The following is a 57,671-nucleotide window of genomic DNA, read 5'->3' as shown; positions in this document are numbered from 1 at the left end:
CCATCCCCACCCTGCGCGTCGGCATCACCTATATGCCGATCCCGATTGGCGGCTTGCTGACCCTGATCTTCGTGATGGAGAAACTGCTGCTGGGCGACCAGAGCAAGCGGCGCGTGGTGCGCTTGGACCTGGTAGAAGAAAGCGAAGGGGCCGCCTGATATGGACGCATTGATTCTGTTGGGCAGTTTTATCGCCTTGATCCTGATCGGCATGCCGGTGGCCTACGCCCTGGGCTTGTCGGCGTTGATCGGCGCCTGGTGGATCGACATCCCGTTCCAGGCCCTGATGATCCAGGTGGCGGGCGGCGTGAACAAGTTTTCGCTGATGGCGATCCCGTTCTTCGTGCTGGCCGGCGCGATCATGGCCGAGGGCGGCATGTCGCGGCGGCTGGTGGCGTTTGCCGGGGTGCTGGTGGGTTTTGTGCGCGGCGGTCTGTCCCTGGTCAACATCATGGCCTCGACCTTTTTCGGCGCGATCTCCGGCTCGTCGGTGGCCGATACCGCGTCGGTGGGTTCGGTGCTGATTCCGGAGATGGAACGCCGCGGCTACCCCAGGGAGTTTGCAACAGCCGTGACGGTCAGCGGTTCGGTGCAGGCGCTGTTGACGCCGCCCAGCCATAACTCGGTGCTCTACTCCCTGGCGGCGGGCGGCACGGTGTCCATCGCTTCGCTGTTCATGGCCGGCGTGGTGCCGGGCTTGTTGATGAGCGCGTGCCTGATGGTGCTGTGCCTGATCTTCGCGAAAAAGCGCGACTATCCCAAAGGCGAAGTCATCCCCTTGAGGCAGGCGCTGAAGATCGCCGCCGACGCGCTCTGGGGCCTGATGGCCATGGTGATCATCCTCGGCGGCATCCTGTCGGGTATCTTCACCGCCACCGAGTCGGCCGCGATTGCGGTGCTGTGGGCGTTCTTCGTGACCATGTTCATCTACCGCGACTACAAATGGCGCGAGCTGCCCAAGCTGATGCACCGCACGGTGCGCACCATTTCCATCGTGATGATCCTGATCGCCTTCGCCGCCAGCTTCGGCTACATCATGACCCTGATGCAGATACCGGCGAAGATCACCACGCTGTTTTTGACCCTGTCGGACAACCGCTACGTGATCCTGATGTGCATCAACGCCATGCTGCTGTTGCTTGGCACCGTGATGGACATGGCGCCGCTGATCCTGATTCTCACGCCGATCCTGCTGCCGGTGGTGCTCGGCATCGGCGTCGACCCGGTGCACTTCGGCATGATCATGCTGGTCAACCTCGGGATTGGCCTGATCACCCCGCCGGTGGGCGCGGTGCTGTTCGTGGGCGCGGCGGTGGGCAAGGTCAGCATCGAGAAGACCGTGAAGGCGCTGCTGCCGTTTTATGCGGTGCTGTTCCTGGTGCTGATGGCGGTGACTTACATTCCGGCACTGTCGCTGTGGTTGCCCAGCGTGGTGCTGTAACACCAATCTCAAGAACACAGGTGCTTGAATGTGGGAGGGGGCTTGCCCCCGATAGCAGTGGGTCAGTCTGAGCATCTTTGACTGAAACACCGCAATCGGGGGCAAGCCCCCTCCCACCTGTCGAGCAGCGCTGTTTTTACTATTTCCATGCGGCAGGTCGATCGTGTCTTTGAACTTCGTTGAGCTTAGGGATCCACTCACCCATCTGGTACTCGCGCCCGCCATCGGCGGCAGTCTCGTGAACTGGACGGTACGCGCCACCGGCCAACCGCTGTTGCGCCACAGCGATGAGCAGGCGATCAATACCGGGCTGCCGGGCAAGCTGGGCTGCTACCCGTTGGCACCCTGGTCCAACCGAATCGCCCACGGCGGCTTCGATAACCCCGACGGCTGGCTGGCCCTCAAGCCCAACAGCCACACTGACCCGCTGCCGATTCACGGCTCGGCCTGGCAACAGGCGTGGCAGGTGAGCCGCCAGACCGCAGATGAAGTGGTGTTGCAGGTACTCTGCGATGCACCGTTCGCGTACCGCGCCGAGCAACGGTTTCGGTTGCGCGACGGTGTGCTGACGATTGAATTACGCGTGACTCATCTGGGCAAAAACGCAGCATGGCATGGGCTGGGATTGCACCCGTATTTTCCACGACGTCAGGGTACGCGGTTGCAGGCCAAGGCATCGCAGGTGTGGTTGAGCGATGCGGCCAAACTGCCGACGCAACTGGCGGCGGTACCGGAGGATTGGGATTTCAGGCAAACCGGAACGCTGCCGCAAAGCCTGGTGGACAATGGCTTTTGTGGCTGGGATGGGCACTGCCTGATCGAGCAACCAGAGCTTGGTCATACCCTTGAATGCCAGGCTACCGGCGCCGATTACTTCCTGCTGTACTGCCCGCCGGGGTTGGGTTTTTTCTGCATCGAGCCGGTAAGTCATCCGGTAAATGCCCATCACCTGCCGGGCAGGCCTGGCCTGAAACTGCTGGAGCAAGGCCAGTCAACCCAACTCAGTTTCAACCTGAAATACACTCCACATGTGGGAGGGGGCTTGCCCCCGATAGCGGTGTGACAGTCACTGCAAATATGACTGATCCATTGCCATCGGGGGCAAGCCCCCTCCCACATTTTGCTCCCTGTTGTGTCAGGGTCAGGGGGGTGAATTTTTAAGGCGCCCTGCCGTGTCAATACTCACCACCACCGACAACCCCGGCCGCAACCGTTCACTCTCGGCCTGGTCAGGGTCCACGGTGATTCGCACCGGCACGCGCTGGGCGATCTTGACGAAGTTGCCGGTGGCGTTGTCCGCCTGCAACAGGCTGAACTCCGAGCCGGTCGCCGGGGAAATATGCTGCACCGTGCCGTGAAACCTGCGGTGGTTCAGCGCATCCACGGTGAAGGTCACCGGCTGGCCGACCTGCACATTGTCCATCTGGGTTTCTTTCATATTGGCAATCACCCACAACTGCTTGGGCACCAGCGCCATCAACTGCGCGCCGGAGTTGACGTAGGCCCCCAGGCGCACGCCAATCTGCCCCAACTGGCCATCCCGGGGTGCGGTAATGCGGGTGTTGGACAGGTCGATCCGCGCCAATTCCACCGCCGCCTCCGCACTGGCCACCGCCGCCTCCAGGGAGCCGCGATTGACGATCACCGTTTGCAGGTCCTGCCGCGCGATTTCCAGGCTGGCCTGGGCCTGGGCCACGGCTGCCACCGTCTGGGCATTGGCGGCGCGGGTCACGTCCAGCTCCCGCTTGGACACCGAGCCGTCGCTGATCAATTCTTCATTGCGGCGCAGGTCGGCGGTGCTTTTGCGCACCTGCGCCTGGCTGTCGACCAAGGCGGCCTGGCGCAGCTTGATGGTCGCTTCGGCGCTGTTGCGTTGCTGCACCACATTGGCCAGCGAAGCCTTCTGCACCGCCAGTTGCGCCAGGGCCTGGTCCAGGCGCTGCTTGTAGATGCGATCATCGAGGCGCACCAGCAGGTCACCGGCTTTCACATACTGGAAATCCTGCACCGGCACTTCGAATACGTAGCCGCTGAGCTGCGGGCCGATGATCGTCACCTGCCCACGCACCAAGGCGTTTTCGGTGGTTTCCACGGCGCTGCTGAACGGCGGCAGTTGCCACGCATACAGCACGATCAGCACGCCGACGATGGCAACGGCGGCAAAGCCCAGGGACGAAAGGATGCGTACCCGCAATGAACGCGGTTCGGTCACGGCGGCGCCCGGTGGCGTGGCGCCCTCGGGCGTGGAAGCGATGGCGTTGGTGGTCGTAGTCGTGGGTTCGGTCATGAAGAGGCGCCGACAGGTTGAACGGGAGGGGTTGCTGCTTTGGTGGTGCTCATCAGCCACAGGCTACGGATAAAGATCCAGATCATGGTCAGGATCGCGATAATCGCAATCAGCATGAAGACATCGTTGTACGCCATGACGTTCGCCTCACGGGTGGCCGCCGTGGCCAGGCTGCGAATGCCCATGAGGTTGCGCAGTTCCGGGTCGGCGACGATACCGCCATAGGCCGAACCGCCACTCTGTACCCGCGCCGCCACACGCGGGTCGAGCAAGGTCAGGTGCTCGACGATCATGCTTGAGTGGTACTTCTCGCGCACGATCTGGAAAGTGCCGAGCAATGCCGCCCCGATCAGGCCGCCGAGGTTCTGGCAAATCCCGAACATCACCGAAAAACTCACCAGGTTGCGCGGGTTGGTCAATACGTTCTTGGTGCCCAGCACCATGGTCGGCCCGAGAAAGAAGGTCCCGCCGAAGCCTAGCAGGAACTGGCTGATATACAGGTTCTGCGGCCGCGTCAGGTTGCTGGAAAAACTGTCCATCACCGACCCGGTCGCCATCAGCGCCAGGGAAATGATCAGCGGCATCAACAGATGCGCCGGGTTGATCGTCAAGGCGCTGACCACCAGCCCGGCAATCGCTCCGGCCAGCATCACCACGTACAAGGTGTGCATCTGCTGGTAACTCATGTTCAGCATCTGCATGAAACCCACTGCGCCCGTGGATTGTTCAGACAGCACCATCCGAATCAGGATCACCGCCAATGCCAGGCGAATCATGGTGCCGCTGCCCAGCCAGCGCGTCATCAGCAGCGGGTTGGCGCGGTTATGCTCGATGGCCAACCCGGCCATGATCAGCACCAGCGAACAGGCCGAGGCGATGCCGATCCAGGGCGCTTCCAGCCACCAGTCGATGCGCCCCAGGGACAACACCGCGCAGAGAAGGGCGACGCCGGTGGCCAGGATCGCGAAGGTGAGGAAGTCGAGTTTTTCGAAGGTCTTGAACCGGTCGCCGGGCGGCAATTTCAGCAGAAACACACAGCCCAGGCAGATCAGCGCCAGGCCCAGCTCGAACAGGTACAAGCCACGCCACTCGGCGATTTGCAGCAAATCCTCGGAGAACAGCCGCGCCAGCGGCAAGGCCAGCTGCGCAGTGCCCAGCCCCAGCACCAGGGCTTTGAGACGCCACTTGGCCGGGAACGCCTGGATCATGTAGTACAAGCCCAACGAACTCAGCGCCGCCCCCACCATGCCGTGGGCCGCCCGCACGGCGATGGCCGAGTTGAGGTCGTTGACGAACAAGTGGCCGAAGGTCACCAGCGCATACAGCACCAGGAACACTTCGGTAAACGCCCGCAGGCCGAACTGCTGACGGAATTTCACCAGCAGCAGGTTCATGCACACGTTGGTCATCACATAGGCGGCGGGCAGCCAGGCCATTTCCGCCGTGGTCGCGCCCAGGGCGCCTTGCAGGTATTGCAGGTTGGCGATGACCAGGGCGTTGCCCAAGCCACCGGTGATTGCCACCAGCACACCCACCAGCGCAAACAGCCAGCGTTTGTGGGTGGGGTGCAACGGCGTCGACGGTGAACCGGGCAGGCTCGGCCGCTCGTGGGGTTGCCAGGTGTGGGGGGTGTATTTATCCATTCGGTGACCTTGATGAACCGACGTGCAAGGCCGGTGAAGCCGCTACTCAGGGCGCAGTGAACCTGAGCAGCGTTTATCTTGCCATGCCAAGGGCGCAATTGCTCCTCAGACGGGCACCGAGCACTTGAACTCAGCTATCAGGATCCGGCTTGATCGCGATATCAGGCACCGGTTCATAGAACGGGCCATAGTCCAGCAGCAATTCATCACCTTTCTTGATGTCTTTGAGCGCCACATAGAACGTCAGGTTTTTCCCGACTGCGATGGACACCACATTGTTGGACTGCCACACCGGCCCGTTACGCAGTTGCGAGGTATTGATCAGGCTCAGGGTGTTACCCGTGTGCAGCCCACTGACCGTGCGCGTGCCCGAACGTGTACCGAACAGGTAGGTCAGCACAGCTCGCGAGCCTTGCTTGCGTTGCTCCTGGAACAGCGACGCCTCGTCCGCATGGTATTTGCCCGCATACGGGCCAAGCACTTCGAACTGGGGAATGTCACGCCGCGCCCACACCGAAGCGCCGCGAGCCGGCCCGCCATCGTCGAGCACTGTGACCACCTCCATAGCCTCCTCAAACCGAGACTGGTGTTGACCTTCGGTGCTCAGCCAGTTCTTGATCGACGCCTTGATTTGCGCTGAAACGCGTGCCTTTGTCGGGCTATCAAGCCCGTCCAGCACGCCATTCCAATGGGCAATACGGATGTCATCGACAGGGCCCTCAAGTGTTTGGGTCAAGCTGAGCCTGGGGTTCACCGGGTCCTGCAGAATCGGCAGCGTATTGTCGATCTGATGACGAGGCAGTGGGGCAGTAACATTGGGTTCAACTTTTATAACGACGACGTCCGACGATGAGCCAGAGGTGTGTTCGCTCTGTGGCGTGTCGGTGGGCTTGTCCAGGTCCGAAGATTTCGGCGGCGGCGGATCCAGAGGGTCTTGCGCAGGCCGTTTGCGTGTCGTACCCGCAGCAGGTTGCTCGGACGCGGGGGGGTGCTCGGTGGTTTGCCCTGCCCGATTGAGGCGTTGCACGGTCGCCTCCTTTAACGAACCGTCGACTTTAACGTGCTGGCTCCAAGTGTTTGGGTTGAGCCCATGTTGGCTCAAGAACTGCGACTGTGTGACTGAATTGTTCGGTTGAGCCAACAGCTCGCGCCACTGGCGTAGATAGTCATCGGTCAGCGCGGTATAGGTGCGACCAGCTGCCCTGTTCAACAACGCTTCACCGGGCGGCCCCAGGCCGCCATCCTGCCGTGCACAATTTTTGAAGGTACTCGGATTGAGGTGATAATGACCGGCAAACCCGTTCATGGTCATGGCGTCACGCGCCTGCTGTGTCTTGCTTTGCCAATCACGAATATGTGTTTCAGTCAGCGTCTTGAAAGGTGTGTTGACCGCGCGGTCGCGCACGATCTTGCCGGTATCGCTCAACTGGCCGTCGGCTTGCACGTAGTAGGCAAAGGTTTTCGGCGGCAGGTTCCTCTGTTGGGCAAAGTGCTCACGGGTAATGCTTTGCTGTTGGGCGGGCGACAACGCTTCCCACTCGCGTAGATGTTCGGCAGTGATTAGCTGCTTGCGTGGCTGCGTCTGGAACGTGGGGGCAAGCGCAGCGTTTTGCTCCACTGGATTGAGACGTTCCACGGCCGCGCCTTTCAAGGAACCATCCTTTTTAACGAAGCGACTCCAACTGGCTGGACTGAGCCTGTGTTGGCTGATGAACTGCTCTTGTGTCACTGAGTTGTTCGGTTGCGCGAAGAGCGTGCGCCACTGCTGTAAATGCTCATCGGTAATCACCTCGTAGGCCGTACCTGCAGCAACCCTACCCAACAGTTCCCTGCCCTGTGGCCCCAGGCCGCCATCGGCCCGCACGTAATTTTTCAGCGTATGGCTATTAAGGTGATGATCACCGGCAAACCCCTCCAAGGTCATCGCGCTACGCTCCTGCTGTGTCATGCCTCGCCAGCTATGCAGATGCACTTGGGTCACCTTATTGAAGGGTGTGTCAGCGGGCCGGTTACGTATGATCAAGCCGGTTTCGCTGAGTCGACCGTCAACATCTTTCACGCAGTACTCAAACGCCCTCCAGGGCAGTTGATGCTGTCGGGCAAAGCCCCTGGGGGTAAGTCTTATTTGTTCCTGGCGGGACAATGCTTCCCACGCCCGCAAATGTTCAGCGCTAATCTGCCTCCCTCCACCGGCTGCCCCCAGGCGTTGCCATTGATCCCCCTGTATGTGCTGGACCACCAACTCGGTTTGCCGGTTGTTGTGATAAACCCGCGCCTGCACAACGCCCTCTTCCGTGCGAGTGACCTGCCGGACCTCGTACACCGCTGTTTCACCGTTGCTGTCGGTGTGGCGTATATGCGAAAGATGCCCATCGGTTGCCACATACACGCCCTGATTGTTGCGTGAGAGCCCGGCGATGGTGGAGGCTGGCATCTTGTAGTGACCGAACAGCTCATGGCTCAGCGCGTCCGCTTCATCGACGTGCGCAACGCCCACCTTGCCGGCGACCGCCTGCGTCGTGGGCGCAAAACCATCGAGCGGGCTGCCATAAGGCCGCATCGTGTCGCCATCAAAAGCATACCAATGGCCGCTCTTGAGCACTGCAGCCCCTTCCACTGTCTGGTCGACCCCCTTCACGATGCCCGTTGCTGCGGCGTCGTACTGTTTACTCACTGCCTTCAACACATCGTAACTGGCACTGGCGCCCCTGAACCGGTTGACAGCTTTGGCGCCTTTGGACAGCAGATAAAGACCGCCATTGCCCACAAGCTTGGGCAGATCACTCAAGCCCCCCAGGGGGTTGAGCACGTCAATGGTTGCCACGCCGATGACCTTGGCCGCCCGCAACGCCTTGACGCCGGTGGACAGCGCAGTCCGGCCGATCTTGAGTAGTTTTCCTGCGGTGGCAGTGCCAGCGGTAAGAAACCCGAATACATCCAGCAAGAGATCGAATGTGCCCGCGCCGGACTGGCCGTTCTGAAAATTGACAATGGCGGACCTGAAGGGGATCAGGTTCAGCAAAAACTCGCTCAACTGTGCGTTCGCCTTGTCCAAGCTTGTCTGTCCGCGGGCTTGTTCTTTGATAGCCGGATCGTCGAGTGCCAAGTGCTGGACAAACGCCCTGGCAATCGCTTCGGACCGATGGCTGGTGAAACTATTCAATAGTGAATTATTCGAAGGGCGCTCACGACCCAGATCATCTGCTGAATAACGGGGCGTGAGCGCTTTGGTTGTAGAAACGTTTTTGCCGTCCCTGACCTCCTTGACCACCGCTTTGGACAGGGACGCCTTTTCAATCGTGCCTTTATTGAAATCGATTACATAGGCTTGGGACGTGCCCTGCAGCTCGGTTTTGACCAGCAGCCCCGGTTTATTTTGAGCGTATGTATTATTGAAATGACCATCCATGACATACGAGCCTTCCTGGAAAAAGCTGATTGTCCCCGATTCGAAGTTCTTTCGATCCGCCAATGGCAGTTGCGAAATCATGTGCCTGACCGTTGTATTGACGGCGGCCTTTTTTTCCTCGATTGCGCGGTTGAACTGCCTGTCGAATTCAGCCGGCACGCCAAACTGCGGGTTGGCGTTCAACATCGTCAGCACCCTGCGCAGGTCACCCGACTCAAGCGAGCTGCTGGGCTCATGCGCCTTGAAGGGTCTGGGTTCGAGCCAGTCGTTCATGGCGACATCCAGTAGCGAAATCCCTCCCCCTTCAATCACCACGTAACGCTGATCAACAGCGAATACTTTTTCTTCGAAAAACGCGCCCAGGTCGCCAAACCGTTCCTTGAGTTTGGTCAGTGCGATCTCTTTTCGTGTGGGTAATGCTTTGTCCAGTGCCCGGGAGGCAGATAGCCGGGTGTCAAGTTGCGCGTTGAAGGCGGTTCTTGCCGATTCGAGGTGTGCGGGGAGGTAGTTGTCATTGCTTCTTTTGGTGAGCACTCCATTGGCGATTGCCCAGTCCAGCAAAGCAGCCATTTGTGCTGTGTGGGTGATCGCAGGGTCAACCAGCCACGCCTTTTCGGCCTCGCGCATGACCTGGGCAAACGTCATGCCGAGGACTTTGCCCGGTGTCTGCGCCTCGATCGTCATGGCTGCAATCGTCAGGCTGGCCCATGCCTGGCTACCGATCTTCACACTCGGGGGAATGTCTTTAATCAGAAACTGCGGGGCCGAGCGGGCCAGCAACAGGTATGCCCCCACCTTTGCAAGCGCAGCGCTGGTTCTGCCTGAGCTGCTCAAGTGTTCGGCCAGGGCATCCCCAACTGCAGAGGGGTGGCGGCCCCAATGTTTGTCACTGGCCAGATCGAAGCCGGCTATTTTGTTGCGATCAGGGGCGGTAATCGACTCAGGATCCATCTGCAGTGCGATCCCCGCCAACAGGTAGTCCGTTGCGCTACTCTCGTTGTCGATGCCTTGCATTCTTTGCTGCAGCGCCTTGCCCATCCGTTGCCCCTGGGGGGAGCGCACTAGCGCCTCGATTATTTTGGCAGGGTCGTTCTGCGCGGACGCTGGCAATGGCTGACGATACCGCAAGAACTCCAGCACACCGCCCTTGGTTTGCATCACCAAAGGCTGGTCGCCCAGAGGGTGTTCGTGATTCATCGTGATAAGACGCAAGCGCCGTTGTTCGTCTGCGCTCAAGGGTATCGGCCAGGACAGCGCCCCGCCCAGACTACCCAGCGCAGAGCCTGGGCTAACGGGGGTGGCCAACCTATCGGGTTCTTCGTTGACCGGCGCTGACTGATTGCCGGGCGCCAGTACCGGCGGTGAGGAAAAGCGCTGTGCAGGGGGAATGGAGGTCATGAGCGATGTCTATCCGTAGTCAAAAAATCATCCTGGCGTTTGCCGTGCTCACTGGGTGTTAAAACCCAATCAGCAGGTTCCTGCCCACCTACCAGATTTTGTGACTGCCGCAATGCACGGCGACCTTACGAGTCGCCGGCACAGAGTCAGATCAACGCGTTGAACAACATTCCAATCGCCACTACTACACACAGGCTGGCAAACCCCACCTGCAAGCTGCGGGCGGGAATCACCGAACACAGACGCCGTCCCGCTAGCATTCCGACGATACTCGCGCCAATGAACGCCCAGCCCACCGGCTCGATGCTCACGCCGGCGTGAAAGGCCCCCGCCACGCCGATCAGCGACAGCAGGCTGACCACCATCAACGAGGTCGCGACGATCCCGCGCATCTGCACATCGGTGAGTTGCTTGAACGCCGGCACAATCAGAAAACCGCCGCCCACGCCGAGCAACCCGGAGACCGCGCCCGTCACCGCGCCCAATGCAGCCAGGGTCACAGTGCATTTGGCGGTCCAGGCCAGGCGCCCGGTCTGCTGGTTGAGCATGCAGTTTTTCTGGCCCCAGGAGGCGGCGCCATGGTCACTCGGCCCAGCCTGGACCTTTTCGCGCTGCAACATGCGCCAGGCCACCAGCACCATCAATGCACTGAACAGGCCCATCAGCACCGGCTCCGACAGTTGATGGGCGACGAACACCCCCAACGGCGAAAACAGCGCGCCCAGCAACGCGATCAATAACGCTGCGCGGTAACGCACCAAACCATGGCGCAGGCCGTCGATCGCGCCCACCGCCGCGGCTGCGCCCACCGCGAGCAATGACACCGGCGCGGCCTGAGTCATCGTCAACCCCAGGCCCAACACCAGCGCCGGCACTCCGAGAATGCCGCCGCCCGCGCCGGTCAGGCCCATGACCAGGCCCATCAATACACCCAACACACTGGCCAGCAGCATTCAGTCCACCTTGCTCAGGCGGGTCAGCCACTCGCGGCCCTTGAGCATGCCGTTCCAGTAGAACCACGGCAGCAACGTGGCCTTGAGGAACCACATCGAACGGCGCGCCTGGGTGGGGTCCAGGGGAAAGGTCGGCAGCAGCTTGCCGCCGTAACCGAACTCCGCCAGCACTACCTTGCCCTTCTCCACCGTCAGCGGGCAGGAGCCGTAGCCGTCGTACTTGAGCGGCAGCGGTGCCTGTTTGCGCAGGGCCAGCAGGTTTTCAGCGACCACCACGATCTGCTTGCGCACCGCCGCCGCGGTCTTGGCGTTGGCGGTGCCGCACACGTCGCCCAGGCCGAAGATGTTCGGATAGCGCAGGTGCTGCAGGCTGTGGGGGTTCACTTCGCACCAGCCGGCGGTGTCGGCCAACGGGCTATGCCGGATAAAATCCGGGGCGACTTGCGGCGGGACCACATGCAGCAGGTCAAACACTTTTTCGACGACGCTGACGTTGCCTTCGGCGTCCTTGACTTCAAACCAGGCCTTGCCTGCCGGGCCATCGACCTTGATCAGGTTGGCATTGAACGCCAGGCGCGCGTTGTATTTCTCGACGTACTTCATCAACGGCGGCACAAACGTTGGCACACCAAACAGCGCGGCACCGGCCAGGTTGAATTCAACCTCGATGTTTTTCAGGCTGCCCTGCTTGAGCCAGTGATCGCAGGACAGGTACATGGCCTTCTGCGGCGCGCCGGCGCATTTGATCGGCATGGCCGGCTGGGTGAAGAGCGCCTTGCCACCCTTGAGCTGCTGCACCAGTTGCCAGGTATAGGCCGCGTGTTCGTAGCTATAGTTGGAGGTGACGCCGTGGCGACCGAGGGTCTCCTGCAGGCCCTCGATCTTTTCCCACGCCAGGCGCAGGCCGGGGCACACAATCAGGTTCTTCCAGGTGACGCGTTGGCCGCTGTCGAGCACAAGGGTTTGCTCGTCAGGCAATAACTCGCTGACGGCGGCCTGGACCCAGGTGACACCATTGGGCAGTACGTCGGCCAGCGGGCGCCGGGTTTTTTGCAGGTCGTAGGCGCCGCCGCCCACCAGGGTCCAGGCGGGTTGATAGCAATGGAAGTCGTTGGGTTCGATCAGGATGAGGTTCAGTTGCGGGTCGCGCTTGAGCAGGCTGGCCAGCAGGCCGATGCCTGCCGAGCCGCCGCCGATGACGACGATATCGCCACTGATGGTGGGTCCCCAGTGTTGTTCGGTCATTGTCTACTGCCTTTTTGGAGTCAATGCACACAAGGGTCGCTGCCGGATGGCGTCACGCCCAGCTTTTTATGACCGCGCCGCAGTACAGGCCGGACAGGGTCTTCATCACTTGAATCACTTCATGGCTGGCCAGCCCGTAGAAGATGTATTTACCTTCCCGACGGGTGGCGACCAACCCTTCGTCCCGCAGGATGCCCAACTGTTGTGACAACGTGGGCTGGCGCACGCCAGTCTGGGCTTCCAGCTCGCCGACGTTGCGCTCGCCCAGGGTCAACTGGCAAAGGATCAACAAGCGATCTTCATTGGCCAGGGCCTTGAGCAAGGAACAGGCCTTGGACGCCGATGCACGCAACTGGGCGACCTCGCCCTCACTCAACGTAGATTCCATTTGCCTCGGCTCCTTTAACTCACTTAAGCTCAAAACATTATGTTTAAACGTAAACTGATTGTAACCACTTTTTTCTTCATCGGGGATAGCCGCCATGCCAGCGTTGATTCAAGCCTTTCTGGACGAGGCATCGTCGACCTACACCTATGTGGTCTATGAAGCCGACGGCGGCCCGTGCGCCATCGTCGATTCGGTGCTCAACTACGACCCGGCCTCCGGGCGCACCGATACCGCGCAGGCCGACAAGGTGATTGCCTTTGTGCGCGAGCATGGCCTGCACGTGCAGTGGCTGCTGGAAACCCACGCCCACGCCGATCACCTGTCCGCCGCGCCGTACCTGCGCCGCACCCTGGGCGGCAAGATTGCGATTGGCCAGTCCATCAGCAAAGTGCAGGGCGTATTCAAGCAGCTGTTCAATCTGGAGCCGGCGTTTCGGGTGGATGGCTCACAGTTCGATCACCTGTTTGCGCCGGATGAAATCTTTCATATCGGTGGCTTGCAGGCCCAGGCGCTGCATGTGCCCGGGCACACCCCGGCGGACATGGCCTACCTGATCGATGGCCGCCTGATCCTGGTGGGCGATACCCTGTTCATGCCCGACGTCGGCACCGCCCGCTGCGACTTCCCCGGCGGCGATGCGCGGCAGTTGTACGCGTCGATGCGCAAGCTGCTGGCGTTCCCGCCCGAGACCCAGCTGTACGTGTGTCATGACTATCCACCCGAGGGCCGCGAGGCGAAATGCCAGACCACGGTGGCTGAACAGCGCGCGCAGAATATCCATGTGCATGACGGGGTGGATGAGGCGGCGTTTGTCGCGATGCGCACCACCCGCGATGCCGGGCTGGGCATGCCGACGTTGTTGCTGCCGGCGATCCAGGTGAATGTGCGGGCGGGGCATATGCCGCCAGCGGAAGACAATGGCGTCACCTACCTCAAGATCCCGCTCAACCAACTTTGAAATGCATTTAAACAGGTGGGAGGGGGCAAGCCCCCTCCCACATTTTGTCCACCGTTGAATCAGGAACCGAGGCTGATGCCGTTGGCCGGCAATGGCAGCGCGGTTTTATAGCGAACTTGCTTCAAGGCAAAACTGGAGCGAATATTCGCCACCCCCGGCACCTTGGTCAAAAAATCCATCATGAAACGCTCCAGCGACTGGATCGTCGGCACCAGCACCCGGATCAGGTAATCCGGGTCGCCAGCCATCAGGTAACACTCCATCACTTCCGGCCGGTCCGAGATCGCACCTTCAAATTGCTGCAACGCCAGTTCATTCTGCTTTTCCAGGCTCACATGGATGAACACGTTGACATGCAGCCCCAGCAGATCGGCGTCCAGCAGCGTGACCTGCTCGCGAATCAGGCCGTGTTCTTCCATCGCCTTGACCCGGTTGAAGCACGGCGTGGGCGACAGGTTGACCGAGCGGGCCAGGTCGGCGTTGGTGATGCGGGCATTCTCCTGCAGGGCATTGAGAATGCCGATATCGGTACGGTCCAGTTTGCGCATGAGACAAAGTCACCTGTTTATTATGTTTATGCAGATTTTTTATCCGCAAATGATCCTGAGCGCAACGAAACACAGATAAATATTCTTCTACGCCACGCCTATGATTGTTGTAGGACAAGATTTCTTCTACCCGAAGACTGACTGTCAGCTAGCGCGCCCACTACAAGAAATTCACAAGATCGAGCGTAGAAAGCCATGAACCAGCCGTATGCACCGCTGCGCCTGCACGTTCCCGAACCCTCGGGCCGTCCAGGCTGCAAGACCGACTTCACCTACCTGCGCCTGACCGACGCCGGCCTGGTACGCAAACCCGCCATCGACGTGGAACCCGCCGACACCGCCGACCTGGCCAAAGGTCTGATCCGCGTGCTCGACGACCAGGGCCAGGCGCTCGGGCCGTGGGCCGAGGGTGTCTCGGCAGACATCATGCGCAAAGGCATGCGCGCGATGCTCAAGACGCGCATCTTCGACAACCGCATGGTGGTCGCCCAGCGCCAGAAAAAAATGTCGTTCTACATGCAAAGCCTTGGCGAAGAAGCCATCGGCAGCGCCCAGGCCCTGGCCTTGAACATCGACGACATGTGCTTCCCCACCTACCGCCAGCAAAGCATCCTGATGGCCCGCGACGTGCCGCTGGTGGACCTGATCTGCCAACTGCTGTCCAACGAGCGCGACCCGCTCAAGGGCCGCCAGTTGCCCATCATGTACTCGGTCAAGGACGCGGGTTTCTTCACGATTTCCGGCAACCTTGCCACCCAGTTCGTACAGGGCGTGGGCTGGGGCATGGCCTCGGCGATCAAGGGCGATACCAAGATCGCCTCGGCCTGGATCGGCGACGGCGCCACCGCAGAATCGGACTTCCACACTGCCCTCACCTTTGCTCACGTGTACCGTGCGCCGGTGATCCTCAACGTGGTCAACAACCAGTGGGCCATTTCCACCTTCCAGGCCATTGCCGGCGGTGAAGCCACGACTTTCGCCGGACGCGGCGTCGGTTGCGGTATCGCCTCCCTGCGCGTGGACGGCAACGACTTTATCGCCGTGTACGCCGCCTCCGCCTGGGCCGCCGAGCGTGCCCGCCGCAACCTGGGGCCGACGCTGATCGAGTGGGTCACCTACCGCGCCGGTCCGCACTCCACCTCCGATGATCCGTCCAAATACCGCCCCGCCGACGACTGGAGCCATTTCCCATTGGGCGACCCGATTGCCCGTCTCAAGCAGCACCTGATCAGGATCGGCCAGTGGTCCGAAGAGGAACACGCGGCGGTCAGCGCCGAACTGGAAGCCGAAGTGGTCAAGGCGCAGAAAGAAGCCGAACAGTACGGCACCCTCGCCGGCGGCCAGATTCCAAGCGCCGCGACCATGTTCGAAGACGTCTATAAAGAGATGCCGGAGCACTTGAAGCGCCAGCGTCAAGCGTTGGGGGTGTGACATGAACGATCACAACAACAGCATCGAACTGGAAACCGCCATGACCACCACCACCATGACCATGATCCAGGCCCTGCGCTCGGCCATGGATGTTATGCTTGAACGGGACGACAACGTGGTGGTGTTCGGCCAGGACGTCGGTTACTTCGGCGGCGTGTTCCGTTGCACCGAAGGCTTGCAGACCAAATACGGCAGCTCGCGGGTATTCGACGCACCGATTTCCGAAAGCGGCATCATCGGCGTGGCGGTGGGCATGGGCGCCTACGGCCTGCGTCCGGTCGCGGAAATCCAGTTTGCCGACTACGTCTACCCCGCCACCGACCAGATTATTTCCGAGGCCGCGCGCCTGCGTTATCGCTCAGCCGGCCAGTTCACCGCGCCCTTGACCATGCGCATGCCGTGCGGCGGCGGCATCTATGGCGGCCAGACCCACAGCCAGAGTATCGAAGCGGTGTTCACCCAGGTCTGCGGCCTGCGCACGGTGATGCCGTCCAACCCCTATGACGCCAAGGGCCTGCTGATCGCCTCCATCGAAAACGATGACCCGGTGATCTTCCTTGAGCCCAAGCGCCTGTATAACGGCCCGTTCGATGGCCATCACGACCGCCCGGTAACCCCGTGGTCGAAACACCCGCAGGCGCAGGTGCCGGACGGTTACTACACCGTACCGCTGGACGTGGCCGCCATCGTGCGTCCGGGGTCTGCGGTGACTGTGCTGACCTACGGCACCACGGTGTATGTGTCGCAAGTCGCCGCCGAAGAAACCGGCATCGACGCCGAAGTCATCGACCTGCGCAGCCTGTGGCCGCTGGACCTGGACACCATCGTCAACTCGGTGAAAAAGACCGGCCGTTGCGTGGTGGTGCACGAAGCCACGCGCACCTGCGGTTTTGGTGCCGAGCTGGTGTCGCTGGTGCAGGAGCACTGCTTCCACCACCTGGAAGCGCCGATCGAGCGCGTCACCGGCTGGGACACGCCCTACCCGCATGCGCAGGAGTGGGCGTATTTCCCAGGCCCGTCCCGAGTGGGCGCGGCGTTGAAACGGGTCATGGAGGTCTGAATGGGCACGCACGTTATCAAGATGCCGGACATTGGCGAAGGCATCGCGGAAGTTGAACTGTCGCAGTGGCATGTGAAGGTCGGCGACCTGGTCGTCGAAGACCAGGTGCTGGCGGATGTGATGACCGACAAGGCGATGGTGGACATTCCCTCGCCGGTCCACGGCAAGGTGATTTCCCTGGGCGGCGAGCCGGGTGAAGTCATGGCGGTCGGCAGTATTTTGATCAGCATTGAAGTGGAAGGCGCCGGTAACGCCAGGGAAGCGCCGGCCGTGGCCGCACCGCTGGAAAAAGCCGCGCCGGTGGTGGAGAGCCAGCCGCAACCGGCTCCAGGCAAGCCCGCGCCTGTCGCGGCCAACGTCCAGGCGCCCGTGGCGCGGGAGGCCAATGAGCGCCCGCTGGCCTCCCCCGCCGTTCGCAAGCATGCCCTGGATGCGGGTATCCAGTTGCGCCTGGTACAGGGCTCCGGCCCGGCCGGGCGGATCCTGCATGAAGACCTCGAAGCTTACCTTCAGCAAGGCGCCAGCCCAGCCTCGGCCGCCGCCAACCCTTATGCCGAACGCAACGACGAGCACCAGATCCCGGTGATCGGCATGCGCCGCAAGATCGCCCAGCGCATGCAGGATGCCACCCGCCGCGCCGCGCATTTCAGCTACGTGGAAGAAATCGACGTCACGGCGCTGGACGAACTGCGCGTGCACCTCAATGAAAAACACGGCGCCACACGCGGCAAGCTGACCCTGCTGCCCTTCATCGTGCGCGCCATGGTGGTGGCACTGCGCGATTTTCCGCAGATCAACGCACGCTATGACGACGAAGCCCAGGTCATCACTCGTCTCGGTGCGGTGCATGTGGGCGTCGCCACCCAGAGCGATGTCGGCCTGATGGTGCCAGTGGTGCGCCACGCCGAAGCCCGCAGCCTGTGGGGCACTGCCGAAGAAATCGCGCGTTTGGCCACAGCAGCCCGAAACGGCAAGGCCAGCCGCGAAGAGCTGTCGGGCTCGACCATCACCCTGACCAGCCTCGGCGCGCTGGGTGGCATCGTCAGCACGCCGGTGCTGAACCTGCCGGAAGTGGCGATTGTCGGCGTCAACCGCATCGTCGAGCGGCCGATGGTGATAAAGGGCCAGATCGTGGTGCGCAAGATGATGAACCTCTCCAGCTCGTTCGATCACCGTGTGGTCGATGGCATGGACGCGGCGCAATTCATCCAGGCCGTGCGCGGCCTGCTCGAACAACCCGCCAGCCTGTTCCTGGAGTAAGGGCATGACTCAGACACTACACACCACGCTGCTGATTATCGGCGGCGGCCCGGGCGGTTATGTGGCCGCAATTCGCGCCGGCCAACTGGGCATCCCGACCCTCCTGGTGGAAGGCCAGGCGTTGGGCGGCACCTGCCTGAACATCGGTTGCATTCCGTCCAAGGCCTTGATCCATGTGGCCGAGCAATTCCAGCAGACGGTACACCACAGCCAGGGCTCGCAGTTGGGCATCGAGGTGGACGTGCCCACCCTGGACATCCGCAAAAGTGTGGAATGGAAAGACGGCATCGTCGACCGCCTGACCACCGGCGTCGCCGCGCTGTTGAAGAAGCACAAGGTGCAGGTGATCCACGGCTGGGCCAAGGTGGTGGACGGCAAGACCGTCGACGTGGGCGAGCAGCGCATCCAGTGCGAACACCTGCTGCTGGCCACCGGTTCGAAGAGTGTCGAGCTGCCGATGCTGCCGCTTGGCGGGCCGATCATTTCATCCACCGAAGCCCTGGCCCCGAGCCGCGTACCGAAGCGGCTGATCGTGGTGGGTGGCGGTTATATCGGCCTGGAACTGGGCATCGCCTATCGCAAGTTGGGGGCCGACGTCAGTGTGGTCGAAGCCCAGGATCGCATCCTGCCGGCCTATGACGCCGAACTGACTCAACCGGTGAGCGAATCCCTCAAGCAACTGGGGGTGAAGCTGTACCTCAGACACAGCGTCACCGGGTTTGCCGACCATTGCCTGCAAGTGCGCGACCCGAATGGCGACACCCTGTCGCTGGAAACCGATCAGGTGCTGGTGGCTGTTGGTCGCAAACCCAACACCCAGGGCTGGAACCTCGAAGCGCTGAACCTGGACATGAACGGCGCCGCGATCAAGATCGACAGCCGTTGCCAGACCAGCATGCGCAATGTGTATGCCATTGGCGACCTGAGCGGCGAGCCCATGCTGGCGCACCGGGCCATGGCCCAGGGCGAGATGGTCGCCGAACTGATCAGCGGTAAACCTCGCGAATTCAACCCGGCGGCGATTCCGGCGGTGTGCTTTACCGACCCGGAACTGGTGGTGGTGGGCAAGACTCCGGACGAGGCCAAGGCAGCCGGCCTGGACTGCATCGTGTCGAGCTTCCCGTTCGCCGCCAACGGACGGGCCATGACCCTGGAGTCGAAAACCGGCTTCGTGCGGGTGGTGGCGCGGCGTGACAATCACCTGATTGTCGGTTGGCAAGCCGTGGGCGTGGGTGTGTCGGAACTGTCTACTGCGTTTGGCCTGAGCCTGGAAATGGGTGCACGCCTGGAGGATGTGGCGGGAACGATCCACGCCCATCCGACCTTGGGTGAAGCCGTGCAGGAAGCGGCGTTGCGGGCTTTGGGGCATGCGTTGCACCTGTAGAACCGTGGCGAGGCCATCGGCGGCAAGCCCCCTCCTACAGGGGAATGCATTCTAAATGTGGGAGGGGGCTTGCCCCCCGATAGCAGTGGATCATCCAATAGAGAGGTTGAATGGTCCAACCGCCCGCTCCCACACCGGCCAAGAATGCAGTATTGTTGAGCCCATCCAGAAAAAAATCCGACTTGACCAGAGATTAGAGGGTGTCATGGGTAACGAAAGCATCAATTGGGACAAGCTGGGTTTTGACTACATCAAGACCGACAAGCGGTTTCTCCAGGTCTGGAAAAACGGCGAATGGCAAGCAGGCACCCTGACCGACGACAACGTGCTGCACATCAGCGAGGGCTCTACCGCCCTGCACTACGGCCAACAGTGCTTTGAAGGCCTCAAGGCCTACCGCTGCAAGGACGGCTCGATCAACCTGTTCCGTCCGGACCAGAACGCCGCGCGCATGCAGCGTAGCTGCGCCCGCCTGCTGATGCCGCATGTGTCGACCGAAGACTTCATCGAAGCCTGCAAACAAGTGGTCAAGGCCAACGAGCGCTTCATCCCGCCTTACGGCAGCGGCGGCGCGCTGTACCTGCGCCCGTTCGTGATCGGCACCGGTGACAACATCGGCGTGCGCACCGCGCCGGAGTTCATCTTCTCGGTGTTCTGCATCCCGGTCGGCGCCTATTTCAAAGGCGGCCTGGTGCCCCACAACTTCCAGATTTCCACCTTCGACCGCGCCGCGCCACAAGGCACCGGTGCCGCCAAAGTGGGCGGTAACTATGCCGCCAGCCTGATGCCGGGCTCGGAAGCGAAAAAATCCGGCTTCGCCGACGCGATCTACCTGGACCCGATGACCCATTCGAAAATCGAAGAAGTCGGCTCGGCCAACTTCTTCGGCATCACCCATGACAACCAGTTCATCACGCCGAAGTCGCCTTCGGTGCTGCCGGGCATTACCCGCCTGTCGCTGATCGAACTGGCCCAGAGCCGCCTGGGCCTTGCCGTGGTCGAGGGCGAAGTGTTCATCGACAAGCTGGATCAATTCAAGGAAGCCGGTGCCTGTGGTACCGCTGCGGTAATCTCGCCGATCGGTGGCATCCAGTACAACGGCAAGCTGCACGTGTTCCACAGCGAAACCGAAGTGGGCCCGATTACCCAGAAGCTCTACAAAGAGCTGACGGGCGTGCAGACCGGTGACGTTGAAGCGCCAGCGGGTTGGATCGTCAAAGTCTAAGCCACTGCCTCAGCAACACTGCAAAACCTGTGGGAGGGGCTTGCCCCCGATGGCGGTGAATCAGTCAACATCATCGGTGACTGACACCCTGCCATCGGGGGCAAGCCCCCTCCCACATTTGCCTCCTGTGTTCTTAAGATTGGGGAGGAATATTCCCGGCAATCTTCTTGCCCATGCTGATCCTCGGCTCCACTCCATAGCCCAACGCCTCGTAGAACCCCACCACCGCGTCATTGCCGCCGGTGATCTGCAGGTTGATCTTCATGCAACCCAACGCCGTCAAGACCTGTTCGGCGTGACGCACCAACGATGATCCCAGGCCGTGGCGACGATAGTCGGCATGCACCGCCACCGAGTACAGCCAACCGCGATGGCCGTCATAGCCGGCGAGAATCGTACCGATCACGGTTTTTTTATCGGTCGCGACAAAGAATAGCCCGTCATTGACCACCAGCTTCTTATCGATCGCCAGGCTCGGCAGGTTATGCGCGGTGTCATAGCCGAACGCCTCCTGCCACAACTCAACCACTTGCGCACGGTGCTGACGGTCGCGATACGGGCCGATGGGATGCCGGGACAGCAGGGCCTTTTCCATGACCAGCGTGCGCTCATTGCCATGATAGACATCACGCACGGTGTGAAACCCCAGCTTGCTGTAGAACGCCTCGGCGGTCAGCGAGGATGGCACGCTCAACACCGTCACCCCGGCTTCGCGGGCGCGCAGTTCGATCTCGATCATCAACAGGCGACCAATGCCCTGCCCTTGCAGCGCCGGGTTGACGAACACCGAGCGCACCACGTTGGCGTCAAGGGCGGCGGTGGCAACGATCACCTGCTCCTGGGTGGCCACCAGCACGACACGGCGCTTGAGCAGCGCCAGCACGGCATCGGGGGTGAAATGACATGCCACTCGGGCAATCACATCCGCCGGGTAATCCTGTGCGTTACTGCTGTGCAAGGCCGCCAGGATGACCTGGCTGATCCCTTCGGCATCGGCGGTTTGGGCAAGACGAACAGCGGTAGACATGATTGCTCCTGGCTGAGGACGCTCTGACAAACACCACAATACCAAGCCCCCTCCCACATTTTCTAATTATGCCCGCTTGAAATGCGTTTGCCGGGTTTGGTGCCCACCAGCCTGGCCTGCCCATCCTTCTGTTTGCCCGTGCGCGCCTCACTGATCAGCCCCGGAATCAACTTGCCCTCCGGCAGGTTCTTCCAGAACCGGCTCGGCAGATGCCCTTCCATCACCTTGGGGTTCAAGCGCGCCGGGTTGAAGATGTGGCTGTAATAGGTCAACCACATGGCGCTGTGCGGGTCTTCGACATTTTGCGCCAGCTGCTGCCACGCCTCGGGGCACTGGCGTTGGTGAATCAATTGCTCACCGTCGTAATACACCCCATCCAGGGGCGTCGCGATCATCCAGCGATGGCGGCCCATGCGCCCGACGAAATGCTGGCTGGCACTGTGCAAAATATCGTGGGCCGGCTCGTGCCAGGCCACGTACTCCGGCAGCTCGGGCCCGGCTTCGGCCGGCAATGCAATAAACCGCACAAACGCATGCAAGTGGTGGGCTTCACGGCTGACCTGCTTGATGCGGCGCTGCAACTCGCTGCCCAACTTGTCACCTGCCAGCATTGCCGTGCGATCGCCATGGCTGACCCGCCACAACACTTCGTACAGCAAACTCCAACGCTGATCGCCCTGGTAGCAGGCGGCCGACTCCAGCAGTTGCAACAAGGCCTTGGGAATGCGCGCCTGGAAAGGCCCCGGCCCGGACGGAATGGGTTCGTCGGTGGCAAACAAATCCGCCACCTCGGCTTCGCCCCAGCTCACCTGGCTGGGGTCGACCTGGTGGCTGAGCAGCCAGCGCGCCTGTTCGCGCCAGGTGCTGAACAGGTTGTCGCATTCCAGGCTGATCATCCCCACAACCCCATCTGTTGCGGTTGCGGGCGATCACGCAGCTGTTCGCGCAGCAACACACTGGTGCTATCGGCCTGCTGTGGGTGGTAATCGCTGGTGATGAAAAACGGCTTGGCCTTGGCCAGCACGCAGCGCATGCGGGCCAGGTCTTCAAAGCGGATCTTGCGTTCGCGGCGCAGATCTACCAGGCGCTGGGTGGTGCGCAGGCCAATGCCGGGGATGCGCGCGATCAAGGTCGGTTCGGCGCGGTTCAGGTCCAGGGGGAACACCTCGCGATGCTCCAGGGCCCACGCCAGCTTGGGGTCGATATCCAGGGCCAGGTGGCCGGGGCCTTCGAACAGTTCATTGGCGCTGAAGCCGTAGCTGCGCAACAGAAAGTCGGCCTGGTACAGACGATGCTCGCGCATCAGCGGTGGTGCGGCCAGGGGCACGCTCTTCGGACTGTTGGGAATCGGGCTGAACGCGGAATAATACACGCGGCGCAGCTTGTAATTGCCATACAAGGCTTCGGCACCGTGCAGGATGGTGCTGTCGTCGGTGTCATCGGCGCCGACGATCATCTGGGTACTCTGCCCGGCCGGGGCGAAGCGCGGTGCACGGGGTTCGTTGAGCACCGTCTGTTCACCGGTGTAGATGGTCTGCATGGCCTGTTTGATCGAGACGATCTGCTTTTCGGGCGCCAGGGTTTGCAGGCTGGTATCGGTGGGCAGTTCGATATTCACGCTCAGGCGGTCGGCATAGCGCCCGGCCTCGGCGATCAACGCAGGGTCAGCTTCAGGGATGGTCTTGAGGTGTATATAGCCGCGAAAATCGTGCTCTTCACGCAGCAATTTGGCGACCCGCACCAACTGCTCCATAGTGTAGTCGGCTGAACGGATGATGCCGGAACTGAGAAACAAACCGCTGACGCAATTGCGCTTGTAGAAGTCCAGGGTCAGGGTGACCACTTCTTCCGGGCTGAATCGCGCACGCGGCACATCGCTGGAACGGCGGTTGACACAATACTGGCAGTCGTAGAGACAGAAGTTGGTGAGCAAAACCTTGAGCAGCGACACGCAACGGCCGTCGGGCGTATAGCTGTGGCAAATGCCCATGCCATCGGTGGAACCCAGCCCGGCCTTGCCTTCGGAGCTGCGCTTGGGTGCGCCACTGCTGGCGCACGAAGCGTCGTACTTGGCGGCGTCGGCGAGGATGCTGAGCTTTTCGATCAACTGCATGGAGAGCTACCGATACTGGTTTTTTGTACAGTATCAGCAGCAACCCCATGTCACAAGTACCGCCTGTAGGAGCAAGGGCTAGCCGCCCGCCTCGCTCCTACACAATCCGATCAGCTTGCAGTGGCGAGCAGCAGGTCCTGCACCGAGCGCGCGCTGCCACGGCTACGGTCATTGGCATACAACGACGCGGCAATTTCATCGGCACGAATCGGCAGCACCGACAGTAACGTATCGCTCAAACCATGGCTGGCCTGGCTGAACCCCTGGATGTAAATGCCGGCCTTGCAGCGCTCGTCGGTGACGATGCGGTAGTCGCGGGCCACTTCGAAATCGCCCATGTATGCTTCGAGCGGCGCGAGCAGTTCGCGGTGCATCTGGCGTTCGTAACCGGTGGCGAGGATCACCGCGTCGTAGTGATTCACGCTGGTTTCGCCGGTGGCGTTGTTGCGCAGCGTCAGTTCAATGCCCAGCGGGCCGGGGGCGGCCTTTTCGACCACTGTCATGGTGCGGAAGGCCTGACGCGCGATGCCGGAGACTTTCTGCCGATAGAAGATGCCGTAGATGCGCTCGATCAGGTCCAGGTCCACCACCGAGTAGTTGGTGTTCTGGTACTCGGCGACCAGGCGCTCACGTTCGGCGCCGACTTGCTGGAACACCAGGTCGGTAAAGGCCGGCGAGAACACTTCATTGACGAACGGGCTGTCATCCGCCGGTTTGAGCGCCGAACCGCGCAGAATCAGGTCGACCTGCACCGACGCAAAGCTGTCGTTGAGGTCGATAAAGGCTTCGGCGGCGCTTTGACCACCGCCGATCACCGCAATGCGCATGGGCTTGCCGTCCACACACGGCTGGCTGGCCATGCGGTCCAGGTACTGGGAATGGTGAAACACCCGGCTGTCGCCCTTGAGCGCCTTGAAGGCTTCGGGAATACGCGGCGTGCCGCCAGCGCTGACCACCACCGAGCGTGTAGTGCGCACATGCTGCTCGCCCAGCGCATCGCGGGAAATCACGCGCAGCGCTTCAACCTGTTGCTGGTGCAGGATCGGCTCGATGGCCAGCACTTCCTCGCCGTAGCGGGCCTGGGCCTGGAATTGCCCGGCAACCCAGCGCAGGTAGTCGTTGTACTCCATGCGGCACGGGTAGAAGGTGCCCAGGTTGATGAAGTCCACCAGGCGGTCGTGGGCCTTGAGGTAATTGACGAAGGAATACGGGCTGGTGGGGTTGCGCAAGGTCACCAGGTCCTTGAGGAACGAAATCTGCAATTCGCTCTGGGTCACCAGGGTATTGCCGTGCCAGCGGTAGTCGGCTTGTTTGTCGAGGAACAGCACGTCCAGTTTGCCCTGCGCCTTCTCACGCTCCTGCAGGGCGATGGCCAGCGCCAGGTTCGAAGGGCCGAAGCCAATGCCGATCAGGTCGTGAACCGCGGGCGAAGCAATTGCCTGTGTCATTCCAGTGTCCTCTGGATAAGCCCCTTGGCGGTTGGGGCGGGAATACCTTCATGGCCTGAACAACAGGCCGTGTGTTGATAGGAAACGAGGACAGTGAAATAAAATTTAACTAACAGCGCTTCAGTGCACTTCCCACTCACGCATGCGCAACCGGCAGTGCTTCATGGCATTGACGATGTGCTTTTCCACCAGCGCGCGGGAAATGCACAGGCGCTCGGCGATTTGCAGGTGGGACAGGCCGTCGAGCTTGCGCAACAGGAAACTGTCGCGGCAGGCCGCCGGCAGCTCGGCCAGGGCGCGCTCGAGCATCTCCAGACGCTGGCCCTGGTCGTGACTGGTGTGCGGTGAACAGGGGGCGAAGCGTTCTTCGGCGTCCAGCACCTCCAGCGGTTCCAACTGGCGCAGGGCGTTGCGCCGATGGCCGTCGATCACCAGGTTCAACGCGGTGCGGTACAGGAACGCGCGCGGCTGTTCGATCGGCGTGTCACTGGAGCGCTCCAGCACCCGCACATACGCGTCATGCACCACATCCTCGGCCACCTGACGGTTGCCCAGCTTGGCGTTGAGGAAACACACCAGCTCGCGATAGTAGTTTTCCAACATGACTCCTGGCCCCATGGCCGTGGTGCTGACGATGCCAACCTTTTTAGGAACACGTCCATCGATGATGGCAGTTTGAGTGTGTGCAATTTATAGTAATTCTCATCTACTTTTAAAGAAGTCTTGCATCACCGGTGCGTTTTTTTTCGTCGGGCGAGCTGTTACCACGTGTGTAAGGGCCTAAATCTCCGGGCAATTTTCTCGTATAACTGTCAACTCCCCGCTCCTGCGGTCAATACCTCCCGGCTGGAACCAAGACATGAAACGCCCTCGACCTGCCCGACGCGCCCTGCTGGTGATGGCGTGCCTGCTCTGCATCCTCGCGGTGGTTGCCTGGCAAGTGCTGCCGTCGGGCCGCGACAGCCTGCCCACGGTCGCCGTAACCCGCGGCAACATTGAAAACAGCGTCACCTCACTTGGCACCCTGCAGCCGCGCCGGTATGTCGACGTGGGTGCCCAGGCATCCGGACAGATTCGCAAGATCCATGTGGAGGCCGGTGATCAAGTCAAGGAAGGCGAGCTGCTGGTGGAAATCGACCCTGCCACGCAACAGGCCAAGCTCGACGCCAGTCGCTACTCCATTGAAAACCTCAAGGCGCAGTTGCAGGAACAGAAAGCCCAGCACGAACTCGCACGCCAGAAATACCAGCGCCAGCAACGCTTGGTTGCAGGCAACGCCACCCGTGAAGAAGATGTGCAAACCGCCAAAGCCGAACTGAGCGCCACCCAAGCCCGTGTCGATATGTTCCAGGCGCAGATCCGCCAGGCCCAGGCCAGCCTGCGCAGTGACGAGGCCGAACTGGGCTATACGCGGATTTACGCGCCCATGAGCGGCACCGTAGTGGCGGTAGATGCACGGGTCGGCCAGACCCTCAACGCCCAGCAACAAACGCCGTTGATCCTGCGCATCGCCAAATTGTCGCCGATGACCGTATGGGCCGAAGTGTCCGAAGCCGATATCAGCCACGTCAAACCGGGCATGAGCGCCTATTTCACTACCCTCGCCGGCGGCAACCGGCGCTGGACCAGCACCGTACGCCAGATCCTGCCGATCCCGCCCAAGCCGCTGAATGAAACCAGCCAGGGCAGTGGCAGCCCCACCAGCACGAGCAAAACCGGCAGTGGCCGCGTAGTGCTGTACACCGTACTGCTGGATGTGGACAACACTGACAATGCGCTGATGGCCGAAATGACCACCCAGGTGTTTTTCGTCGCCAGCCAGGTCAAGGACGCTCTCACCGTCCCGGTCGCGGCGCTGCTCGGTGGCCAAGGCACCGACAAGCAGATCGCCCGGGTCGTCACCGAAAATGGCGCCATCGAGGAGCGCGAAGTACACCTGGGTATCAGTGACCGCCTGCGCGTTGAAGTGTTGGATGGCCTCAACGAAGGCGATCACCTGTTGATCGGCCCAGCCAGCGGCGGCGGGGGTTGATGTGACCACGCCATTGATCGAACTCAAGAACATCCGCAAGTCCTACGGCGGCGGCGACAGCCCGCAGGTCGACGTATTGCGCGGGATCGACCTGTCTATCCATGCGGGAGAGTTCGTTGCCATCGTCGGCGCCTCGGGCTCCGGAAAATCCACACTGATGAACATCCTCGGCTGCCTCGACCGCCCCACCGTGGGCGACTACCTGTTCGCCGGGGAAAACGTCGCGCACCTGGACAGCGATGCACTGGCCTGGCTGCGCCGCGAAGCCTTTGGTTTCGTGTTCCAGGGCTACCACCTGATCCCGTCCGGCTCGGCCCAGGAAAACGTCGAGATGCCGGCGATCTATGCCGGCATCAGCGCTGCCGAACGCCATGCCCGCGCCAAGGCTCTGCTGACCCGCCTGGGCCTGGCCGACCGCACCAACAACCGCCCGCACCAGCTCTCCGGTGGCCAGCAACAACGCGTCTCGATTGCCCGTGCGTTGATGAACGGCGGGCATATCATCCTTGCGGACGAACCCACCGGAGCCCTCGACAGCCACAGCGGCGCCGAGGTGATGCTGCTGCTGGATGAGTTGGCGAGCCAGGGCCACGTGGTGATCCTGATCACCCACGACCGCGAAGTCGCGGCGCACGCCAACCGCATCATCGAGATCAGCGACGGCCTGATCATCAGCGATTCGGCGTTGAGTAACATCCACGTGCCCATCACGGCCGGCAGCAACGCATTGCAAGCCGTGGACCTGCGCCAGCGCCTGGCCGACGGCGCCGAACACATTGGTGCCTGGAAAGCCGAGCTGCTGGACGCGGTACAGGCGGCCTGGCGGGTGATGTGGATCAACCGCTTCCGCACCGCGCTGACGCTGCTGGGGATCATCATCGGCGTGGCGTCGGTGGTGGTGATGCTGGCAGTGGGCGAAGGCAGCAAGCGCCAGGTCATGGCGCAGATGGCGGCCTTCGGCTCCAACATCATCTACCTGAGTGGCTTTTCGCCTAACCCGCGCACGCCGCCAGGTATCGTGACCCTCAATGATGTGGCGGCATTGGCTACATTGCCCCAGGTCAAGCGCATCATGCCGGTGAACGGCACCTACGCCGGCGTGCGCTTCGGCAACGTCGACTACACGGCCTATGTGGGCGGTAACGACACCAACTTCCCGGACATCTTCAACTGGCCGGTGGCCGAAGGTAGCTACTTTACCGAAGCCGACGAGCGCGCCGGGGCCACGGTGGCGGTGATCGGTCATCGCGTGCGCGAAAAACTGTTCAAAGGCCAGCTAGACCCCATCGGCCAATACATCCTGATCGAAAACGTGCCCTTCCAGGTGATTGGCGTGTTGGCGGAAAAAGGCTCCAGCTCCGGCATGCAAGACAGCGACGACCGTGTCGCCATTCCCTACACCGCCGCCAGCGTGCGCCTGTTCGGCACCTATAACCCCGAATACGTGGTCATCGCCGCCGCCGATGCGCGCAAGGTGCAAGAGGCCGAGCAAGCCATCGGTCAGCTTATGCAAAAGTTGCACGGCGGCAAGCGCGACTTCCACCTGACCAACGACGCAGCGATGATTCAGGCTGAAGCGCGCACGCAAAACACCCTGTCGCTGATGCTCGGCTCGATTGCCGCGATTTCCCTGCTGGTGGGCGGTATCGGCGTGATGAACATCATGTTGATGACCGTGCGCGAACGCACCCGTGAAATCGGCATCCGCATGGCCACCGGCGCACGCCAGCGCGACATCCTGCGCCAATTCCTGACTGAGGCGGTGATGCTCTCGGTGGTCGGCGGGCTGTTCGGTATCGCCCTGGCGCTGCTGGTGGGCGGCGTGCTGGTGCTGGCCGACGTGGCGGTGCAGTTTTCCCTGGTGGCGATGCTCGGCGCCTTTGGCTGCGCGCTGGTCACCGGCGTCGTATTCGGCTTTATGCCGGCCCGTAAAGCTGCCCGGCTCGATCCGGTTAAGGCGTTGACCAGTGAATAAACGATCCATCGCACCACAACTGTCAGTGCTAAGCCTGTGCCTGCTGCTCAGCGCCTGCGCCGGCAACCCCGCCGCCGTCGACAGCGGCATCGCGCCACCCGCCGCCTGGCATTATGGCGAACGCGCGGCCAGCCAAGCCACCGACCAGCGCTGGTGGACGCACTTTGGCAGCCCATCGCTCAACCGCCTGATCGACCAGGCCCGGCGTGACAGTTTCGACGTGGCCGCCGCCATGGCTCGGGTGCGCCAGGCGCAGGCAACGGCGGTGATTGCCGGGGCGCCGCTGCTGCCCGAGATCAACTTCAACCTCACCACCACCCGCGAAAAGCTGTTGCGCGGCAGCGGCAACTCGGACCTGGACGCCACCGAGAGCAATAAAACCGTCACCCGCTATGACGCCAACCTCACGGCCAGCTACGAACTCGACTTCTGGGGCGGTCGCGCCGCTGCGCGGGACAGCGCGCTGCATAGCCTGCAGGCCAGCCAGTTCGACCAGGCCAACGTGGAACTGACCCTGCTCAGTAACGTCGCCGATCGTTACGCGCAAACCCTGGCGGCGCGCCAACGCGTGCAGATCGCCGAGCTGAACCTGGCGAATGCGCGCGCGGTGCTGAACCTGGTGCAAACCCGCTACGACGCCGGTTCCGCCACGGCTCTGGAACTGGCGCAACAGAAAAGCCTGGTGGCCAGCCAGCAGCGGCAACTGCCGCTGGTCGAGCAACTGGCCGAAGAGGCGCGCATCACCCTGGCCGCGTTGCTCGGCCAGCCCGTGCAGGCGCTGCAACTGGGCACCGAGGCGTTCCCGGCACTGACCTGGCCAACCATCGGGCCCGGCGTGCCAAGCCAGTTATTGAGCCGGCGCCCCGACCTCGCCCAGGCCGAGGCACAGCTGGCGGCGGCAAGTGCCGACGTCACCGTAGCCCGTGCAGCGATGCTGCCTGCAGTGACCCTGGGCGCGACCCTGGGCTCGGGCGCATACAAGGCCGACGATATCCTGCGCAGCCCGTTCTACACCCTGACCTCGGGCCTGGTGGCGCCGATCTTCAACAACGGTCGTTTAAGCGCCGAACGCGACAAGGCCCGCGCGCGCCAGGATGAGCTTCTGCAAATCTACCGTGGGGCGATCATCAACGGCTTTGCCGATGTGGAAAAAGCCCTCAGCAGCATCAGCCGCCTCGACCAGCAACGCCAATGGCAAGTTGAAGAACTGCAACAGGCCCAAACCGCGTTCCGGATCGCCGAAAGCCGCTACCAGGCCGGTGCCGAAGATCTGCTCACGGTGCTGGAGACCCAACGCACCCTGTACGCGGCCCAGGACTTGGACGTGCAGCTGCGGCTGTCGCGCCTGCAAGCCAGCATCGCGTTGTACAAAGCATTGGGCGGTGGCTGGAATAGCGACACCTGATAAACGAAACTCCAGTTTCGTACACGATCCGTTTAATCGCCTTACATTATTAGACCCAAGGTCCTTGGTAAAAAAGCCGACTTCATACGGCTTCCCGGGACCTTTTAATGAAACCCAGCGTTGTTGGAAAATGCCTGGTCTGCCTCGGCGGCTGGTTGATCGCACACCTGGCCCTGGCCGACCCCCTGATCGCGCCCACCGCCATTGATTGGTTACTCGATTGCCCTTTCCCGGTGCTTGAGCGGCTCGCCCCCGACGTACTCGACCGTACCCAATGTGGCCTGGTGACGGTGCCCCGCGACCATGCCGCTCCTGGACGCGGCCGCATACGCCTGAGCGTGACACGCGTCGGCGCGCGCGACCCGCTCAACCGCGAGGGCGTGGTGTTTATCCAGTCCGGCGAGCCGCATACAGCTAAAAACGCCACCTTTGCCCTGCATCTGGCCAGCCTTTGGGAGTCTTACGCCAACCCGGCTTACCGTAAGCTGGTCGACCGCTACGACATGATCGAACTGAGCAGCCGCGACCTCACAGGGGGTGACGCCCTCGAACAGGCGGCACAGGATATGGAGTATGTGCGCGGGCAACTGGGCGAGTCCCGGCTCAACTACGTCGGCAATGCCGACGCGGCGCGCCTGGGCAACCGCTACGCGACGCGGTTTCCCGAACGCGTCGCACGCATGGTGCTGGTCAACGCAGGGCACAGCGAACCGGGCGCATCCGGCGTCGAGTCGCTTCTGCTCAAGGAACCCGCCCAGACAACTGCCGACGGCTGTGTCAGCCGCTGGCTCGGGGAGTTTCTGGCCTACGGCAAACAGCCACCGACGAGCACCCGGTGTCTCGACCGTGGCGGCTGGGAGTGAGCCGCAGGTCTACGACCCTTTGAAACTGGATCCACTGGCGTTCGATCACTCTTGATTCACCGCACAACCCGATTACTGAGTGTCAGTCACTGCATCTGTGACTGATCTACCGCTATCGGGGGCAAGCCCCCTCCCACATTTGCATTGCATTCCAATCACTGAAAAATGGCTGCCCCTCGAAGCGGGTCACAACGTACCGCAGGGTTCGGGCATGGACGAAGGTGCGCAAGTCACGCTTATGCAAAGGCATCCCCTACCAAGCACTTACAAGCACCACACAACCCGAGCTGAAATTCAATTGAAATGTGGGAGGGGGCTTGCCCCCGATTACTGAGTGTCAGTGAATGCCTCTGTGCCTGACACACCGCTATCGGGGCAAGCCTCCTCCCACAGTGCTCACCGCGTTCCACTACAATGCCCTCCACTCATCTCCCGGGGGCTTCATGGACATCGAACTGGCACGCACCTTTCTGGAAATCACCCGCTGCGGCAGCCTCGCCGCAGCGGCGGAGAAACTGCACGTCACCCAGACCGCCATCACCGCACGGGTGAAGAACCTGGAAAACCAGTTGGGCAGTACGCTGTTCGTGCGCAATCGCGCTGGTGCACGCCTGACCGCCGACGGCGAGGCCTTTGTGGTGTACGCCAACCAGTTGCTGCAAACCTGGGAAGCGGCGCGCCGCGACCTGCCCTTGCCGGATGGCTATCGCAATGTGCTGCATATCGGCGCAGAGGTCAGCCTGTGCAATCCGCTGATGCTCGGCTGGGCCAAGGCGCTGCGCGAGCATATCCCCGGGCATGCCCTGCGCACCGAAATTCGCGAGGGCGAGTACCTGTTGCGTCAGTTGGAGTTGGGCGTGCTTGACGCCGCGCTGGTGTTCCAGCCGCAGTACTGGCCGGGCTTGCAGGTCGAGCAAGTCCTGGAAGAAAAACTGATCCTGGTGCAACTGGCGAGCAAACCCGAGCCCTATGTGTATATCGACTGGGGCCAGGGTTTTCGCCAACAGCACGACGCCGCCTTGCCCGACCGCGCGCGCGCCGCCGTGGGTTTCAATCTGGGGCCGCTGGCGCTGCAGTACATCCTGGTGAACGGCGGCGCCGGGTATTTCCGCACGCGCGTGGTGCAGAGCTACCTGGACAGCGGCGTGATGCAGCGGGTGGCCAAGGCGCCGGAATTCAGTTTCCCGACGTACCTGGTGTATTCGCGGGCACGAGATTCTGCGGTGCTGCAGCAGGCGTTGACCCTGTTGCGTGAAGTGGTCAAGACCGAAGGTGACTGGTCGCAACGCTGGGACCCGCTGATTTGAGTCACCCTGGGCCTGCGCGCATGCTAGCCTGCGGGAGTGTCCTCTTGCAGCCTTACCGATGAACAAGAAAAAGTCCGTCACCATCAGCGACATCGCCAAACGGGTGGGCATGACCACCATTACCGTGTCCCGGGCGTTGAGCAAACCTGATCTGGTCAAACCCGCCACCCTGGCGCGCATTCTGGAAGTGGCGCGCGAGCTCGACTACGTGCCCAATGCCTTCGCGCGCGGGCTCAAGCGCAGTGAAAGCCTGATCATCGGTGTGATCACCGCGTCGGTGGACAACCCGTTCTACAGCGAGATGATCAAGGCGATCTCCCGCGAAGCAAAAAAGCACGGCTACACCATCATGCTGGTGGACACCGATGAGCTGGAAGAACTGGAAAGCAAGGCCGTCGATACCCTGCTGGGTTATCGCGTGGCGGGGATCATCCTGTCGCCGGTCTCCGATGAGCCGAGCTACCAGCCTGACTATCTCGAGCGCCTGGGCAACGGCAAGACCCCGGTGGTGCTGCTTGACCGCACGCTCCACGACAGCCCGTTCAGCCGCGTGGTGCTCGACAACTACCACAGCGGCATCCAGGCCGCGCACTACCTGTTGCGCCAGACCCCGGACCTCAAGCGCCTGCTGGTGCTGACCGGCCCCGAGCACTCGCGCATCACCGTCGAACGCCTCAAGGGCCTGCGCGAAGTACTGGCCGAACATCCTCAGGTGCAGGTCGAGGTGCAGGCCGGGGACTACACGCTGATGCCGTCCTACCTGCACACCCTCGACTACCTCGCCGCCCACTCGGCGCCGGACGCGATCATGGGCTTCAACCAATTGATCACCCTCGGCGCCCTGCGCGCGTTACGCATGCACAACATCGCCCACGACAGCCTGACCATCTGCGGCATCGACCGCCTGCCGTTCGCCGATATTTTCGGCGTGCCCATCGCCTGCGTGGCCCACGATGCCTCGCTGGCCGGCAGCAGCGCGGTGCGCCTGCTGCTTGATCGCCTGCAAGACCCGTACAAGCCACGGGACAAGGTGGTCATCGCCGGGCAGTTGGAGAACGGCTAACGGCTGGTATAGCCGCCATCGATGGGCAGGCTCACGCCACTGATCATGCTGGCCGCATCGCTGAGCAGGAACAGCACCGGCAACGCGACTTCCACGGTGTGCGCAAAACGGCCCAGGGGAATGGCGGCCAGCGCCGGGTCGCGCTTGACCGGATCGGACCAGGCCATGGTCGCCATCGGCGTGAGCGTGACAGTGGGGTTGACGCTGTTGACGCGAATGCCGAAGCGGCCCCATTCAGCGCACTGCACGCGGGTGATCGCATCGAGGGCGGCCTTGGAGGCGCAGTAGCTCAGATGATCATCCAGCGCCACCAGCGAGGCCTGACTGGAGACGTTGACGATGCTGCCGGCGATGTTCTCTTCGATCATTTTCGCCGCCACGCGGCTGGCCACGTGCGCCGCAGCGCGAGCGTTGACGCTCATCACCTGATCAAACGCCTCGGCGCTGATGGCGGCGGCGGGCTCCAGGCGTGAAATGCCGGCGCAGTTGACCAGACCGTGCAGCGCCGGCAGCTCATTCAAGCCGTGGTCGAGCGCGGCGCTGTCGGCGATATCCACGCTCAGGGTGTGGCAGCCCAGTTCGGCCAGTGCCCGGGCGTCACGGCCCAGGGCGAACACCTCGGCGCCACTGGCAATGAGCTGCTGTGCGATTTCGCGGCCAATCCCGCTGCTGGCGCCGGTGACGAGGATGCGGTGGTGAGTGAAGTCAAAAATTGCGTTCATAGATCAAAATCTCAAGAACAATGAAGATCCACTGTGGGAGGGGGCTTGCCCCCGATGAGGGAGTAACAGCCAATGCATCTGTGACTGACCCACCGCCATCGGGAGCAAGCCCCCTCCCACATTTTTGACCCTGTTGGGTCAGTTGGCCTGCAAGGTGTGCATGATCGGTTTCAGCGCGGGATACAGCTTCAGGTACTCGGCAAACGCGTGATCGTAGACCGCGACATTCTCCCGCTTGGGCTGCGCCCGCAACGCCAACTGCACCCAGCCCTTGTCCATCGCCTCATCACTGACCAACCCCACCGTGTGCGCCGCCAGTAACGCCGCCCCCAGCGCCGCTTCGACTTCCTGGACGATGGTGTACACCGGGTAGCGCGTCACATCCGCGATGATCTGCATCCACACATCCGAATGGCTCGCACCGCCTACCACGATCAAACGCGGGTCAAGGGAATGCGCGCCCTGGGTGCCGGCTTCGATATTGTGGCGCAGGGCAAAACTCACCCCTTCGAGCACGGCGCGGTACAGATGGATGCGACTGTGATACAGGTTCAGCCCGACAAAACTGCCGCTGGCGCGGTCGTCCCACACCGGGCTGCGCTCGCCCATCAGGTATGGCAGGAACAACAGGCCTTCGCTGCCCGCCGGGATATTCATCGCGCTGCGCTCCAGCAACACCAGGCTGTCCTGGCCGCTGGCCTGGGCCTGTTGCTCCTCGGCCTGGCAGAACTGCTCGCGGAACCAGCTGACCGACGCCCCGGCGGTGATCGCGCCACCAAAGATGTACAGGTCGCGATGACCGTTATAGACGTGAGGCATGCTGACCAACCCGTGCCGCGCGTCCACCCGCTGGTTGAGGTAGCCCCAACACATGCTGGTACCGATCATCGCCACATGGTTGCCCGGTTGGGTGACGCCCGCAGCCAGGGTCGCCATGGCCGCATCCACGCCACCGGCGAGCACCGGCGTGCCCGCCGGCAAGCCCAGGCGGGCGGCCCAGCCCTGGAGCAAACCGCCCACCACCTCACCGGAATACAGCAACCGCTGCGGCATCATCGCTGGCGGGATGCCCAGTGCATCGAGCATCTCGCCCGACCAGCCGCGCGCAGCCACATCGTAGACACCGCCGATATTGCCGGCGCTGCTGTGGTCCACCGCCAGCTCGCCCGTCAGGCACCAGTTGATATAGCTGTTGGGCGGCAGCAGGTAGCGCGTGTCGGCCCACACCTGGGGCCGATGCTGCTTGAGCCAGAGCATCTTGGTGAAGCCGTAGTAGCTGTCCAGCGAGTTGCCGGTGACGGCGAACAGCCGGTCCAGGTCCACATGCTCACGTACCCACTGCACCTGTTCACCGGCGCGCCGATCCATCCAGATAAGGCACGGGTGCAACGGTGTGATCTGCGCATCCACCGCGATCCCCGAGCCGCCATACAGGCTGCTGATGCACAACGCCTTGACCTGTTGCGCCGCGACGCCGGACTTGGCCATGCACTGCGCCACACAGGCCTCGACCGCATCCAGCCACACCTGCGGCCATTGCTCGGCCCAGCGCACTTTCGGCGTATCCACGCGATAGCCCTGGCTGTGCTGGGCGATGATCGTGCCGTGCGCATCCACCAGCAGCGCCTTGGTGCTCTGGGTCCCTATGTCTACACCCATCACGTAGTTCATCGTCAGAGCACCGGCTTCAACAGCACCTTGATCGACTTGGTCGAGTTGGCCAGTTCGAAGGCCTCGGCGTAGTCATCCAGGGGGAAGTCATGGGTGACGATGCCTTTTGACGTGACCAGGCCGCGCTCGAACAGGTCGATGGCAATCGGGTAGCAATAGGGGCCGAGGTGGGCGCCGCGCACGTCCAGCTCCTTGCGGTCGCCGATGATCGACCAGTCCACGCTGGTCTCGGCGCCGAACACGCTGAATTCGACAAAGCGCCCGAGCTTGCGGATCAGGTCCAGGCCCTGGGTGACGCCGGCCGGTACGCCGGTGGTTTCGATGTACACGTCGCAGCCGTAATGGTCGGTAAGGCCGTTGATGATTGCGCGAGCGTTGTCGCGCGACGGGTTGATCACCACGTCGGCGCCGAACTTTTTCGCCAGCTCCAGACGCTCGTCGACCATGTCGATCACCACCAGTTTCTTCGGCGTCTTCAGCGCCGCCACCTGCACCATGCACAGACCCAGGGTACCGGCGCCGGCAATCACCACCACGTCGTCAAGCTGGATATCGCCACGGTTGACCGTATGGATCGAACAGGCCATGGGCTCCACCAGCGCCGAGTCTTCCAGGGACACCGACTCGGGAATCCTGTGCACGATGGCGGTCTTGGGAATGCGCATGTACTGGGCCATACCACCCTCGGCGACCTCACGCTGAAAGCCGAAGATGTTGTGCACTTCGCACATCCAGTATTTGCCGGACTTGCAGAATCGGCACTTGCCGCACGGCACGATCTGCTCGGCGATCACCTTGTCGCCCACCGCCACGTCGAAGTGCTCCTCGGCGCCCTCGCCCGCCTCCACCACATAGCCGAAAAACTCGTGGCCCGGCACGACAGGCGCCTTGACCCAGGGATTGTCGCCGCCCCAGAACATCGCCGCGCCGGAATGGCACTTGCAGTCGCTGGCGCAGATGCCGCAGGCGGCAATGCGGATCACCAATTCATTGGGCCGCGCCTGGGGTTTGCCGATGCGTTCCAGGCGGTAGTCTTTGGGGCCGTGGCAGACGACGGCTTGCATATCAGTGTGCTTGTCCATGGTGTTCGTTCCTGTGTGGATAGGGGTTCAGCGATGGCGCTGACGGCTGATAAAGATCGCCAGCAAAATGATTGCGCCCTTGATCACGCTCTGCACGTAAGGCGATACGCCGAGCATGTTCAAGCCGTTATTCAAGACGCCGAGCAACATGGCACCGAGCAAGGTGCCGACGATTACGCCGCGCCCGCCGGCAATCGACGCACCGCCCAGTACCACGGCGGCAATCGCATCCAGTTCGAACGACACACCGGCATTCGGCTGGCCGCTCATCAAGCGTGAGGTCAGCACCAGCCCGGCAATCGCTGCGGTGAGGCCGCTGATGCCGTACACCAGCAACTTGAAGCGCGCGGCGCGCACACCGGACAAACGCACCGCTTCTTCATTGCCGCCGATGGCGTAGATGTAGCGGCCGATGCGCGTGTGTTGCAGCAGCACGTAGGCCGCCAGGTAAGTGAGCAGCATGATCAGAATCGGCACCTGGATGCCCAATACGCTGGCGCGGCCGAACACCGCGAACCACTCCGGCAGCCCGGAAATCGGATAGCCGTCGGTGTACATCAGCCCCAACCCCCGGGCGATGCCCATGGTCGCCAGGGTCACGATGATCGGCGGCATATGCAGGTAGGCCACGAACAGGCCGTTGCCGATGCCGAACGCCACACCCACCAGCATCCCGGCGCCGATGGCCAGGCCTGGCGGCAGCCCCGCGACCATCAAGCCGGCCGTGAGCGTGCCGGACAGTGCCATCACCGGGCCCACCGACAGATCGATGCCGCCGGTCAGAATCACGCACGTCATGCCCACCGCGATAATCGCGTTGATCGACACCTGGCGCGCAATGTTCGACAGGTTGCTGGCGGTGAGGAAGGTGTCGCTGGCGAGGATCATCACCAGGGTCACCACCACCAGCCCGACAAAGGGATAAAACGCCGGCGAGCGCAGCAACCGCGCCAGGTTCAGGCGTAACCGGCCGGTACCTGCGGTGTTAATGGACGTATTCACTTGACCCCCCTGTTGCATGGCGCATGACTTCTTGAGGATTGACGGCGGACGCTTCCAGTACCTTGACGATCGCGCCTTTGTGGAACACCGCGACGCGGTCACACATGCCGATGACTTCCGGCAGTTCGGAGGAAATCATGATGATCGCGTAGCCCTGTTCAGTGAGACTGCGCATCAGCGCGTAGATCTGCGCCTTGGCGCCCACATCGATGCCACGGGTGGGTTCGTCGAACACCAGCACGTCGCAGTGGTGGTTGATCCAGCGGGCAATCACGACCTTTTGCTGGTTGCCGCCGCTGAGGTTGAACACCCGGCTTTCCGCGCTGGGCGCCTTGATCGACAGCTGGCGCATCAGCGCTTCGACGCTGGCGCACTCTCTGGCCTTGTCGATCAGGCCCGTGGCGTTCTGGTATTTGGGCAGGTTGTTCAACGAGATATTTTCGCGAATGCTGAAATCGGTGATCAGCCCTTCGCTCTTGCGGCTCTCCGGCAACAGGCCGATGCCGTGCGCCAAGGCCTGGGCCGGGTCGTCGAGGCTGACCTTTTCGCCGCGCAGCCACACGTCTTTGCTCACCGAGGGCAGCGCGCCCAGCATGCCCAGGGCCAGTTCGGTGCGACCGGAACCGACCAGGCCGGCAAAGCCGAGGATTTCACCCTTGTGCAAGTCGAAGCGGTTATGCGGGCCGTTGCGCACCAGCTGGATGTCCTTGACCTCCAGCAGCAAAGGCCCGCGTGCTGTGGTGGGCTTGGGCGGGAAACTGCATTCCAGGCGGCGGCCGACCATCATCTCGACCAGACGGTCGATATCGCTGTCGGCCACAGCAGTGACGCCTGCATTGCCGCCATCGCGCAACACACTGATGCGGTCGCACACCTGGAAAATCTCCTCCAGATGGTGCGAGATAAAAATCACTGCCACGCCCTGACGCTTGAGTTCGCGCATGATCTCGAACAGCAGCTCGGCTTCGCTGGGCGTCAGCGTCGCGGTGGGTTCATCGAGCACCAGCAAACGCGCATCCAGGGCCAGGGCCTTGGCGATCTCGACAAACTGCTGCTCCGCCACGCTCAGATGCCTGACTGCGCATTCCAGGTTGATCGACACGCCCAGACGCTTGAACAAGGCCTCGCAGGCCTCGAACATTTGACGTTTGCGCAACAGGCCGAAGCGGTTGCTCAGCTCATGGCCGAGGAAGATATTGTCCACCGCCGTGAGGTAGGGAATCAGGCTGAATTCCTGGAACACGATGCCGATACCGGCCGCGATCGCATCACGGTAAGTCGCAAATTGCCGGGGCTGGCCGTCGATCAGGATCTGCCCCTCATCCTGATGCTCGACGCCGCCAAGGATCTTCATCAGGGTGGATTTGCCCGCGCCATTCTCCCCGAGCAACGCGTGTATTTCGCCGCGCTCCACTTGCAGGTTGATGGACTTGAGGGCCTGCACCCCCGGGTAACGCTTACAGATATTTTCCAGCTTCAGAAGACTGCTCATACCGAAGGCCTCGCACTCGGGAGGAAGACCAGGGCCCCACGGCGGACGTGGGGCGGCGGGGTTTACCAGCTGAAGTCCCCGGCCTTGGCCTGGTCGATCAGGGTGATGTCCACCGGAACCGTGGCGGGCACTTGCGAGCCCCACTTTTTGGCCAGGGCTATGCCCAGGGCCAGGCGGATCTGGTCACGGGGGTATTGGGCCGAGGTAGCGATGAACTTGCTGCCGGGTTTCTGGATCGCCTTGATCGCTTCCGGAGCACCGTCGACGCTGACCAGCTTCACGTCCATGCCGCTGGCTTCGATGGCCGACAGCGCGCCGAGGGAGCCGTTGTCGTTCACGCTGAAAATGCCCTTGAGGGTGGGCTGGGCCTGCAACATGTTTTCGGTGACGGTCAGCGCCTGGTCACGTTCCTGCTTGCCGTTCTGGATGCTGACAATCTTGATGTCCGGGTGCTTGGCCACCGCCTCCTTGCAACCGCGCACACGCTCCAGGATCGGCACCACGGCAATGCCGTCGAGGATGGCGATATTGCCTTTGTCGCCGATGTGTTTGGCCAGGTACTCACAGGCCTGGAAACCGGCATCGAAGTTTTTCGAGCCGACGAAAGAATCCAGCGGACCCTCCGCCTGGGCGTCCACCGCCACTACGACCACACCGGCAGCATGGGCGGACTTGACCGCCGATTGCACACCGACCGAGTCGGTCGGGTTGATCAGCAGGATATCGATGCCTTTTTGCAGCATGTCTTCGACATCACTGACCTGCTTGGACACATCATGGCGGGCGTCGGTGATGATCAGTGTCGCCCCGATGCTCGCGCCGGCTTCTTCCAGGGCGTTTTTCATGGTGACGAAATAGGGGTTGTTGATTTCCTGGAACGAGGCGCCGATGCGGATCGGCTTGGCGGCTTCGGCAAACACAGGGGAAACGCTGCCCAGAGTGATACTGGCAGCCAATAAACACAGGGTTTTCGGGAGCATTTTCATGGCGTGGGTCTCTGTTTTGTTTTTATTTTTAGAGCAAATGTTATCGTTAACATTTTGGCAGAAGCTAACAAGGAAATGCGAGGTGCGCAAGGGGTCATTGGTCAGACTCGATCCAAATGTGGGAGGGGGCTTGCCCCCGATGGCGGCGGGTCAGTCAGTAAATTCATTGACTGATCTACCGTTATCGGGAGCAAGCCCCCTCCCACATTCGATTGGTTGCAGCCTGCAAAAATTTGCGGCACACGGAGCAAAAAAGGGGCAGCCCCTTGGAGGCTGCCCCTTCTGTTTCACATCACTGTGTCAGTGGATGATGTCCTGGGTGCAGATATGCCCCAGGCTGACGTATTGCACGTTGTCACCGCCGACGCCCACACCGGGGAATTCGGCCAGCTCGATGCGCCAGCCGCCCTCGTTGTAGGTGGTTCTCCACTTGTACGGCACACCGGTGCTGCTGTCGTTGATCACTGTGGTGTAGTCACCGAAGCAGGTACCGATATTGGCAGTGGCCTCGGAGACACCCGCGCTGTTGGTGGTCGCCTTGTAGTCGACCCAGCGGTAGTTCAAGTCGACGAAGTGGTTATCCACGCGCAACACCGGGGTGACGCCCAGCAGCGGCGCGCCGGTGGAGTCCGACCATTGGGTCGACCAATTCAACAGTCGCGCGGTTTGCGTGGCCAACCACACTTCGGTCACCCGCACGATGTTGTCACCTTTCACACTGTTGGCGTTCAGGCGCGGCGTGGAGCCCAGGCTCAGTTGGTAATACTTGCTCGGGTCCTGCGCCACCGCCGGGTTGGCGCGCACGCGCACCTTCACGGTGGTGCCCGGCGTTACGCTCGGATAGGTCGAGGTGGAACCGGCCGGCACGGTGACCCAGTTGGTGCCATCGAAGCGGTCGAAGATCCACTGGTTACGGCTACCGTTCTCGTCGCCCGCCAGGTACATGCTCACACTTTGGCCACGTACCGCCTGGAAGTCGAAGTAATCGACATCGCCGGCATTGTCGAGATTACCGCTGACCTTGTTCATCGAGTCGGGCAACACGAACGCGGTTTGCGCGCTGTCGTTGGGCTCGAACGCGTCGATGTTGCTGTCCACCGCCACGCCGAAACTGAACTGCGCGTTATCGGCGGCCTTGGCCACCATGTACCAGTAGTAGTCACCGGCCGGCAGCACACCGTTGAGGTATTCATCGGCATTGCCTGCGGCATCCGACGTACCCACCACACTCAGGTTGCCCTGGCCATCATCCTGGAACAGAGTCAGCGACATGTCCGCGCCTGCACTCTGGTTGACCAGTTGCACCTGCACTCGCGCGTTCTGAGGCAGGTTGAAGTGGTAGGCAAACTCGTTACCGGCCTGCACCTCATCGACGGTGTAGAGCGTGTTGATATCCAGGGTGGGGAACAGTGGTTCAAACGCTGCAACCGCCGCGCTTTTCAGTGCGCTTTGCGCCGGTTTCTTCAGCTCACCGACCACGCTGTCGAACGGCGCGGACTTGAGGGCCTTGGTCACCGCCTTGGACTGGCCGGACTTGGCCGCCGAGAGTTTTTGCTTGAGCTCAGGCGACACCTTCGACGCGTCCAGCTTGCCGCCGGACTTGAGCGCCTTGTTCACGGCCTGCTTGACCGCGTCGGCACTGAGTTTCTGAGGCGCTTGCTGAGCCAGGGCGCAGGCCGAGACGAAGCAGGAGGCCATGATGGCCGCGCCTAGCATAAGGGCTTTTTTCGATTTCATTTTTTATCCATCCATAGTTAAAAAATAGAAGTTCAGGTGATCGGCGACATCCGGTCACCTGGGATGGACTGTAGGATAATACTGTTTTTATGTACAGTACTTTTTTGAGATTTTGTCGACCTCCACGGGGGCTTCAAATCACCTAATACCCGGTCATCTCCAGATACCCCACCCCACCGTCGAACTTCACCGGCCCTTCCCAATAGGGAATCCCCAGGTTCATCCACGCCTTCGAATTGACGGCCTCGGGGGTGATGTCCAGGTGTTTGCCGGGGATCTTCAGCGACCAGCGCGTGGGAATGCTGCGTCCGTCAATCTCGGTGGTGGTCAGCGGCGCCAGTTGGATATCCGCGTCGTGCAGGGTCTCGGTGCGTCCCTGGGCGTCGATCCAGGTGCCGGTGAGATAGCCGCCACCGTCCTTTTGCCGCACGCGAAACAGCATCAGTTGTTCGCCTCGGTCCAGGTGCAGGGAGAACCAGTCCCAACCGGTCTGGTTGGCGGCCAGGGGCTGGCTGCTCCATTCACGGTCGAGCCAGGCGTTGCCGCTGACCTGGTAGGTCTGACCGTCGACAGTGACGCTGCCGTTGGCGCTGAAGAACGGCTGGCTGTAGTAGTAGGACGCCTGGCCCTGGTCGGATTTGCGGCTGTAGCCGTTGTCGCCCTGCAGCACCAGTGGGCGACTGGAGGTCAGTTGCAGATCATAGGCGAATTGCGCGCCACTGGCCTTGAGTTGCATGTCGGCCAGAGTGTGGGCGGCGCCAGTGCGGGTGGCGAAGTTCCAGTCATCGATCCAGGCATTGAACGGCAGCGCCTGCGCCCCGGCCTGGCCGACGCCGCCCCGGGCGAAGCGCTCGGCGGCGTAATGGCGGGTGGCGGAGGTGACGGCGGCATGGCCGAGCCAAATCGTGGAATCGCGCCAGCCCGGTTGTGGCGGTCCGGCTTTCACGGCATTGCGAAACAAGGTCCACTGCACGCCGAAGACATTGCCCTGAGCGTCCTTGAGGTTGGCGGTGACGTACCACCATTCAATGCGAAAGCCTGGATGCGGGCCGTGATCCTCGGGGAAGGTGAACACTTTGCCGGGCACCACCTGGACGAAGTCGGCGGCATCGCTGCCAAGGCCGGCGAAACTTTCTTCGGGCTCGGGCGCCTTGTCGCACGCGCTCAGCAGCAGCAGAACTACCCACGCCAACGCCTTAATCTTCATGGGCAAACGTCCTCAACAAATCCGCCGGGCGGCTGCGGTACAGCTGCCACAATGGCCAGGCCGACGCCAGCAGCGTGGCAAGCATCGCCAGCCCCATCAGTTGCGCCAGCTGCCAGGGGAACACGTGCAACGGCAGGCGCCAGCCAAAGGCTTGCACGTTGATCACCGCATCCAGGCACCACGCCAGCAGCAGCCCCAGGGGCAACGCCAGCACCAGGGTGAGCACCGCCAGCAGCCAGGTCTGGCCCAGGTTGAGCAGCATCAGTTGGCGGCGCGTGACCCCCAGTGCCCACAACGGCGCCAGTTGGCCGAGGCGACTCTGGCTCTGGGTCAGCAGGCTGATGAACAGCGCCACACCCGCTACGCCAAGGGTCAGGCTGTTCAACGCGGCGGTAGCGGCGAAGGTGCGTTCGAAGACCTGGCTGGACCAGCCCTTGAGTTGCTGTTGATCGATGATGCGGCTGTCTTCCAGGCCGAACTCACGCTGCACGTCACGCACCAGCGGCGGCACATCCTGGGTTGCCACACGCAGGTTGAAACGCACCGGTGACAACGTTGGCCAATGCGCCAGCAAGTGCTTGGCGTTGACCAGCAGATGGCCCTTGGGGTTGCCGTAATCGGCATAGATACCGACAATTGTCGGTGCCCATGGGCCCTGGGGCGTGGGGACTTGAACGGTGTCGCCCAGGCGCACGTTCAAGCGTCGCGCCAATTGCTCGCTGAGCATCACGCTATCGTCCTGCAGCAGGCGGTCCCAGGGCGTGCTCGCCGCTTCCAGCAACGGCCAGTGCTGGCGATAGGTGGGGTCGTCAACCACGCCGAACACCTCCGCCGGCCAGCCCTGCAATTGCACCGCAACTTGCCAGCCGGGCAGCACCGCCCGCACCCGTGGTTGTTGCGCCAGCCAGGCCTGCAAGTGCTGTGCCTGGGCCGGATTTTGCGGATTGAGGTACAGCTCGGCGGTGAGGCGCTGCTCCAGCCAGTTATTGAAGGTGCTGCGAAACCCCGAGGTCATGGAGCCCGCGCCGATATTCGCCGCCAGCGCCAACAGCAGCGCCATCAGGGCCAGGCTCAAGGCCGGCAATTGCTGGCGGCAGTCGGCAAGGAACCATTGGCCCAGCACCGAACGGCTGCGTCCCAGCACGCCCTTCAACACCCCATTGAGCAGCACCGGCAAGCCGAGTGCGGCGCCCAGCAGCAAGCTCGCCATCAGTACGAACCCGGCGGCCAGGCTGTTGCCCCAGACCAGCGCCAGCAGCGCAACGACCAGCGCCACACCCGCCACCCAGCCCTGGCGTCGCAGCCAACGCCCGTGGGCTTCGTGCCAGGCCTGGGCGTTGGCCAGCGCCAGCAACGGCAGGCGTGCCGCGCGCCACAGGCTGCTGGCCCCGGCGAGCAACGCACCCAGCAAGCTCAAGCCCAGGCCCGCCAACCACCACCAGGGGCTCAAGCTCAGTTGGCCTGCGACTTCAGCACCGTAGAGGCCGCGCAGGCTGGCCGCCACATCCGGCAGCAACAGGCTGGCGAGCAGGTAACCGCTGGCAACGCCGAGCACGCCGCCCAGCAGCGCCAGGAATCCCAGCTCAACGCCCAGGCTCAGGATCAGCAGGCGTGCGCTGACCCCGCAGGCACGCAAGGTGCGCAGCAGGCCCCGGCGCTGCTCCAGGGCCAGGCCGATGGCCGCATGCACGATAAACAGCCCCACCACAAAGGACAGAAAGCCCAGGGCGTCGAGGTTCAGGTGGAAGCTTTCGGTCAGGCGCGAAAGGGTGTTGTCGTCGCCCTGCTTGAGTTGCAGCCCGGCAGGCGGCGTCGGATGACGGGCGGCGAAGGTGTTGTCCAGCAGCAGGCGCGACAGCCGGCCCTGCATGTCGAGCAGCGGTTGGGCGAAACCAATATCGGTGAGCAGCATGCCGGGGGCCATGTCCGGCTGCACCTGCAGCGGCGGCAAGGGTTGCCCATTGGCCGTCAGCGGTTGCTCGCCTTCATGCAGGCCGAGCGCCTGCAAGGTTTGCGCGGCTATCCAGGTGCGCCCCGGCGCGTCGAAAAACGCCAGTACCTGCGCCTGGCTCAAGCGTTGCCCCGCCACGCTGCCGCTGCCGGGCAACGACACCGGCTCGATGCCCATCAATTGCAGACGCTGCTCTTCATGCCCCTTGAGCACCACCCGCCCCTGCACCACTGGTGACACCGGCCACCCGGCACGGCGCAGTTCGGCGAACACGGCTTGCGCGAATCCGGCACCGTCGGGCGCACTCAGGCTGGCTTGCGGTTCGCCGCCGATCAATTGGCTGGCACGCGCGTAGCCATCCCGCGCCTGGCTGTTGAGGGCCTGCACCCCGGTCAATAACGCGGTGGCCAGCCACAGGCCGGTCAGCACACTGAAAAACTGCACCGGGTGGCGCCGCCAATGGCTCAACAGCGCACGCAGCGCCCAATAGAACACCGCCATCTCAGCGCGGCTCCATCGGCACGACGCGGCCGTGGTGCAGCACGACCTGCTGATCCAGGCGTGCGGCCAGGCGCGGGCTGTGCGTGACCATCAACAGGCTGGTGGGACTGTCGCGCAACAGGTCGAGCAGCAGTTGCAGCACCTCATCGCTGGTGGTTTCGTCAAGATTACCGGTGGGCTCATCGGCCAACAGCAAGCCGGGGCGGGACGCCAGTGCACGCCCCACCGCCACCCGCTGTTGCTGGCCGCCGGAGAGCTGCTCCGGGTAACGCTTGAGCAAATCGCCCAGGCCCAGGCGCTCCACCAACTGCGCCTGCCACTGCGCATCGAACCGCCCGGCCAGGCGCGCCTGGAACGCCAGGTTGTCCTCCACACGCAAACTGCCAATCAGGTTGAACTGCTGGAACACCAGGCCGATTTCGGTGCGCCGCCACTGGGCCAGTTGCCCTTCGCTGAGGCGATCCAGGCGCTGGTCACCGATCAGAATACTGCCGCCATCCACGCGGTCGAGCCCCGCCACCAGGTGCAGTAACGTGCTTTTGCCGCTGCCCGACTCGCCCATCAATGCCAGGCTGCTGCGCGCCGCCAGGTGCAGGTCGACACCCGCCAGAACGGTCAGCGGGCCTTGGGGGGTGGCGTAGTTTTTTACAACACCTTCTACCTGCAACATACGAACGCTCGGGTTAAGGACTGCAAACGAGAATAACGGCTGCCGGACGTTCCCACGCAATTTTTTCACATTGATTTCACCGCGTGCCCACCCGGAACACTTTAAATTCCCCACCCAGGCAGCATTAACCGACAACTTTTAAGTTGCCCCAAAGGGTGTTTCTTACTATCCACATGTTCAGCTCAAAGACAGCAGCCTTGTGACAGGCTTTTGCTCCACCAGGAACATCTGCCGTATGAGTTGCGCCGGTCTTTTAACAACAAATAATCACTTGTGCCCATGGTGAACAACGTGGCAGACATTACCCTGACCAAACCCCGTAGGGCCAGGTTGAAGCGCCTGAGAAAATTCCGCGTGCCGGTGGCGGGCATCATCGTAATCGCCCTGCTGTTGAACGTTTTTATATTCTGGCCAAGGTCACCGCAGGACCTGGGCATAGGCAACCGCCTGGTCACTTCCGGGGTGCTGGCCAGTTGGCGCAACGGCGACCTGATCGTGCTGGTACGGCATGAAGAGCGTTGTGATCGCTCTGGCAACCCCTGCTACGGGCCGGCTGACGGCCTGACGGTCAATGGCACACAACGCGCGGCCGACCTGGGCAGCGCCTTTGAAAGCCTGGGCATGGAGCGCACCGACGTGCTCAGCAGCCCCACCACGCGCACCGCGCAGACGTCGCTGTTCATGTTCGGCAAGACTGAACTTTCCCCCGGTCCCCTCGCCATCTGCGGTGATGCCATGGGCGAAGAAATCCTCAGCCATAAACAGGCGGATCGCAACCTGATGCTGATCACCCATAGCGCCTGCATGAGTGACTTCCAGGAGGCACTCGGCTACCCCCACGCGCAGGCGGCCGAGTACGGCAGCGCCCTGTTCGTACAGGTATTGCCCGACGGCAAACTCAAAGCCTTGGGCACTATGAAACGTCAGGAATGGGCAGCCGCACTGAAGCAACTTTAAATACACTCTTTTACATATTGCCGCGTAGCGCGTTCAGCAAAACGACAGCCCGCGTCTGCCATTTTAAGCGCGCCTGTTAGTTCAGGACGCCCTAACTTTCTGATGAAGCAGTGACTCTCTTAATGCTCGACGCCTTTAATTATTCAAACTTCGCGCCTGCGGCTGAACGTCAAGGAGCGAGTTTTTCATGAGCCGATTGAAGCCCTTGCCAGTGCTGGTACTTGGCCTGGTCATTTTCCTGGTGCTGCCATTGGGCCTGCACGGTCTGTGGACCCCGGATGAAACCCGCTACGCCCAGGTCAGCCAGGAAATGCTGATGAGCGGCAACTGGGTGGCGCCGCACTTCATGGGGGTGCGTTATTTCGAGAAACCGGCCGCGGGTTATTGGCTGATTGCCCTGGGCCAGGCAGTGTTTGGCGAAAACCTGTTCGGCGTGCGTATCGCCTCCGTCCTGACCTCGGCATTGAGCGTGCTGCTGGCCTATCTGATTGCCCGCCGTCTGTGGAGCGACCCGCGTAAAAGCTGCGCCTGCGCATTGCTCTACATGAGCTTCGGCCTGGTGGCCGGGCAAGCCGGGTATTCCAACCTCGATCCGCAATTCACGTTCTGGGTCAACCTGAGCCTGGTCGCCCTCTGGTTTGCGCTCGGCAGCGCCACGCCACGCGCGCGTCTGGGGGCCTGGGCCCTACTGGGGCTGGCCTGCGGCGTGGGCTTCATGACCAAGGGCTTTCTGGCGTGGCTGCTGCCGGTGCTGATCGCCATGCCTTACATGATCTGGCAGCGCCGCGTCGGCGAGTTGCTGCGCTACGGCCCGTTGGCGATCCTGGTCGCGGTGCTGGTCTGCCTGCCGTGGGCGCTGGCGATCCATGGGCGCGAGCCGGATTACTGGCGTTTCTTCTTCTGGCATGAACACATCCGCCGCTTCGCCTCGGACACTGCACAGCATGCGCGGCCATGGTGGTTTTTCCTGCCGATCATGGTGGTGGCGTGCCTGCCCTGGTCTGCCCTGTTGCCCGCCACCCTGATCAGGGCCTGGAAAGACAGACGCGAGCCGGCCATTGTCTTTCTGGCCCTGTGGCTGTTGCTGCCCCTGGGCTTTTTCAGCCTGAGCAGCGGCAAGCTGCCGACCTACATCATGCCGTGCCTGTTACCCCTGGCGTTGCTGATGGGCCATGCCTTGATCGACCTGCTCAACCAGCACAAAACCCGTGCGATCTTCATCAACGGTGCGCTCAATTTCATCCTCGGCATGACGGCCATGGTGGCGCTGATTTACCTGCAGATCGCCAGCCCGATCTACAGCAACAGCCACGCCGAGATGTTCAGCCTGTCCCTGGCCTTTATAGTGCTGCTCGGCTGGATCCTGGCCAACCTGCTGCAAGCGATGCGGCCTCTGACGTTATGGGCGACGCCGGCCCTGGGTATCGGCCTGCTGGTGGCGCTGCTGCCGGCGAGCATGCCGCAGATTATTGCCGACAACGAAATGCCCGACCAGTTCGTGCTTGAGCATCTGGATGAACTGCAACACACCCATGCTTTGCTGAGCAACGAACTGGGCTCGGCGTCCGCCCTGGCCTGGCGCCTGCGCCGGCCGCAGGTGGCGTTCTACAACACGGCGGGAGAGCTGCGCTACGGCCTGGATTACCCGGATACGCAACCGCGCAAGGTCACCCTGGACAACGTTCAGTCCTGGTTGAGCGAAGCACGAACCCAGGGCTCGGTCGGCGTGCTGATGCGCGTCAAAAGCACCAGCGAACACCTTGAGGAAGGCCAACTGCCGCCCGGTGGCAAGCGCTACCGCAAGGGCAACCTGGTACTGACGATTTATCCCCAACAACCTTGATCACCCTCACAGGAACACCCCATGCGCGTGTGCAAAACCGAACGCGGCGCCCTCGCTTTATTGCTCGGTGTCTCGGCCTTGCTCCTGCTGCTGGGCCTGGGCAGTCGCGACCTGTGGGGGCCGGAAACGCGCTGGGCGAACATCGCCCTGCAGATGCTGCAAAGCGGTGACTACTTCGATCCGTATCTGAAGGGCGCACCCTATTACGACAAACCCCTGCCCTCCTACTGGCTGATCACCGGCCTGGCCAACCTCATGGGAGGCCTGGGCCCGTGGTCGCTGCGCCTGTCATCGGTGATCGCGGCCTGGCTGAGCATCTGGCTGGTGTACCTGATCGGCGAGCAACTGTTTCGCAAAGGCACCGGGCTGATCGCCGGCTGGATGCTCGCCACCACGTTCTACTTCCTGTTCTGGGCCCGCGTGGCCACCGCTGATGTGCTGACCGTGTGCGGCGTGCTGGCGGCGGTCTGGTGGTATTGGCGCGGGCCGGACGATACCCGACTGGGGCGCTATAGCGTCTTCTTCCTGTTGCTGGCGGCAACGTCGCTGTTCAAGGGCTTGATCGGGTTCGTACTGCCAGGGTTGGTGCTGCTGCCGCATCTGCTCAGCCAGCAGCGCTACAAACGCCATCTCAATGCGCGGCTGGTACTGGCGCTGCTGATCGCCGGCGCCTTCTACGCGATTCCTTTCTTGCTGTCCCACCTCTACGGCGCTCCCACCTACGGCGAGAGCGGCCTGCAACTGGTGTTTCGCGAAAACGTGGTGCGCTTTTTCGACCCCTTCGACCATATGGGCCCGATCTACACCTACCTGATCTACCTGCCGGCCTACACCCTGCCGTGGGCGCCGTGCTGGATGCTCGGCGCGTGGCTCGCCATCCGTCATTGGCGCCGTACACCGCCCAACGTGCGCTGGCTGGTGTGGAGCCTGGGCCTGTTGTTCGTATTCTTCACCGCCAGCGGCAGCCGACGCAGCTACTACGTACTGCCCCTGGTGCCATTTGCCCAACTGCTCGGCGCCTGGTGGCTGAGCGAACGCCTGCGCCAACAACCTGACCGCTGGCCGCGCTGGCAAAAAAGCTTCGGTATTGCCGCAGCCTTGATGCTGTTGGTGCTGGGCGTGATCTACCCCTGGACCACCGGCAACGGCGGCGTCACCCGCTTTGCCGACGATGTGAAAGCCCAAGCGGTGAAAAGCGCACCGTGGAACCAATGGCAACTGGTGCTGGTGGAAGTGGACAACAAGCTGCCGATGTACCTGCAAAACGGCGGCAAGCCGTTCTACTACATCAGCGAAACCCAGGATTTCCCGCGCCAGGGCGACAGCGCCGCGTTCATGGCCTGGCTGGAAAAAACCAGCGGCCAGGGGTTCGATCCGCAGCACACGATTATCGTCGCGCAGTACTCCAGGGAAGATCCCCAGCCGTTGGCATTTTTGGGGGTTGATCATCAGGTGGTTACGACGCAGCCGGATAATGGCGAGCGGTTGTTTCAGCGGCGGTCGGGGGGGAGCGTGGCGTTTATTCCCGAAGGGCATTGAGAATGCCGGCACTGCAAAAATGTGGGAGGGGCTTGCCCCCGATGGCGGTGGGTCAGCTGATGCAGCTGCTGCTGACACTCCGTCATCGGGAGCAAGCACCCTCCCACAGTGTCCGCGTTCCAAGGCCTCGATTCGGCGGCGGCGGTTGAAATGCACGGCTGACGGCGTTCAACGGTGGGGAAGGCAACACCGTGAAATGTGGGAGGGGGCTTGCTCCCGATGGCGGTGGGTCAGCTGGTGCAGCTGCTGCTGACACTCTGTCATCGGGGGCAAGCCCCCTCCCACAGTGTCCGCGTTCCACTGCTCAGATTCGGCGGCGGCGGTTGAGTTGGGGGATGGCGGTTTGCGCAACTTCCACCTGCGGTGCTTGCGGCACCGTGCGCGCCGCCAGTTGCGCCAATGTCGGCTGGCTGAACAACGTCCGTGCATCCACCTCCAGCCCGGCCTTGCGCAAGCGTGCCACCAGGTTGACCGCCAGCAACGAATGCCCGCCCAGTTCAAAGAAGTGGTCGTGCCGCCCTACCCGTTCCAGTTTCAGCACTTGTGCCCAGATCGTGGCCATCAGGTGTTCCACCTCGCCCTGAGGGGCTTCATAGGCGCGGCTGACCACCGCCTCCAGCCCCGGTTCCGGCAAGGCCTTGCGGTCGAGTTTGCCGGCAGGGTTGAGCGGCAGGCTCTCGAGTTGCACGAAAGCAGCCGGCACCATGTACTCAGGTAACTGTTCCAGCACATGGGCGCGCAACGCGTCCAGGCTGGGGGCCTGCTCGCGCAGGGTGAAATAGGCCACCAGGCGCTCGTCGCGAATCAGCACCGCCACTTCCCGCAAGGCGGGATGAGCGGCCAGGCACGCTTCGATCTCGCCCAGTTCCAGGCGCACGCCGCGCAGTTTGACCTGGAAGTCATTGCGCCCGAGAAATTCCAGGTTGCCGTCCGGCAGGTAGCGCACCAGGTCGCCGGTGCGATACAGCCGGTCACCGGCGACGAAGGGGCTGTCGATGAAGCGTTCGGCAGTCATCTCGGCCAGGCCCAGGTAGCCACGGGCGACACCGACACCGCCTATGTGCAACTGGCCGCTGATGCCCATCGGTACCGGTCTGTCATGGTCATCCAGCACATACAACCGAGTATTGTCGATCGCCCGGCCGATCGGCAGTTGCAGCGCGGGCACCGGCGCGCCCGGCTCCAGGGTCCACGCGCTGCTGTCCACCGTGGCTTCGGTGGGCCCATACACGTTATGCAAGCGCACGCCAGGCAAGCGCGCCTGCACGCCGCGCGCCAGGGCCTCGGTCAGCTCGCCACCGCCGCACAGCACGTCGGTCAGGCTGGTGCACAGGGCTGACGCTTCCAATTCAAGAAACTGCTGCAACATCGCCGGCACGAACTTGATCACGCTGATGTGCTGCTCGCGGATCACCTGCGCCAGGTACGCCGGCTCGCGATGCCCGTCGGGCCGCGCCAGCACCAGGCGCATGCCCTGGGTCAGCGGCCAGAACAGCTCCCACACCGAGCCGTCGAAGCTGAACGGCGCGCGTTGCAGCAAGGCACCGCCCGCGGTCGGCGGGCACAGCCGCGAGCCCCAGTGCATGAGGTTGCCCAGGCCGCGATGCTCGATCATCACGCCCTTGGGGGTGCCGGTGGAGCCGGAGGTGTACATCACGTAGGCCAGGTGGTCGGCAGTCAAACCCGGCACCACCGGGTTGTCGGCCGGAGCCTGGTGCCAGGTGCAGTGGTCGAAATCGATCACCGGCACCGCCACCTCCTGCACACAGTCACGGGTGGCGGCCTGGAGCAGCAGCGCCACCGGCTGGCTGTCTTGCAGCATGTAGGCCAGGCGTTCGCGGGGGTAGCCCGGGTCCAGCGGCACATAAGCGCCGCCGGCCTTGAGAATCCCCAGCAAACCCACCACCAGGTCCAGCCCGCGCTCGACGCACAGCGCCACCCGCGAATCCGGCTTTACACCGTGTTCGCGCAGGTGAAAGGCCAACTGATTGGCGCGTCGGTTGAGTTCGCGATAGGTCAGTTGCTGCGTGCCTGCCTGCACCGCAACGGCATCCGGCAGTTGCCGCACCTGGGCCTCGAACAGCGCTTGCACGGTGAGGGTTTCGGGATAGGCGGTGACGGTGGCGTTGAAGTCCACCAGGAGCGCCTGCAATTCACTGGAGGGCAGCACCTGCACATCGCGCACCGGGCTGGCCGGCGCCTGTTCCAACGCCTCGACCAGACCGTTGAGCGCTGTGTCGAGGTAACCCAGCACGCGTTCGGCCCCCACGGTGCGTGGCGCCTTGGCCTTGAGCCGGAAGCCGCTGGCGATGTCGTCCGCCGTAAGCATCAGCGGATAACTGAGAATGTCCTCGCTGCTGAGCAAGGCGATACCCGGCACCAGGTTCAACGCCGGCTCGGCGCGGGTATGACGGTAATTGAGCAGGCTGTTGAACAGCGGCGCGGCGCTGCTGCAGCGCTGGGCCAGGGCCAACGAGGCTTGCTCATGCACGAGCAAGGCGCTCAGTTGCTGGTGGGTGTCGGTCAATGCATCCACCACGCTTTGCCCGGCCAGGCGCACGCGCAGCGGCAAGGTGTTGATGAACATGCCCAGGGCGCGATCGGCGCCCTCGCCCGCTTGCAGGCGACCGAGCAACACCGTGCCGAACACCACGTCTTCGCGGCCGGCCACGCGGCTGAGCACCTGCGCCCACGCGAGGTGAAACAGGCTGGCGGCACTGACCCCAAACGCGCGAGCCTGGGCACGCAGGCGTTGGTTGAGTGATGCATCGAGCGCCTGCACGCACTCTTCGATTTCAGCCCGATCCGCCTGGCGCTCCTGCAAGCCGAAAGCGAGGGTCGGTTCATCCACGTCCGCCAGGCGCTCGCGAAAAAACGCCTCGTGGGCTGCTTGCCGCTGCGCTGAACGGGTCTGCGCGACCACGTTGCGGTACGGCACCGGCACCGGCAACTGCGCCTGTTGACCGAGCAGATGGGCGCGGATTTCGTCCACCAGCACGGTGGTCGAGGTGGCGTCGTTGACCAAATGGTGAAAGCGCAGCCTGGCCACCCAGCGCTGGTGGTGCGGCTCTTCGGCGTAATCCAGGGCCATCAGCGGCGCGTGGCGCAGGTCCAGCGGCCGGGCGGGTTCACGCAGCGGTTCGAGCGGCAACCGCGCGTGCCGCCACACCACCTGCATCGGCTGTTCAAGGGCGTCCCACACCAGGCTGGTGCGCAGGATGTCGTGACGGTCGATCACCTGTTGCAGCGCCTGGGCAAACGCGTCCAACTGCTCGCGGCGCGCAAAGCTGAACATCGCCTGCTGCTGGTAGGGATCGCGCTCGTCGGTGATGTGGTGATAGAGCAGGCCTTCCTGCAGCGGCGCCAGCGGGTAGATCTCCTGCACATTGCCGGCGCCACCGGGAATGCCGGCGACGATGCGGTCCAGGCTGGGCTGGTCGAGGTCGGCCAGGGCAAGCATGTCCGCCGTAATCCGCGTGCAACCGGCCGGGATGCGATTGGCCGGTACCGCTACTTCGCTGCCGTCACTGGCCGCCGCCAGCGCTGCCAGGGTGGGCTGGCCGAACAACACCTGCACGTCGGCCTGCAGCCCCGCCTCGCGCATACGCTGCACCAGTTGCACCGCCAGCAGCGAGTGCCCGCCCAGTTCGAAGAAATGGTCGTGCCGGCCGACCTGTTGCACCTGCAGCAACTCGGCCCAGATCTGCGCCAGCGTGGTTTCGACGCCCTCGCGGGGCGCCTCATAGCGGCGGGTGACAAAGGCCGCCTGGGTGGGCGCCGGCAACGCCTTGCGGTCGAGCTTGCCATTGGCGGTCAGGGGCAACGCCTCGAGGTGAACGTAGGCCGCCGGCAGCATGTAATCGGGCAGCGAGACGTGCAGATGGGCGCGAAGCGTTTCGATGTCCACCGGGTGATGCGCGATGAACCAGGCCAGCAATTGCCCTTCGCGATATTCCACCACGCAGGTCTTGATCGATGGGTGCGTCGCCAGGGCTGCTTCGATTTCCCCCAGCTCGATACGCACACCCCGAATTTTCACCTGGTCGTCATTGCGCCCCAGGTATTCAAGGTTGCCGTCCGAAAGCCAGCGCGCCAGGTCACCGCTGCGGTACATACGGCCGCCGTTGAAGGGGTCGTCGACGAAGCGTTCGCCGGTCAATTCGGGACGATTCAGGTAGCCCCGCGCCACGCCCTGCCCACCGATATACAGCTCCCCCACGACGCCAATCGGCACGGGCCGTTGTTGCGCGTCCAGCAGGTAGATAAGGGCATTGGCGATGGGCGCGCCGATGTGCAACGGCTGGCCGGCGTCTACGCGCCCGGAGGTGGCGACCACGGTGGCTTCGGTCGGGCCGTAGTTGTTGATGACGTTGAAGGTTTGCGCCCGGTTGAACCCGCGCAGGCGGTCGCCGCCGATCAGCAAGGTGCGCAAAGTGGGGTGCGCCAGGTGCTGGCTGAAAGCGTATTCGGCCACCGGCGTGGGCAGGAAACACACGTCCAATGGCTGGGCGCGCCACCACTGGAGCAGCGCATCGATATCTTCCGCACCGTCGTGGGCGGGCGGTAGATGCAGGGTCGCGCCGACGCACAGCGCCGGCCAGACTTCCCAGGCCATCGCATCGAAACCAAACCCGGCGACACTGGCGGTATGGCTGCCCGCGTGCAGGTCGAAGGCCTGGCAATGCCAGTCCACCAGGTTGGACACGCTGTGGTGCTCGACCATCACGCCCTTGGGCAAGCCCGTGGAACCGGAGGTGTAAATCACATAGGCAAGGTGGGACGGCATCACCGCGACCTGAGGATTGCTCTCGGCGCCGTGGTCACTGGACCCGTCCAGCGCAAGCACCGGCACATCCAGGGCCGGCAGGCGATGCAACAGGTCGCGCTGGGTCAGCACCGCCACGGGCGCGCTGTCGTGCAGCAGATAATTCAAGCGCTCAGTGGGATGGGCCGGGTCTATCGGCACATAGCAGGCGCCGGCCTTGAGCACCGCCAACAACCCGGCCAAGGTCTCCAGGCCGCGTCGCGCCAGCACCGCGACGCGCTCATCCGGCTGCAGGCCGTGGGCCAACAGTTGATGGGCCAGCGCATTGGCCTGACGGTTGAGTTGCGCGTAAGTCAGTTGCCGTCCCTGATACACCGCCGCGACGGCGTGCGGCGTGCGCGCCACTTGAGCCTCGATACGCCCATGCAGGGTCTGCGGTGTGGTGTTGGGTTGCGCCGTGGCATTCCATTGCTGCAGCCGGGCCTGGTCCTGTGGCGTCAGCAACGCAAACTCGCCCACCGTCAGCGTCGTGTCTGCCAGGCCCTGCTCCAGCAATCCGGTGAGGCGCTGTGCCAACGCCTCTACGTCGCCCTGCTCAAAGTACGCCTGGTTATAGACGCAATGCAGGCATGCCGTGTCCTGGTAACGGTTGCTGCGCAAGTGGATCGCCAGCGGCAGCGGCTCATGGTGGTTGGACACCTTGACCGCACGGGCCTGCACCTGGCCGTAGCGCAGGTCGTGGTCGTCCTGCTCGAACGACACCGACAGGTCGAACACCTGTTCGCGATCCGTACGCCGCAGGCCCAGCTCGCGGTTCATCTCACTGAGGGGGAAGCGCTGGTGGCGCATGTCCTGCTTGAGCTGATCGCGCACCCCGCGCACCAGTTCACCGAAACTCAAGGCTTCGCTGAACTGCAACCGCACTGCGCTGACCTGGGCGAACAAGCCGACCGTGGCGCGAAAGCGCGCGTTGGAGCGGTTCAGAATCGGCAGGCCCACCACCCATTCATTGCGCTGGCCGGTACGGGTGAAATACACATACAGCGCCGCCAGCAACACATGGAACGCCGAAGCCTGGTAACGGTTGGCCACGTGTTCCATACGGTTGAGCAGCGCCACCGGGAAAGGTTGCACGCACGTATTGCTCGCGGCCTTGGCGGTGTGCCGTGGTGTGAGCAGTGGCTCGGGCAGCACCTGGTATTTGTCCAGCCAATACTCACGATCACGGGCGTAGCGGGCCGATTGCCGGTAGCGCTGGTCGCTGTCGATGAAGTCGATATAGGACGGTGCCAACCCGTCTGCTTGTCGGCCGTGCTGCACGGCGGTGTACAGCTGGGCAAGGGATTGCAGCATCTGGCCGACCCCCCAGCCGTCGAGGATCAGGTGATGGGCCTGGGTGCCAAGGCGGTAATGGTCGTCGTCGAGTTTGACCAGGAAAAAACGATACAACGGCTCGCCGCTCATGGCGTAGGGCCGGGCCATTTGCGCCTGCATCAAGGACTGGGCGGCGGCCTTGGGGTCGGGCACGCCGCAGAAGTCGTACTGCGCCACGTCCACCGTCCATTCGGCGGCGAAGGTTTGCCGGGGCAAGCCATCGGCGCCGCTGTGCAGTTGGGTGCGCAATGCGTCGTGCCGGGCCACCAGCAGCTCGATCGCACGCTGGATCCATTCGGGTGCGATGGCG

At 62.7% G+C, this 57,671-nt stretch carries 41 protein-coding genes (2 of these 41 cut by a window edge); 18 read left to right on the top strand and 23 right to left on the bottom strand.

Annotated elements, in window-relative coordinates; genetic code table 11:
- The 3 genes from PspCFBP13528_RS10825 to PspCFBP13528_RS10815 form a co-directional block, all read left to right on the top strand.
- Positions 1-158, top strand: partial view of a TRAP transporter small permease gene (locus PspCFBP13528_RS10825; protein ID WP_137200188.1) — the 3' end only. 370 nt of this gene lie to the left of the window's left edge; 158 of the gene's 528 nt are visible here — the last part of the coding sequence; its start codon lies off the left edge, out of view; the stop codon is at positions 156-158.
- Between the two features lies 1 nt (position 159).
- Entirely contained in the window at positions 160-1,440 is a 1,281-nt protein-coding gene (locus PspCFBP13528_RS10820) for a TRAP transporter large permease (protein ID WP_065953027.1), read from the top strand.
- 163 nt (positions 1,441-1,603) lie between these two features.
- Positions 1,604-2,503: an aldose 1-epimerase gene (locus PspCFBP13528_RS10815; protein ID WP_241669080.1), complete on the top strand. Its 900-nt coding sequence runs from the start codon at positions 1,604-1,606 to the stop codon at positions 2,501-2,503.
- 78 nt (positions 2,504-2,581) lie between these two features.
- Here PspCFBP13528_RS10815 and PspCFBP13528_RS10810 read toward each other — a convergent pair whose 3' ends face one another.
- The 6 genes from PspCFBP13528_RS10810 to PspCFBP13528_RS10785 form a co-directional block, all read right to left on the bottom strand.
- A complete protein-coding gene (locus PspCFBP13528_RS10810; protein WP_137200187.1) occupies positions 2,582-3,727 on the bottom strand; it encodes an HlyD family secretion protein in 1,146 nt (381 codons plus the stop codon).
- Positions 3,724-5,370 carry an MFS transporter gene (locus PspCFBP13528_RS10805; protein ID WP_137200186.1) on the bottom strand — a complete coding sequence of 549 codons (1,647 nt, stop codon included), beginning with the start codon at positions 5,368-5,370 and terminating at the stop codon, positions 3,724-3,726. Before PspCFBP13528_RS10805 ends, PspCFBP13528_RS10810 begins: the two co-directional genes overlap by 4 nt.
- Positions 5,371-5,500: 130 nt before the next feature.
- Positions 5,501-10,177, bottom strand: coding sequence for an SET domain-containing protein-lysine N-methyltransferase (locus PspCFBP13528_RS10800; RefSeq protein ID WP_137200185.1), 4,677 nt, complete (start codon positions 10,175-10,177; stop codon positions 5,501-5,503).
- Positions 10,178-10,323: 146 nt separating this feature from the next.
- Positions 10,324-11,130, bottom strand: coding sequence for a sulfite exporter TauE/SafE family protein (locus PspCFBP13528_RS10795; protein ID WP_065953022.1), 807 nt, complete (start codon positions 11,128-11,130; stop codon positions 10,324-10,326).
- Positions 11,131-12,375 (bottom strand): FAD/NAD(P)-binding oxidoreductase, encoded by a 1,245-nt coding sequence (locus PspCFBP13528_RS10790; RefSeq protein ID WP_137200184.1) that lies wholly within the window; start codon positions 12,373-12,375, stop codon positions 11,131-11,133.
- 52 nt (positions 12,376-12,427) lie between these two features.
- Complete coding sequence (locus tag PspCFBP13528_RS10785) at positions 12,428-12,763, bottom strand: metalloregulator ArsR/SmtB family transcription factor (RefSeq protein ID WP_057007617.1); 336 nt, start codon at positions 12,761-12,763, stop codon at positions 12,428-12,430.
- Between the two features lie 94 nt (positions 12,764-12,857).
- Between PspCFBP13528_RS10785 and PspCFBP13528_RS10780 the strand changes: the two genes are divergently transcribed.
- Positions 12,858-13,721: an MBL fold metallo-hydrolase gene (locus PspCFBP13528_RS10780; RefSeq protein ID WP_065953020.1), complete on the top strand. Its 864-nt coding sequence runs from the start codon at positions 12,858-12,860 to the stop codon at positions 13,719-13,721.
- 59 nt (positions 13,722-13,780) lie between these two features.
- Here PspCFBP13528_RS10780 and bkdR read toward each other — a convergent pair whose 3' ends face one another.
- Positions 13,781-14,269, bottom strand: a complete 489-nt coding sequence (bkdR, locus tag PspCFBP13528_RS10775) for a Bkd operon transcriptional regulator BkdR (RefSeq protein ID WP_065953019.1) — start codon at positions 14,267-14,269, stop codon at positions 13,781-13,783.
- Positions 14,270-14,464: 195 nt separating this feature from the next.
- Here bkdR and PspCFBP13528_RS10770 point away from each other — a divergent pair, with 195 nt between their 5' ends.
- From PspCFBP13528_RS10770 to PspCFBP13528_RS10750, 5 genes are all read left to right on the top strand, one after another.
- A complete protein-coding gene (locus tag PspCFBP13528_RS10770) occupies positions 14,465-15,700 on the top strand; it encodes a 3-methyl-2-oxobutanoate dehydrogenase (2-methylpropanoyl-transferring) subunit alpha (protein ID WP_101220036.1) in 1,236 nt (411 codons plus the stop codon).
- Position 15,701: 1 nt separating this feature from the next.
- Complete coding sequence (locus tag PspCFBP13528_RS10765) at positions 15,702-16,760, top strand: alpha-ketoacid dehydrogenase subunit beta (RefSeq protein WP_065953017.1); 1,059 nt, start codon at positions 15,702-15,704, stop codon at positions 16,758-16,760.
- Positions 16,761-18,020: a dihydrolipoamide acetyltransferase family protein gene (locus PspCFBP13528_RS10760; protein ID WP_137200183.1), complete on the top strand. Its 1,260-nt coding sequence runs from the start codon at positions 16,761-16,763 to the stop codon at positions 18,018-18,020.
- Positions 18,021-18,024: 4 nt separating this feature from the next.
- Positions 18,025-19,404: a dihydrolipoyl dehydrogenase gene (lpdA, locus tag PspCFBP13528_RS10755; RefSeq protein ID WP_101220034.1), complete on the top strand. Its 1,380-nt coding sequence runs from the start codon at positions 18,025-18,027 to the stop codon at positions 19,402-19,404.
- A gap of 205 nt (positions 19,405-19,609) precedes the next feature.
- Entirely contained in the window at positions 19,610-20,629 is a 1,020-nt protein-coding gene (locus PspCFBP13528_RS10750) for a branched-chain amino acid aminotransferase (protein WP_065953014.1), read from the top strand.
- A 133-nt stretch (positions 20,630-20,762) separates the two neighbouring features.
- Here the strand turns inward: PspCFBP13528_RS10750 and PspCFBP13528_RS10745 are convergent, their stop codons facing one another.
- The 5 genes from PspCFBP13528_RS10745 to PspCFBP13528_RS10725 form a co-directional block, all read right to left on the bottom strand.
- Positions 20,763-21,656: a GNAT family acetyltransferase gene (locus tag PspCFBP13528_RS10745; protein ID WP_137200182.1), complete on the bottom strand. Its 894-nt coding sequence runs from the start codon at positions 21,654-21,656 to the stop codon at positions 20,763-20,765.
- A 62-nt stretch (positions 21,657-21,718) separates the two neighbouring features.
- The gene (locus PspCFBP13528_RS10740) at positions 21,719-22,552 is read right to left on the bottom strand and encodes a TIGR03915 family putative DNA repair protein (RefSeq protein ID WP_065953013.1); all 834 of its coding nucleotides are present in this window, start codon (positions 22,550-22,552) and stop codon (positions 21,719-21,721) included.
- Positions 22,549-23,769: a putative DNA modification/repair radical SAM protein gene (locus PspCFBP13528_RS10735; protein WP_065953012.1), complete on the bottom strand. Its 1,221-nt coding sequence runs from the start codon at positions 23,767-23,769 to the stop codon at positions 22,549-22,551. Before PspCFBP13528_RS10735 ends, PspCFBP13528_RS10740 begins: the two co-directional genes overlap by 4 nt.
- Positions 23,770-23,879: 110 nt before the next feature.
- Positions 23,880-25,217 carry a SidA/IucD/PvdA family monooxygenase gene (locus tag PspCFBP13528_RS10730; protein WP_137200181.1) on the bottom strand — a complete coding sequence of 446 codons (1,338 nt, stop codon included), beginning with the start codon at positions 25,215-25,217 and terminating at the stop codon, positions 23,880-23,882.
- A 120-nt stretch (positions 25,218-25,337) separates the two neighbouring features.
- Positions 25,338-25,820, bottom strand: a complete 483-nt coding sequence (locus PspCFBP13528_RS10725) for a sigma-70 family RNA polymerase sigma factor (protein WP_065953010.1) — start codon at positions 25,818-25,820, stop codon at positions 25,338-25,340.
- Positions 25,821-26,076: 256 nt separating this feature from the next.
- Here PspCFBP13528_RS10725 and PspCFBP13528_RS10720 point away from each other — a divergent pair, with 256 nt between their 5' ends.
- The 6 genes from PspCFBP13528_RS10720 to PspCFBP13528_RS10695 all read left to right on the top strand — a co-directional run bounded on the left by PspCFBP13528_RS10720 (position 26,077) and on the right by PspCFBP13528_RS10695 (position 33,862).
- Entirely contained in the window at positions 26,077-27,249 is a 1,173-nt protein-coding gene (locus PspCFBP13528_RS10720; protein WP_101220032.1) for an efflux RND transporter periplasmic adaptor subunit, read from the top strand.
- 1 nt (position 27,250) lies between these two features.
- On the top strand, positions 27,251-29,224 hold the full coding sequence (locus PspCFBP13528_RS10715; protein WP_137200180.1) for a MacB family efflux pump subunit: 1,974 nt from the start codon (positions 27,251-27,253) through the stop codon (positions 29,222-29,224).
- On the top strand, positions 29,217-30,629 hold the full coding sequence (locus tag PspCFBP13528_RS10710) for an efflux transporter outer membrane subunit (protein ID WP_137200179.1): 1,413 nt from the start codon (positions 29,217-29,219) through the stop codon (positions 30,627-30,629). The genes PspCFBP13528_RS10715 and PspCFBP13528_RS10710 overlap by 8 nt, the downstream gene beginning before the upstream one ends.
- A 107-nt stretch (positions 30,630-30,736) precedes the next feature.
- Positions 30,737-31,492: an alpha/beta fold hydrolase gene (locus tag PspCFBP13528_RS10705; RefSeq protein WP_137200178.1), complete on the top strand. Its 756-nt coding sequence runs from the start codon at positions 30,737-30,739 to the stop codon at positions 31,490-31,492.
- 443 nt (positions 31,493-31,935) lie between these two features.
- On the top strand, positions 31,936-32,799 hold the full coding sequence (locus tag PspCFBP13528_RS10700) for a LysR family transcriptional regulator (protein WP_065953005.1): 864 nt from the start codon (positions 31,936-31,938) through the stop codon (positions 32,797-32,799).
- Positions 32,800-32,857: 58 nt separating this feature from the next.
- Positions 32,858-33,862, top strand: coding sequence for a LacI family DNA-binding transcriptional regulator (locus tag PspCFBP13528_RS10695; protein ID WP_065953004.1), 1,005 nt, complete (start codon positions 32,858-32,860; stop codon positions 33,860-33,862).
- On the opposite strand, the gene PspCFBP13528_RS10690 is transcribed toward PspCFBP13528_RS10695, so the two are convergent.
- From PspCFBP13528_RS10690 to PspCFBP13528_RS10645, 10 genes are all read right to left on the bottom strand, one after another.
- On the bottom strand, positions 33,859-34,584 hold the full coding sequence (locus PspCFBP13528_RS10690) for an SDR family oxidoreductase (protein WP_137200177.1): 726 nt from the start codon (positions 34,582-34,584) through the stop codon (positions 33,859-33,861). The genes PspCFBP13528_RS10695 and PspCFBP13528_RS10690 overlap by 4 nt on opposite strands.
- A gap of 138 nt (positions 34,585-34,722) precedes the next feature.
- Positions 34,723-36,255, bottom strand: a complete 1,533-nt coding sequence (locus tag PspCFBP13528_RS10685) for an FGGY-family carbohydrate kinase (protein WP_137200176.1) — start codon at positions 36,253-36,255, stop codon at positions 34,723-34,725.
- Positions 36,256-36,257: 2 nt separating this feature from the next.
- Complete coding sequence (locus tag PspCFBP13528_RS10680; protein ID WP_137200175.1) at positions 36,258-37,337, bottom strand: alcohol dehydrogenase catalytic domain-containing protein; 1,080 nt, start codon at positions 37,335-37,337, stop codon at positions 36,258-36,260.
- A 27-nt stretch (positions 37,338-37,364) separates the two neighbouring features.
- Positions 37,365-38,357 (bottom strand): ribose ABC transporter permease, encoded by a 993-nt coding sequence (locus tag PspCFBP13528_RS10675; RefSeq protein ID WP_137200174.1) that lies wholly within the window; start codon positions 38,355-38,357, stop codon positions 37,365-37,367.
- Positions 38,323-39,831 (bottom strand): sugar ABC transporter ATP-binding protein, encoded by a 1,509-nt coding sequence (locus PspCFBP13528_RS10670; protein WP_137200173.1) that lies wholly within the window; start codon positions 39,829-39,831, stop codon positions 38,323-38,325. The genes PspCFBP13528_RS10675 and PspCFBP13528_RS10670 overlap by 35 nt, the downstream gene beginning before the upstream one ends.
- Positions 39,832-39,893: 62 nt before the next feature.
- A complete protein-coding gene (locus PspCFBP13528_RS10665; RefSeq protein WP_065952999.1) occupies positions 39,894-40,817 on the bottom strand; it encodes a substrate-binding domain-containing protein in 924 nt (307 codons plus the stop codon).
- A gap of 300 nt (positions 40,818-41,117) precedes the next feature.
- On the bottom strand, positions 41,118-42,554 hold the full coding sequence (locus tag PspCFBP13528_RS10660; RefSeq protein ID WP_137200172.1) for a hypothetical protein: 1,437 nt from the start codon (positions 42,552-42,554) through the stop codon (positions 41,118-41,120).
- A 142-nt stretch (positions 42,555-42,696) separates the two neighbouring features.
- Positions 42,697-43,761 carry a lipocalin-like domain-containing protein gene (locus PspCFBP13528_RS10655; RefSeq protein WP_137200171.1) on the bottom strand — a complete coding sequence of 355 codons (1,065 nt, stop codon included), beginning with the start codon at positions 43,759-43,761 and terminating at the stop codon, positions 42,697-42,699.
- Entirely contained in the window at positions 43,751-46,213 is a 2,463-nt protein-coding gene (locus PspCFBP13528_RS10650; RefSeq protein ID WP_137200170.1) for an FtsX-like permease family protein, read from the bottom strand. The genes PspCFBP13528_RS10655 and PspCFBP13528_RS10650 overlap by 11 nt, the downstream gene beginning before the upstream one ends.
- Position 46,214: 1 nt before the next feature.
- The gene (locus PspCFBP13528_RS10645) at positions 46,215-46,883 is read right to left on the bottom strand and encodes an ABC transporter ATP-binding protein (RefSeq protein ID WP_137200169.1); all 669 of its coding nucleotides are present in this window, start codon (positions 46,881-46,883) and stop codon (positions 46,215-46,217) included.
- Positions 46,884-47,162: 279 nt separating this feature from the next.
- Here PspCFBP13528_RS10645 and PspCFBP13528_RS10640 point away from each other — a divergent pair, with 279 nt between their 5' ends.
- The 3 genes from PspCFBP13528_RS10640 (at position 47,163) to PspCFBP13528_RS10630 (ending at position 51,222) form a co-directional block, all read left to right on the top strand.
- Entirely contained in the window at positions 47,163-47,840 is a 678-nt protein-coding gene (locus PspCFBP13528_RS10640) for a histidine phosphatase family protein (RefSeq protein WP_065953206.1), read from the top strand.
- A gap of 187 nt (positions 47,841-48,027) precedes the next feature.
- The gene (arnT, locus tag PspCFBP13528_RS10635; RefSeq protein ID WP_137200168.1) at positions 48,028-49,683 is read left to right on the top strand and encodes a lipid IV(A) 4-amino-4-deoxy-L-arabinosyltransferase; all 1,656 of its coding nucleotides are present in this window, start codon (positions 48,028-48,030) and stop codon (positions 49,681-49,683) included.
- 21 nt (positions 49,684-49,704) lie between these two features.
- Positions 49,705-51,222, top strand: coding sequence for a glycosyltransferase family 39 protein (locus PspCFBP13528_RS10630; RefSeq protein ID WP_137200167.1), 1,518 nt, complete (start codon positions 49,705-49,707; stop codon positions 51,220-51,222).
- A gap of 304 nt (positions 51,223-51,526) precedes the next feature.
- Here PspCFBP13528_RS10630 and PspCFBP13528_RS10625 read toward each other — a convergent pair whose 3' ends face one another.
- A protein-coding gene (locus PspCFBP13528_RS10625) for a non-ribosomal peptide synthetase (protein ID WP_137200166.1) crosses the window boundary here: on the bottom strand, positions 51,527-57,671 show its 3' portion. 128 nt of this gene lie beyond the right edge of the window; the window shows 6,145 of its 6,273 coding nt (coding positions 129-6,273); its start codon lies beyond the right edge, outside the window; it ends in the stop codon at positions 51,527-51,529.

It is taken from the genome of Pseudomonas sp. CFBP13528 (genome assembly GCF_005233615.1).
Classification (GTDB): Bacteria; Pseudomonadota; Gammaproteobacteria; order Pseudomonadales; family Pseudomonadaceae; genus Aquipseudomonas; species Aquipseudomonas fluorescens_AM.
Note: the sequence above shows the minus strand (reverse complement) of the source record. Positions and strands in the feature narration are given on the sequence as shown.

Bases quoted from the DNA above. Each gene is read 5' to 3' on its own strand.
- PspCFBP13528_RS10820 (WP_065953027.1), top strand. From the start codon at position 160: ATGGACGCATTGATTCTGTTGGGCAGTTTTATCGCCTTGATCCTGATC.
- PspCFBP13528_RS10810 (WP_137200187.1), bottom strand. From the start codon at position 3,727: ATGACCGAACCCACGACTACGACCACCAACGCCATCGCTTCCACGCCC.
- PspCFBP13528_RS10805 (WP_137200186.1), bottom strand. From the start codon at position 5,370: ATGGATAAATACACCCCCCACACCTGGCAACCCCACGAGCGGCCGAGC.
- PspCFBP13528_RS10800 (WP_137200185.1), bottom strand. From the start codon at position 10,177: ATGACCTCCATTCCCCCTGCACAGCGCTTTTCCTCACCGCCGGTACTG.
- PspCFBP13528_RS10795 (WP_065953022.1), bottom strand. From the start codon at position 11,130: ATGCTGCTGGCCAGTGTGTTGGGTGTATTGATGGGCCTGGTCATGGGC.
- PspCFBP13528_RS10790 (WP_137200184.1), bottom strand. From the start codon at position 12,375: ATGACCGAACAACACTGGGGACCCACCATCAGTGGCGATATCGTCGTC.
- PspCFBP13528_RS10785 (WP_057007617.1), bottom strand. From the start codon at position 12,763: ATGGAATCTACGTTGAGTGAGGGCGAGGTCGCCCAGTTGCGTGCATCG.
- PspCFBP13528_RS10780 (WP_065953020.1), top strand. From the start codon at position 12,858: ATGCCAGCGTTGATTCAAGCCTTTCTGGACGAGGCATCGTCGACCTAC.
- bkdR (WP_065953019.1), bottom strand. From the start codon at position 14,269: ATGCGCAAACTGGACCGTACCGATATCGGCATTCTCAATGCCCTGCAG.
- PspCFBP13528_RS10770 (WP_101220036.1), top strand. From the start codon at position 14,465: ATGAACCAGCCGTATGCACCGCTGCGCCTGCACGTTCCCGAACCCTCG.
- PspCFBP13528_RS10765 (WP_065953017.1), top strand. From the start codon at position 15,702: ATGAACGATCACAACAACAGCATCGAACTGGAAACCGCCATGACCACC.
- PspCFBP13528_RS10760 (WP_137200183.1), top strand. From the start codon at position 16,761: ATGGGCACGCACGTTATCAAGATGCCGGACATTGGCGAAGGCATCGCG.
- lpdA (WP_101220034.1), top strand. From the start codon at position 18,025: ATGACTCAGACACTACACACCACGCTGCTGATTATCGGCGGCGGCCCG.
- PspCFBP13528_RS10750 (WP_065953014.1), top strand. From the start codon at position 19,610: ATGGGTAACGAAAGCATCAATTGGGACAAGCTGGGTTTTGACTACATC.
- PspCFBP13528_RS10745 (WP_137200182.1), bottom strand. From the start codon at position 21,656: ATGTCTACCGCTGTTCGTCTTGCCCAAACCGCCGATGCCGAAGGGATC.
- PspCFBP13528_RS10740 (WP_065953013.1), bottom strand. From the start codon at position 22,552: ATGATCAGCCTGGAATGCGACAACCTGTTCAGCACCTGGCGCGAACAG.
- PspCFBP13528_RS10735 (WP_065953012.1), bottom strand. From the start codon at position 23,769: ATGCAGTTGATCGAAAAGCTCAGCATCCTCGCCGACGCCGCCAAGTAC.
- PspCFBP13528_RS10730 (WP_137200181.1), bottom strand. From the start codon at position 25,217: ATGACACAGGCAATTGCTTCGCCCGCGGTTCACGACCTGATCGGCATT.
- PspCFBP13528_RS10725 (WP_065953010.1), bottom strand. From the start codon at position 25,820: ATGTTGGAAAACTACTATCGCGAGCTGGTGTGTTTCCTCAACGCCAAG.
- PspCFBP13528_RS10720 (WP_101220032.1), top strand. From the start codon at position 26,077: ATGAAACGCCCTCGACCTGCCCGACGCGCCCTGCTGGTGATGGCGTGC.
- PspCFBP13528_RS10705 (WP_137200178.1), top strand. From the start codon at position 30,737: ATGAAACCCAGCGTTGTTGGAAAATGCCTGGTCTGCCTCGGCGGCTGG.
- PspCFBP13528_RS10700 (WP_065953005.1), top strand. From the start codon at position 31,936: ATGGACATCGAACTGGCACGCACCTTTCTGGAAATCACCCGCTGCGGC.
- PspCFBP13528_RS10695 (WP_065953004.1), top strand. From the start codon at position 32,858: ATGAACAAGAAAAAGTCCGTCACCATCAGCGACATCGCCAAACGGGTG.
- PspCFBP13528_RS10690 (WP_137200177.1), bottom strand. From the start codon at position 34,584: ATGAACGCAATTTTTGACTTCACTCACCACCGCATCCTCGTCACCGGC.
- PspCFBP13528_RS10685 (WP_137200176.1), bottom strand. From the start codon at position 36,255: ATGAACTACGTGATGGGTGTAGACATAGGGACCCAGAGCACCAAGGCG.
- PspCFBP13528_RS10680 (WP_137200175.1), bottom strand. From the start codon at position 37,337: ATGGACAAGCACACTGATATGCAAGCCGTCGTCTGCCACGGCCCCAAA.
- PspCFBP13528_RS10675 (WP_137200174.1), bottom strand. From the start codon at position 38,357: ATGCAACAGGGGGGTCAAGTGAATACGTCCATTAACACCGCAGGTACC.
- PspCFBP13528_RS10670 (WP_137200173.1), bottom strand. From the start codon at position 39,831: ATGAGCAGTCTTCTGAAGCTGGAAAATATCTGTAAGCGTTACCCGGGG.
- PspCFBP13528_RS10665 (WP_065952999.1), bottom strand. From the start codon at position 40,817: ATGAAAATGCTCCCGAAAACCCTGTGTTTATTGGCTGCCAGTATCACT.
- PspCFBP13528_RS10660 (WP_137200172.1), bottom strand. From the start codon at position 42,554: ATGAAATCGAAAAAAGCCCTTATGCTAGGCGCGGCCATCATGGCCTCC.
- PspCFBP13528_RS10655 (WP_137200171.1), bottom strand. From the start codon at position 43,761: ATGAAGATTAAGGCGTTGGCGTGGGTAGTTCTGCTGCTGCTGAGCGCG.
- PspCFBP13528_RS10650 (WP_137200170.1), bottom strand. From the start codon at position 46,213: ATGGCGGTGTTCTATTGGGCGCTGCGTGCGCTGTTGAGCCATTGGCGG.
- PspCFBP13528_RS10645 (WP_137200169.1), bottom strand. From the start codon at position 46,883: ATGTTGCAGGTAGAAGGTGTTGTAAAAAACTACGCCACCCCCCAAGGC.
- PspCFBP13528_RS10640 (WP_065953206.1), top strand. From the start codon at position 47,163: ATGGTGAACAACGTGGCAGACATTACCCTGACCAAACCCCGTAGGGCC.
- arnT (WP_137200168.1), top strand. From the start codon at position 48,028: ATGAGCCGATTGAAGCCCTTGCCAGTGCTGGTACTTGGCCTGGTCATT.
- PspCFBP13528_RS10630 (WP_137200167.1), top strand. From the start codon at position 49,705: ATGCGCGTGTGCAAAACCGAACGCGGCGCCCTCGCTTTATTGCTCGGT.